The organism is Lentzea sp. NPDC004782 (assembly GCF_040609115.1).
Taxonomy (GTDB): Bacteria; Actinomycetota; Actinomycetes; order Mycobacteriales; family Pseudonocardiaceae; genus Lentzea.
This window is the reverse complement of sequence record NZ_JBEXJN010000030.1, coordinates 55700-113370: the sequence shown is the minus strand read 5'-3', so window position 1 is coordinate 113370 and position 57671 is coordinate 55700. Positions and strand designations below refer to the sequence as shown.

The following is a 57671-nucleotide window of genomic DNA, read 5'->3' as shown; positions in this document are numbered from 1 at the left end:
CCGGCGAACGTGCCGAGCGGCTGGCTTTCGTGACCCGCGAAGGAGATCTGGCCGGGCAGGCTGTGTGGGGACTGGTGCGCTCGGCGCAGACCGAGCACCCCGGACGGTTCGTGCTGCTCGACATCGACGACGAAGCCGTGCTGCCGCAAGCGCTTGCCGCGGACGAGCCGCAGCTGCGCATCAGGAACGGGCAGCTGCAGGCACCGCGGCTGACTCGGGCCGCGGCGGCGCGGGACATCACCTGGGAAAGCCCGGTGCTGATCACCGGTGGCGGCGGGCTCGGTGGCGTGATCGCGCAGCACCTCGTCGCCGAACACGGCGTCACCGAGCTGGTTCTGGCCAGCCGCAGCGGCAAGAAGCCCGACTGGGAAGTCGATGCGGCCGTCAAGGTCGTCAAGTGCGATGTCAGCGACCGCAAGGCGGTGCAGCGACTGCTGAAGAAGCACCCCGTGAAATCCGTCGTGCACACCGCGGGCGTGCTGGACGACGGCGTGATCGAGTCCCTGACACCCGAGCAGCTCGACACCGTCCTGCGTCCCAAGGTCGACGCGGCCTGGCACCTGCACGAGTTGCTGCCGGACGCCAGGATCGTGCTGTTCTCGTCCGCCGCGGGCATCCTCGGCGGTGCCGGCCAGGGCAACTACGCGGCGGCCAACGCGTTCCTCGACGCCCTCGCCGAGCACCGGCCGAACACCGTGTCGCTGGCCTGGGGCACGTGGGAGGCGTCGGTCGGGCTCACCGGATCGCTGACCGACGCCGACCGGGAACGCCTGGTGCGGGCCGGGATGCCGCCGATCACGCCCGCGCAGGGCACCGCGCTGTTCGACGCGGCGGTGGCGAGCGGCGAAGCGGTGCTGTTGCCCGCACGCCTCGACCTCGCGACCCTGCGCGCACAGGGCGAGGTGCCTTCGTTGCTGCGCGGCCTGATCAGGACCCGTGCGCGCCGCGCGGTCGCCGGTTCCGACGCGGCGACCGGCCTGGCCGCGAAGCTGCGGCCGTTGAGCGGCGCCGACCGTCTCGACGCGCTGCTCGACCTGATCCGCACGCAGGTCAGCGCGGTGCTGGCGCTGGAGAGCTTCGACGCCGGGAGGGCGTTCCGCGACCTCGGCTTCGACTCGCTGACCGCCGTCGACCTGCGCAACCGCCTCACCGCCGTCACCGGGCTGCGGCTGCCCGCGACCCTCGTGTTCGACTACCCGACGGCCCACGTCCTGGCAACCTTCCTGCGCGACGAGCTGTTCGGCGCGGACAGCGGCACCGTCGTTGCCACGCGGACGGTTTCCGACGACGACCCGATCGTCGTCGTGGGCATGGCGTGCCGGTTCCCCGGCGGGGTGTCGACGCCGGAAGACCTGTGGCAGCTCGTGCTGGACGGCACGGACGCGATCTCGGAGTTCCCGTCCGACCGCGGCTGGGACCTCGACTCCCTGTTCTCCGGCAACGACGTCGGCACCTCGGCGACGCGGCTCGGCGGCTTCCTGCACGACGCGGGCGACTTCGATCCGGCGTTCTTCGGCATGTCGCCGCGGGAGGCGCTCGCGACCGACTCCCAGCAGCGCCTGCTGCTGGAGACCGCGTGGGAGGCGTTCGAACGCGCCGGGATCGACCCGATCTCGTTGCGCGGCAGCGACACCGGCGTGTTCGCCGGCGTCATGTACAACGACTACGCGCAGCTGCTCGGCGGTGAGTTCGAGGGCCACCACGGCACCGGGTCGTCGCCGTCGGTCGCGTCCGGCCGAGTGTCCTATGTGCTCGGCCTGGAAGGACCGGCCGTCACGATCGACACCGCTTGCTCCTCTTCTTTGGTGGCAATGCACTTGGCTGTGCAGTCGCTGCGCACGGGGGAGTCGTCGCTGGCGCTCGCCGGTGGTGTCGCGGTGATGTCGACGCCCGCGACGTTCATCGAGATCTCGCGGCAGCGCGGCGTCTCGCCGGACGGGCGCTGCAAGGCGTTCTCCGAAGGCGCGGACGGCACCGGGTTCTCCGAGGGCGTCGGCCTGCTCGTGCTGGAACGGCAGTCGGACGCCGTGCGGCTCGGCCACAACATCCTCGCGGTCCTGAAGGGCACCGCCGTCAACCAGGACGGCGCGTCCAACGGCCTGACCGCGCCCAACGGCCCCTCTCAGCAACGGGTGATCCGCGCGGCGCTGGCGTCGGCCGGGCTCGCTCCGGCCGACGTCGACGCCGTGGAGGCGCACGGCACCGGCACCTCGCTCGGCGACCCGATCGAGGCGCAGGCGCTGCTCGCCGTCTACGGGCAGGAGCGTTCCGAGCCTCTCTACCTGGGCTCGATCAAGTCGAACATCGGTCACACGCAGTCGGCCGCCGGTGTCGCCGGCGTCATCAAGATGATCATGGCGCTGCAGCACGGCGTGCTGCCGCGGACGCTGCACGTGTCCGCGCCTTCCTCGCACATCGAGTGGGACGCGGGCGCCGTCGAGCTCCTCACCTCGTCGCGGGACTGGCCCGCTGTCGACCGTCCGCGTCGCGCGGGCGTCTCCTCGTTCGGCATCAGCGGCACGAACGCTCACGTGATCTTGGAGGCGCCGTCGGGGATCCCCCCGATTTCCAGCGTATCGAGCGTTGACTCCGGGCGACCGGGCTCGCCGAAATCTGTGGACAACTCGGCGCCTGTGGACAACTCCGCCAATGTCGATCTTGCCGGCCCGGAATCGTCGGACCCGCGTGCGACGATTGGAGTGGGGACCTCGGTCTCCCCCCAGGGCCCCCAGTCGGGATCGATTCCGTTGGTGGTGTCGGCGAAGTCGACAGGGGCGTTGCGGACACAGGTGGAGCGGATCAAGGCGCTTGTCAACGGCGGGCAGGACCCGATGGACGTCGGGTTCTCGCTGGCCGGGCGCAGCAGGTTCGAGCACCGGGCAGTGATCGTCGGCGACGAGGTCGTCGACGGCGCCGTGGTCGAGACCGGGCCAGGGCCGGTGTTCGTGTTCCCCGGCCAGGGCAGCCAGTGGCACGGCATGGCGGTGCGGCTGCTCGACGAGGACGAGACGTTCGCGCGGTGGATGGCCGAGGCGGACCGCGCGATCGCGGACCACGTCGGCTGGTCGGTCATCGAGGTGCTGCGCGGCGACGCCGGGCTGCTGGAACGCATCGAGGTCCTGCAGCCCGCGCTGTTCGCGATCATGATCTCGCTCGCGCAGACGTGGCGGGCGAACGGTGTGGAGCCCGCCGCGGTCGTCGGCCACTCGCAGGGCGAGATCGCGGCCGCCTACATCGCCGGCGCGCTCAGCCTCGACCAGGCCGCGCGGATCGTCGTCCAGCGGTCGCAGCTGTTCGCCGACGAGCTCGTCGGCAACGGCGCCGTCGCCAGCATCGCCCTGCCCGCCACCGAGGTCGAGAAGCTGCTGCCGCCGGAGCTGGCGATCGCGGGCGTCAACAGCCCGCACGCCTGCACGGTCGCCGGCGCGGTCCCCGAGCTCGAGAAGTTCGTGGAGAGCTGCCTGGCCAAGGACATCCGCGCCCGCGTGATCGGCAGCACGGTCGCCTCGCACTGCGCCCAGGTCGACCGGCTCCGCGACCAGATCCTGGAGCTGTTCGCGGACATCACGCCACAGACCAGCAGCGTGCCGTTCTACTCGACCGTCACCGCCGAACGCATCGACACCGCGACCCTCGACGCCGAGTACTGGTTCCAGAACGCCCGGCAGCCCGTCAGCTTCGCCAAGGTCGTCGAAAAGCTCGTGCGGGACGGCCACCGCGTGCTCATCGAGTCGAGCGCGCACCCAGTGCTGATGCTGCCCGCACAGCAGACCGCGGAGGCGATCAACGCCGAGATCGTCGCCATCGGCTCACTGCGCCGCGACCAGGGCGACAAGCAGCGGTTCACCACCTCGCTCGCGGAGGCGTGGGTCGCGGGCCTCGACGTCCAGTGGCGCTACCCCGGCGGCAGGAACGTCCTGCTGCCCACGTATCCGTTCGACCGCCAGAGGTTCTGGCCCGAGCCGCTGGTCAAGGACACCTCCGACCCGGTCGACGCCGAGTTCTGGGAACTCGTCGACAACGGCGGCCTCGAAGACCTCGGTGTCGGGCAAGACGTCGCAAACACACTCGCCGAGTGGCGCAGCCGCCGCAAGTCCGAATCCACAATGGACCGCTGGCGGTACCGCGACCAGTGGACCCCGGTCACCGTCACCGGAGCACCGACTGGCACGTGGCTCGTCGTCACATCCGGCACCGAGGCCCAGGACGTCATCGACGCGCTGAACGCCGTGCACATCGACGTGGACGAGCAGATCAGCCGCGAAGACCTCGTCGAACGGCTGCCAGCGACGATCGACGGCGTGATCGCGATGACCGGCCTGCGAGCGACGATCACGTTGGTGCAGACGCTGGCCGAAGCCGGTGTCAGCGCACCGGTCTGGGCGGTCACCCGCAAGGCCGTGGCGATCGGCGACGAGGAGGTCGACCCGGCCCAGACCGCGATCTGGGGCCTCGGCCGAGTCGCCGCACTCGACCTGCCCCGCCGCTGGGGCGGCCTGATCGACCTGCCGGAGGCACTGGACCCCAAGGCCGCACAACGGCTCGCGGCCGCGTTGACCGGCACCGAGGATCAGATCGCCATCAGGGACAACGGAGTGTTCGCACGCCGCCTGGTCCGCACGAACGCCCGCCACAGCCCGGAGTTCCAGGCCTCCGGCACCGTGCTGATCACCGGTGGCACCGGCGCGCTCGGCGGCCACGTCGCCCGTTGGATGGCCGAGGCCGGCGCCGACCACCTGGTGCTCACCAGCCGCCGCGGCCTCGGCGCACCGGGCGCGGCAGAACTCAAGGCAGAGCTGGAGAACACGACCCGCGTCACGATCGCGGCCTGCGACGCGGCGGACCGCGAAGCACTCGCGGCCCTGCTCGCGGGCATCGACGACCTCACGACGGTCGTGCACGCGGCGGGCATCGGCACCGGCGACGCCCCGATCGACGAACTGCGCTACGAGGACGTCACCGCGTTGCTCGACACGAAGATCACCGCGGCGAAGCACCTGCACGAGCTCGCTCCGGAAGCCCGGTTCATCCTGTTCTCGTCGGGTGCGGCGAGCTGGGGCAGCGGCGGCCAGCCCGCGTACGGGGCGGCCAACGCCTACCTCGACGGCCTCGCCCACCTGCGCCGCTCGCAAGGCCTCAAGGCGACGTCGATCGCGTGGGGCGCCTGGGCCGACGCCGGAATGGCCGCCGACCACGACATGTACGAGGCGCTGCAACGGATCGGCATCGGCTCGATGCCGCCCGAGCTCGCCATGAGGGTGCTGCGCCAGGCCGTCGCCGACGACGAGACCCAGCTCACCGTCACCAACATCGACTGGGCGAAGTTCGCGCCCAGCTTCACCGCCGAACGCCCGAGCCCGCTGCTCAGCGGCATTCCCGAAGTGCGCCAGGCACTTGCCGAGGAACCCGTCGAGGAGTCGGAGCTCAAGCAACGCCTGGCCAAGCTCACCGAGGCCGAACGCGACCGCGCGCTGCTCGACCTCGTGCGCACCGAGGCCGCGAAGACGCTGGGCTACGCGGAAAGCGATCAAGTCCCGGTCGGCAGGGCGTTCCGCGAGCTGGGCTTCGACTCGGTCACGGCGGTCGAGATGCGCAACAGGTTGAAGACCGCGACGGGTCTCGCGCTGCCCGCGACACTCGTGTTCGACTACCCGACCGCGACGACGCTTTCGCAGCACCTGAAGGACGAGCTGTTCGGTGGCGCGCACCAGATCGAGGTCCGCGCGGCCACCCAGGTCTCGGACGACCCGATCGTGATCGTCGGCATCGGCTGCCGCTACCCCGGCGGTGTCACGACGCCGGAAGCGTTGTGGGAACTCGTGTTCGAGGGCCGCGACGTCATCTCGCGGTTCCCGACCGACCGCGGCTGGGACCTGGAACGCCTCGCCAGCTCGACGTTCGAGGGCGGTTTCCTCGACGCCGTCGCCGACTTCGACGCGGGCTTCTTCGGCATCTCACCGCGCGAAGCCGTCGTGATGGACCCGCAGCAGCGGCTCCTGCTGGAAACCTCCTGGGAGGCCCTGGAACGCGCGGGCATCGATCCGACCTCGCTGAAGGGCAGCCTGACCGGCGTCTTCGTCGGCACCACCGGGCAGGACTACGAGTCGCTGCTCAACCGCTCGCTGGAGGAGACCGGCCCGTACGCGACGACGGCGTTCTCCGCGTCCGTGCTGTCCGGCCGCATCTCCTACCTGCTCGGGCTGGAAGGCCCCGCGGTCACCATCGACACCGCCTGCTCGTCGTCGTTGGTCGCCATGCACTGGGCCTCGCAGGCGCTGCGCAACGGCGAGTGCGACCTGGCGCTGGCCGGTGGTGTCGCGGTCATGACCACGCCGAACGCCTACTCGGCTTTCACCGCGGCCGGCGGGCTCGCCCCCGACGGGCGCTGCAAGGCGTTCGCCGAGGCCGCCGACGGCACCGGCTGGTCCGAGGGCGCCGGTGTCGTGCTGCTGGAACGGCTGTCGGACGCGCGGCGCAACGGCCACGAAGTGCTCGCGGTGCTGCGCGGCTCCGCGATCAACCAGGACGGCGCGTCGAACGGCCTCACCGCGCCGAACGGCCCGTCCCAGCAGCGCGTGATCCGGCAGGCGCTGGCGAACGCCGGTCTGCAGCCGTCCGAAGTGGACGCTGTCGAGGCGCACGGCACCGGCACGACCCTGGGTGACCCGATCGAGGCGCAGGCCGTGCTCTCGACGTACGGTCAGAACCGCTCGCAGCCGCTGCTGCTCGGCTCCATCAAGTCGAACCTCGGCCACCCGCAGTCGGCCGGTGGTGTCGCCGGTGTGATCAAGATGGTCATGGCGCTGCGTCACGGCGTGTTGCCGCGAACGCTGCACGTCGACGCGCCTTCGTCCAATGTGGAGTGGCAGACCGGCAACGTCGAGCTGCTGACGGAACGCCGCGACTGGGATCGGAACGGCCATCCGCGCCGGGCCGGTGTCTCGTCGTTCGGTGTGTCCGGCACGAATGCGCACGTGATCATCGAGGAGGCACCGGAGTTCACCGCGCCGGTTCCCGAGGTGACCACCAGTGCCTCGGTGGTGCCTCTGGTGGTGTCCGGACGGTCCGAGGAAGCGCTGGCCGACCAGCTCGCGCGCCTCGGCACCGTGGACGCCTCGCCGCTCGACCTCGGCTACTCGCTCGCGGTGTCGCGCAGCTCGTTCGAGCACCGGGCCGTGCTCGTCGACGGCGTCGAGATCGCCAGGGGAGAGGCGGCCGAGCGCGACCTGGCCCTGCTGTTCACCGGGCAGGGCTCGCAGCGGCTCGGCATGGGCCGGGAACTGTACGAGCGGTTCCCGGTGTTCGCGGACGCCTTCGACGCCGTGCTCGCGCACCTCGACCCGTCACTGCGGTCGATCATGTGGGGTGAGGACGCGGAGGCGCTGAACCGGACCGGCAACGCCCAGCCCGCGATCTTCGCGCTCGAAGTCGCGCTCTACCGGCTCGCGGAGTCGTTCGGCATCAAGGCAGACCGGCTCGCCGGGCACTCGATCGGCGAGATCGCGGCCGCGCACGTCGCCGGCGTGTTCAGCCTGGAAGATGCGTGCACGCTGATCTCCGCGCGAGCCGCGCTGATGCAGGCGCTGCCCGCCGGTGGCGCGATGATCGCCGTCGAGGCAAGCGAGGACGAGGTGACGCCGCTGCTCACCGCCGGCGTGTCCATCGCGGCGGTCAACGGGCCGAACGCGGTCGTCATCGCCGGTGTTGAACAAGAGGCTCGTAGGATTGTTGAACAACTCAACGGTCGGAAGTTCAAGCAGCTCAAGGTGAGCCACGCGTTCCACTCGCCGCTGATGGAGCCGATGCTGGACGACTTCCGTGCGGCGATCAGCGGCATATCGTTCAACAATCCAACAATCCCGTTGTTGGCTGGTGGGATCGTTCAACAATCCGAGTACTGGGTGCGGCACGTGCGGGAGACCGTGCGGTTCCACGACACGGTGCGCGCGCTCGACGGCAGCACGTTCCTGGAGATCGGCCCCGACGGTGTGCTGTCGGCGATGGTCAGCGGCATCCCGCTGCTGCGCAAGGACCGCGGCGAGGAGCAGGCGTTCGTCGCCGGGCTCGCCCGCCTGCACGTCAGCGGCGCGACCGTGAACTGGAGCGCGCTGTTCGAAGGTACCGGCGCGCGCCGGGTGGGCCTGCCGACGTATGCGTTCCAGCACGAGCGCTACTGGCCGACCGTGCTCGACGTCGCGCCGATCGACCGCGCCAAGTCCTCCGTGGACTCCTGGCGGCACCGCGAGTCGTGGGAACAGATCACCCCGCGTGGCAAGGCGGCCGGAACCTGGCTGGTGCTCGGCGAGGAGAACGATTTCGCGCGCGAGGTCGCGGCGGCTGTCGGTGGCACGGTGGTGCAGCAGGTTCCGGAGTCGCCGTTCGACGGGATCGTGTCGTTGCTCGCGCTGGACTCCGAGGCTGACGAGAACGGCGTGCCGCGCGGCGTGATCACGACGATGGAGCTGATCCAGTCGTTGGCCCGCAAGGGGGTCAGTGCTCCGGTGTGGGCGGTGACGCGCGGTGCGGCGACCAGCGCGACGCAAAGCGCCGTCTGGGGTCTCGGCCGGGTGGCGGCGTTGGAACTGCCCGCGCAGTGGGGCGGTCTGGTCGACGTCACCGGCGACGTCTCGCACCTGTCCGCCGTGCTCGCCGGTGACGAGACCGAGGTCGAGATCCGTCCCGAGGGTGTGTTCGCGCGGCGTTACGACGTTGCCACGCCCACCGATGCGATGTGGGAGCCGCGCGGCACCGTGATCGTCACCGGCGGCACGGGCGCGCTCGGCACGCACGTCGCCCGTGACCTGAAGAACCGCGGCGTCGAGAAGATCGTGCTGGTCAGCCGCCGTGGTCTCGACGCGCCGGGCGCGGTCGAGCTGCGTGACGAGCTGGGTGCGGAGATCGTGGCGTGCGACGTCGCCGATCGGGCGGCGGTCGAGCAGCTGCTGGCCGAGCACCCGCCGAACGCGATCGTGCACACCGCCGGCGTGCTGAGCGACGGCGTGCTCGAAGGCCTTTCCCCGGAACGGTTCGCCGGCGTGTTCCGGTCGAAGGTCGCCTCCGCGCTGGTGCTCGACGAGGTGACGCGCTCGCTGGAGCTCGACGCGTTCGTGCTGTTCTCGTCGGTCGCGGGGGCGCTCGGCAATCCTGGCCAGGCCAACTACGCGGCCGCCAACGCCGTGCTCGACGCGATCGCGCGGGACCGGCGTTCGGCAGGACTGCCCGCGACGTCGATCGCCTGGGGTGCGTGGGCCGGTTCCGGCATGGCCGACGGGGTGGGCGCCGACCTGAGCGCGATCACGATGCGGCCGGACCTGGCCGTGGAGTCGATGTGGCGTGCGGTCGCCGAGTCCGAGCCGACCGTCGCCATCGCGATCCTGCCCGAGAAACCCAAGGCACGTAAGAAGGTCGCCTTTACCGGTGACGTGCTGGAGGTCGTTCGGACGGCCGTCGCGTCGGTGCTCGGCTACGCCGGACCGCACGCGGTGGGCGTGGACAAGGAGTTCCGCGACCTCGGCTTCGACTCGCTGACCGCGGTCGAGCTGCGCAACCAGCTGTCGGCGGCGACCGGCCGGACGCTGCCGGCGTCACTGGTCTACGACTACCCGACCCCACGGCGACTTGCTGACCATCTGCGCGGTGGCGCGGCCGAGTCGTCGGACGCCGTCGTTGCGCGCAACGACGAACCGATTGCCATCGTCGGTATGGCGTGCCGCTTCCCCGGTGACGTGAACACGCCAGAAGAACTGTGGCAGCTGCTGCTCGACGGACGTGACGGCATGGGCGCGTTCCCCGTCGACCGCGACTGGGACGTGGAGTCGGTGCTGGCGACGTCGATCACGCACGAGGCCGGATTCCTCGCCGGGACCGCGGACTTCGACCCCGCGTTCTTCGGGATCTCACCGCGTGAGGCGCTCGCGATGGATCCGCAGCAGCGGTTCCTCCTCGAGACGACGTGGGAGGCCCTGGAGCGCGTCGGCGTCGATCCTCTCTCGTTGCGGGGCTCGCAGACCGGTGTGTTTGTCGGCACCAACGGTCAGGACTACGCCACTTTGCTCACGTCGTCGGCCGAGGACACGGAAGGCCACGCGGCTACAGGTCTCGCGGCTTCCGTCATCTCGGGTCGCCTCTCGTACACGTTTGGCTTCGAGGGCCCTGCGGTCACGGTCGACACCGCGTGCTCCGCTTCTCTCGTCGCCATGCATCTCGCCGTGCAAGCACTGCGCGGTGGTGAGTGCTCACTCGCGGCGTCCGGTGGTGCGACGATCATGACCACGCCGTACGCGTTCGCCGAGCTCACCAGGCAGGGTGCTCTCGCGGCGAACGGCCGGTCGAAGGCGTTCTCCGACGACGCGGACGGCGCTGGCTGGTCCGAGGGCGTCGGCATGGTCGTGATGGAGCGGCTGTCCGATGCCGTCCGCAACGGGCATCGGGTGCTGGCGGTGATCCGCGGATCGGCGGTCAACCAGGATGGCGCTTCCAACGGCCTGACCGCGCCCAACGGTCCCTCGCAGCAGAGGGTGATTCGTGCTGCTCTCGCGAACGCCGGTCTGTCCGTGGGCGACGTTGACGCCGTGGAGGCGCACGGCACCGGTACGGCGCTGGGGGACCCGATCGAGGCTCAGGCCTTGATCAACACCTACGGCGCGGACCGGTCGACGCCTCTGTGGCTGGGATCGGTGAAGTCGAACATCGGCCACACGCAGGCCGCCGCGGGTGTCGCCGGTGTGATCAAGATGGTGCTCGCGCTGCAGCACGGCGTGCTTCCTCGGACGCTGCACGTGGCCGCGCCTTCTTCGCACGTCGACTGGTCGGCGGGCACGGTCGAGCTGCTCACTGAGGCGCGCGAGTGGGAGTCCAACGGCCACCCGCGCCGGGCGGGCGTCTCGGCGTTCGGCATCTCCGGCACGAACGCCCACATGATCTTGGAAGAGGCGCCGTCGGGGATCCCCCCGATTTCCAGCGTACTCGCAGAAAACGCTGGTCAGGCCGCCGCCGCGGAATCTGTGGACAACTCGGCGCCTGTGGACAACTCGGCCGTTGCTGATCTTGCTAGCCCGGAATCGTCGGACCCGCGTGCGACGATTGGAGTGGGGACCTCGGTCTCCCCCCAGGGCCCCCAGTCGGGATCGATTCCGTTGGTGGTGTCGGCGAAGTCGCCGGCGTCGCTGAAGGCTCGTATTGAGCAGGTGCGCGCGCTCGAAGGCAAGGCGGAGGACATCGGGTTCTCGTTGCTGACCACGCGGTCGATGTTTGACCACCGTGCGGTGCTCATCGGGGACGAAGTGGTTCAAGGCGTTGTGCAAGAGAGTGCGCCGGTGTTCATCTTCCCCGGACAGGGCTCGCAGTGGCACGGCATGGCGGTCGAGCTGCTGGACGAGGACGAGACGTTCGCGCAGAGCATGGCCGAGTGCGACGAGGCGATCGGCAAGCTGGTCGACTGGTCCGTGCGGGACGTCCTGCGTGGCGACGCCGAGCTGCTGGAACGCATCGAGATCCTGCAGCCGACGCTGTTCGCGGTGATGGTGTCGCTGGCCCGGACGTGGCGGAAGAACGGCGTCGAGCCGGCCGCGGTCGTCGGCCACTCCCAGGGCGAGATCGCCGCCGCCTGCGTCGCCGGGGCGCTCAGCCTCGACGAAGCGGCCAGGATCGTCGTGCTGCGGTCCCAGCTGTTCGCGGACGAGCTCGTCGGCAACGGCGCGGTGGCGAGCGTGGCACTGCCGGTCGAGGAGGCGCGGCAGCTCATCGAGCGGTGGCCGGCGCTGTCCATCGCGGGCATCAACAGCCCCAACGCGTGCACGGTCGCCGGCGCGCTCCCCGAGCTCCACGAGTTCGTGGAACTGTGCCAGGCCAGGGAGATCCGGGCACGAGTGGTGGCGAGCACGGTCGCCTCGCACGGGCCGCAGGTCGAACCGCTGCGCGAAAAGCTCATGGCGATGCTCGGCACGATCACGCCGCGCACCACCGACATCGCGTTCTACTCGACCGTCAAGGCCGACCGCATCGACACCGCCACCCTCGACGCCGGCTACTGGTACGAGAACGCGCGCAGGCCCATCGAGTTCGTCGCGATCACGCGGAAGCTGATCGAGGACGGCTACCGGGTGTTCGTCGAGTCGAGCCCGCACCCCGTGCTCACGATGTCCGCGCAGGCCACCGCCGACGCGGACGGCGCCGAACTGGTCACGGTCGGCTCGCTGCGCCGCGGCCAAGGAGGAAAAGCACGGTTCACCACGAGCCTCGCCGAGGCGTGGGTCGCGGGTCTCGACGTCCGGTGGAGCTACCCCGGCGGGCGCAAGATCGACCTGCCGACGTATCCGTTCAACCGCAGCAGGTTCTGGCCGAAGGCCGGCGGTCGGGCGAGCAACGCCGAGGACAGCGCGTTCTGGCAGCTCGTCGAGAACGGCGGCCTCACCGACGCGCTCGGCGTGGACGCGGAGAACGTCCTCCCGGCACTCAGGGAATGGCGCGCGAAGCAGCAACAGAAGTCCACGGTGGACGGATGGCGCTACCGGGACTCGTGGCAGCTGCTGCGCGGCGTCCAGGCGACCGGCATCAACGGCACCTGGCTCGCCGCGGTTCCCGAGCACACCGACGAGTGGACCGAGGCCGTGCTCAGGACCTTCGGCAACGACCTCGTGCGGATCACCGTCACGAAGAACGCCGAACGCGCCCTGCTCGCCACCGAGCTGACCGGGATCGAACCGGTGGGCGTGATCTCGTTGCTCGGCACGGAGAACACTCCGCACGAGGAGTTCACCTCGACCCCGCTCGGCCTCGCCCTGAACGTCCTGCTCCTGCAGGCGCTCGGCGACGCCGGCAGCACCGCGCCGTTCTGGGCGGTCACGAAGCAGGCGATCTCGACCGGCGCCACCGACCACGTCGCCAACCCCGGCCAGGTCGCCTTGTGGGGCCTGGGCAGGGTGGCCGCGCTCGACCTGCCGCGCCGCTGGGGCGGTCTGGTCGACCTGCCGGAGACCATCGACGGCCAGATCGAGCAAGGCCTGGTCGCCGCGATCACCAACGGCGGCGGCGAAGACCAGCTCGCGGTCCGCGACACCGGCGTCTACGGCCGCCGGCTCGTCCCGGCCCAGCGCGCGGCGAAGTCCACCGAATGGACCCCGCGCGGCACGGTCCTGATCACCGGCGGCACCGGCGCGCTCGGCGGCCACGTCGCCCGCTGGGTCGCCGGCCGCGGCGCCGAGCACGTGCTGCTCACCAGCCGCCGAGGCGACCAGGCGCCCGGAGCCGGCGAACTGCGCCAGGAGCTCGAAGCGCTCGGAGCCCGCGTCACCATCGCGGCCTGCGACGCCTCCGACCGCGACAGCCTCAAGGCGGTGATCGACTCGGTACCCGACCTCACCGCCGTCGTGCACGCGGCCGGCGTCGTCGAGGGCAACGCGCCGACCGACACGCTCGGCATCGACCAGCTGGACCGGCTGCTCAAGGCCAAGATGACCAGTGCCTGGCTGCTGCACGAGCTGACCGGCGACCTCGACGCGTTCATCCTGTTCTCGTCCGGCGCGGCGAGCTGGGGCAGTGGTGCGCAACCCGCGTACGCCGCCTCCAACGCCTACCTCGACGGCCTCGCGCACTTCCGGCGGGCACAGGGCCTCAAGGCCACGTCGATCGCCTGGGGCGCCTGGGCCGGCTCCGGCATGGCGTCGGAGAACGAGGAAGGCGCCGAACAGCTGCGCCGCCGCGGCGTCCACACGATGAAACCCGACCTCGCGATCATCGCGCTGCAGCAGGCGGTCGAGGACGGCCACACGTCGCTGACGATCACCAACATGGACTGGGAGAAGTTCGCGCCGAGCTTCACCGCGTCCAGGCCGAGCCCTCTGCTGATGGGCATCCCGTCGGTCCAGAAAGCCCTGGAAGAACCGGAAACGACGGACTCGGGGCTCAAGGAGCGGCTGCTCGCGTTGCCCGAAGCGGACCGCACACGGACGCTGCTCGACCTCGTCCGCACCGAAGCCGCCGCGACACTGGGCTTCGACAGCGCGGAGGCGTTCGGGCCGAGCAGGGCGTTCCGCGACGTCGGCTTCGACTCGGTGACGGCCGTCGACCTGCGCAACCGGCTCAAGGCGGTCACCGGCGTGGCACTGCCCGCGACGCTGGTGTTCGACTACCCGACCCCCGCCGCGCTCGCCCAGTTCATCCGAACGGAGCTCCTCGGCGAGGCCACGGCCGCCAACGACCCGGACGCGCACATCCGCGAGACGCTCGCGTCGATCCCCGTCAGCCGCCTGCGCCAGGCCGGTCTGCTGGACCTCGTCCTGCAACTCGCTCAGGACAGTGGGGAAAACAACAGCGCCGGAGATGTTGTGCTTGCAGCCGAGGCGGAATCGATCGACGACATGGACGGCGAAGCCCTCCTGCGTCTGGCGATCGGGGACGCCATGAACTAGCGGGCGATCCGAGAAGGAAGCGCGATGACCACCTCTGCTAACCAGTACGTCGAGGCTCTGCGGTCGTCACTGAAGGAGATCGACCGGCTGCGCAAGCAGAACCAGCAGCTGATCGCGGCAGCGGTGGAACCGATCGCGATCGTGGGCATCGGGTGCCGGTACCCCGGCGGGGTGGCCTCGCCCGAGGACCTCTGGCAGGTCGTCGCCGAAGGCAGGGACGTGATCGGCGGGTTCCCCACCGATCGCGGCTGGGACGTTTCCGAGCTCGACACCGCCACCATCGAAGGTGGCTTCCTCGAAGACCCGGCGTCGTTCGACGCCGGGTTCTTCGGCATCTCGCCCCGCGAAGCCGTCGTCATGGACCCGCAGCAGCGCCTGCTCCTGGAAACCGCCTGGGAGGCGCTGGAACGCGCGGGCGTCAACGCCCAGTCGTTGCGCGGCACCAGGACCGGCGTGTTCATGGGCACCACCTCGCAGGACTACGCCGACCTGCTCTCCCGCTCCGGCGAGGACGTCGGCCTCTACGCCACCACCGCGTTCGCCGCCTCCGTGCTGTCCGGCCGCATCTCCTACCTCCTCGGGCTGGAAGGCCCAGCGGTCACCGTCGACACGGCTTGTTCTTCTTCTCTGGTGGCCCTGCACCTTGCCTCGTCCGCTCTGCGCGCCGGTGAATGCGACCTGGCGCTGGCCGGCGGTGTCGCGGTCATGACCACGCCCGCCGGGTTCGCCGCCTTCACCTCGCAGGGCGGCCTTGCCGGAAACGGGCGCTGCAAGGCGTTCTCCGACGACGCGGACGGCACCGGCTGGTCCGAGGGCGTCGGTGTCCTGGTGCTGAAGCGCCTTTCCGACGCGCAACGCGCTGGTGACAAGATCCTCGCGGTCGTCCGCGGCTCGGCCGTCAACCAGGACGGCGCCTCGAACGGCCTGACCGCGCCGAACGGCCCGTCCCAGCAGCGCGTCATCCGCCAGGCACTGCAGAACGGCGGCCTCACCCCGTCCGATGTGGACGCGGTCGAAGCGCACGGCACCGGCACGACGCTGGGTGACCCCATCGAGGCGCAGGCGATTCTCTCGGTCTACGGACAGGATCGCGCCGAGCCGCTCTACCTCGGGTCGGTCAAGTCCAACATCGGTCACCCCCAGGGCGCCGCGGGCGTCGCCGGTGTGATCAAGGTCGTCATGGCGCTGCAGAACGGGCTGCTGCCCAAGACCCTGCACCTCGGCACGCCGTCCACCCAGGTCGACTGGACCAAGGGCAACGTCTCGCTGCTGCACGACGCGCGGCCGTGGCCTTCCGTCGACCGGCCGTTGCGCGCTGGTGTGTCCGCGTTCGGCGTCTCGGGCACGAACGCGCACGTGATCATTGAACAGGCGCCTCCGGTCGTGGTGGAGGCGGCCGAACCGGTCACCGCTCCTGCCGTGCTGCCGTGGGTTCTGTCCGGCCGCACCCCTGCCGCGTTGGAGGAGCAGCGGGCCCGGTTGCAGTCGGTCGTGGATGCCCTGTCTCCACTGGATGTCGCGTTCACCCTGGCGACCGCTCGGGCTTCGTTCGAGCAGCGGGCCGTGGTGCTGCCGGACGGCACGGAACTGGCGCGCGGCGTCGCGGCCGAGGAGCACGCGCTCGCGTTCCTCTTCTCCGGTCAGGGATCGCAGCGCATCGGCATGGGCCGGGAGCTGCACGCCCGCTTCCCCGTCTTCGCCGCCGCGTTCGACGAGGCCCTCACGCATCTCGACCCGGCGCTGCGGTCGGTCATGTGGGGCGAGGACGAGGCCGCTCTGGAGCAGACGCGCTTCACGCAGCCGGCGTTGTTCGCGTTGCAGGTCGCGCTGTACCGGTTGATGGAGTCGTTCGGGATCGTGCCGGAGCACGTCGCCGGCCACTCGATCGGCGAGATCGCGGCCGCGCACGTCGCCGGCGTGCTGTCGCTGGAAGACGCGTGCGCGCTGGTGACCGCGCGGGCGACGCTCATGCAGGGGCTGCCCGAGGGCGGCGTGATGATCGCGGTGCAGGCGACCGAGGACGAGGTCACGCCGCTGCTGACCGCCGGTGTGTCGATCGCGGCGGTGAACGGGCCCTCCGCGGTTGTCGTTGCCGGCGTTGAGGAAGAAGCGCTCGCGGTCGCCGCACGGTTCGCCGACCGCAAGACCAAACGGCTTTCCGTCTCGCACGCGTTCCACTCGCCGTTGATGGAACCGATGCTGGACGCGTTCCGCTCGGCCATCTCCGGCCTGACCTTCCACGCTCCTTCGATCCCGTTCCAGGCTTCCGGCGACGTGACCTCGCCCGAGTACTGGGTGTCGCACGTGCGGAACGCGGTGCGGTTCCACGACAACGTGGCGGCGCTGGGGGAGCGGACGTTCGTCGAGATCGGACCGGACGGCGTGCTGTCCGCGCTGGTCGACGGCGCGGTTCCGGTGCTGCGCAAGGACCGCGGCGAGGAGCTCGCGTTCGTCTCCGGTCTCGCACGCCTGCACGTTTCCGGTGTCCCCGTGGACTGGGGCCGGTTGTTCGACGGCTCCGGCGCCGTGCGGGTCGACCTGCCGACGTACCCGTTCCAGCGGCAGCGGTTCTGGCCGCGGCCGAAGGCGTCCTCGGGTGACGTGCGCGGCGCGGGCCTTGGAACGGTCGGGCATCCGCTGCTCGGTGCGGCGGTGGAGCTCGCCGGCTCGGCGGGGCACCTGTTCACGTCACGGCTGTCGCTGGCCACGCACCCGTGGCTGGCCGATCACGTCGTGATGGGGCGCGTGCTGTTCGCCGGCACCGCGTTCCTGGAGCTCGCGGTCCGGGCCGCCGACGAGGTGGGCTGCTCGCGCGTGGAGGAGCTGACGCTCGCCGCGCCTCTGGTGCTGACCCCGGAAGCCGCCGTGCAGGTGCAGGTGTCCGCCGGAGCCGCCGACTCCGCCGGGCGCCGGTCGATCGCGATCTTCTCGCGCCCGGAAGGAGCCGTTGACACGCCTTGGCTTCAGCACGCTTCCGGTGTGCTGGGCTCGGGTGAGTCCGCGGTGTCGTTCGACGCTTCGGTGTGGCCGCCCGCCGGTGCCGAGGCCGTCGACATCACAGGGTCCTACGAGCGTTTCACCGACATGGGCTTCGACTACGGGCCGGTTTTCCAGGGCCTGCAGGCGGTGTGGCGGGGCGGCGACGGCGTCGTGTACGCCGAGGTCGCGCTGCCCGAAGGTGTCGACGGCGGCGCGTTCGGGCTGCACCCGGCGTTGCTGGACGCCGGCATGCACGCCGCCGGGTTCGGTGACCTGGGGTCGATCAGCCGGGGTGGGCTGCCGTTCTCGTGGCAGGGCGTGTCCCTGCACGCCTCGGGCGCTTCCGCGGTGCGGGTGCGGCTGGCGCGGGGCGAGGACGGCTCGATGGAGATCGCGGTCGCCGACGCGACCGGTGCTCCCGTCGCCTCGGTCGAGGCCCTGCAGACCCGTCCGGTCCCGGTCGACGAGCTGGGGTCCGGGGCCGTGCGCGACTCGTTGTTCCGCATCGAGTGGGCACCGGTCGAGCTGCCCGCCGGGTTCGCCGAGCAGACCGTCGCGGTGCTCGGCCCGGACGTCCTGTCACTGGCCGCCGGTCCGGTCGTGTCCTCGTTGACTGGCGCTGACCTGACGCTGGTTCCCGTTGTCGGCACTGATGTTCGTGAGACGTGCTCTCGGGTGTTGTCGCTGATCCAGGAGTTCGTGTCGCGGCCTTCGGGACGGATGGCGTTCGTGACGCGCGGTGCGGTGGACGGCGACGATCTCGCCGCCGCGGCCGCGCGTGGCCTGGTGCGGTCGGCCCAGTCCGAGCACCCCGGCCGGTTCGTGCTGGTGGACCTCGACTTCGCCGAGGCCTCCGCCGGTGCGGTGCTGCACGCCCTGACTACCGACGAACCGGTGCTGGCGATCCGCGACGGTGTCGTGCTCGCGGCGCGCCTGGCCCGGGCCGCGCTGCCGGCCGAGCGGCTGTCGTGGTCCGGCCGGGTGCTGATCACCGGCGGCACGGGCGGACTCGGTCAGCTGGTGGCCCGGCATCTCGTTGCCGAGCACGGTGTTCGCGAGCTGCTGCTGGTCTCGCGCACCGGATCCGCTGACGTGTCCGCTCTGCGCGAGCTGGGTGCGGACGTGATCGTGGAGGCGTGCGACGTTTCCGACCGTGCGGCACTGGAGTCGTTGCTGTCACGGCATTCTGTCGGCGGCGTCGTGCACACCGCCGCGGTGCTCGACGACGGTGTCGTCGAGTCGCTGACCGCTGAGCGACTCGACACCGTGCTGCGCCCGAAGGCGGACGCGGCGCTGCACCTGCACTCGCTGCTGCCGGACGTGCCTTTCGTGCTCTTCTCGTCGGCCGCTGGGACTTTCGGTGGTGCCGGTCAGGCGAACTACGCCGCCGCCAACGCTTTCCTCGACGCCCTCGCCCGTGTCCGCCGCGCTGCCGGCCAGCACGCCGTCGCGCTGGCCTGGGGCGCGTGGGAGCAGACCTCGGGCATGACCGCCGCGATGTCCGACGCCGACATGCAGCGCATCGCCCGCTCCGGCATGCCGCCTCTGTCGGTCGCCGAGGGGCTCGCGTTGTTCGACGCCGGCACCGCCGGTTCCGACGCTTTCCTGCTGCCGCTTCGCTTGGATCTTCCCGCGTTGCGGGCCCAGGGCGCGCCGCCGCCGTTGCTGCGCGGCCTGATCAAGACCCCGAAACGCCGTGCCGCCGCCCAGTCCGTTGCCGCGGAGGGCCTGGTCGCGGAGCTGTCGCGGCTGGAGTCCGACGCGCGCCTGGAGGCGTTGCTGGACCTGGTGGCCGCCGAGGTCGCCGCTGTGCTCGGCCACGGCAGTGCGTCCGAAGTGGACCGCACGCGCACGTTCCAGGGCCTCGGTTTCGACTCGCTGACCGCCGTCGAGCTGCGCAACCGCCTGACCGCGTCGACCGGCATCCGCCTGCCCGCGACGCTGATCTTCGACTACCCGACCGCCGGTGCCCTGGCCTCCCACCTGCTCGACGAGCTGTTCGGCGCGGACGTTCACGTGCCGGAAGTGTCTTCCAGTGCGGTGGCCGATGATCCGATCGTGATCGTCGGCATGGCCTGCCACTACCCCGGCGGCGTGTCGTCGCCGGAAGACCTGTGGCGCCTGGTGTTCGAGGAACGCGACGGCGTGACCGGCTTCCCGACGAACCGCGGCTGGGACCTGGACGGCCTCTACGACCCCGACCCGGACGCCGCGGGCAAGACCCACGTGATGCAGGGCGGGTTCCTGCACGACGCCCCGTCGTTCGACCCGGACTTCTTCGGCATGTCCCCGCGCGAGGCACTCGCCACCGACGTTCAGCACCGCCTGTTGCTGCAGACGGCGTGGGAGGCCTTCGAACGCGCCGGCATCGACCCGGCTTCCGTGCGCGGCTCCAAGACCGGTGTGTTCGCCGGTGTGATGTCCAACGACTACTCGACCCTGGTGTCCGACGACATCTTCGAGGGCTATCAGGGCACCGGCACGGCGCAGAGCGTGCTGTCCGGCCGCATCGCCTACACCTTCGGCCTCGAAGGCCCGGCGGTCACCGTCGACACGGCTTGTTCGTCCTCTCTGGTCGCCCTGCACCTCGCGTCTTCCGCGCTGCGCAACGGCGAGTGCTCGCTCGCCCTGGCCGGCGGCGTGACCGTCATGTCGACGCCGGGCTCCTTCGTGGCCTTCTCGAAGCAGCGCGGTCTCGCGATGGACGGCCGCTGCAAGTCCTTCGCCGACGCCGCCGACGGCACCGGCTGGGGCGAGGGCGTCGGCCTGCTCGTGCTGGAACGCCAGTCGGACGCGCTGCGCAACGGCCACACCGTGCTGGCCGTCGTGCGCGGCTCGGCGGTGAACCAGGACGGCGCCTCCAACGGCCTCACCGCGCCGAACGGCCCGTCGCAGCAGCGCGTGATCCGCTCGGCTCTGGCCTCCGCCGGCCTGTCGGTCTCCGACGTCGACGTGGTCGAGGCACACGGCACCGGCACCACCCTGGGCGACCCGATCGAGGCCCAGGCACTGCTCGCCGTCTACGGCCAGGACCGTCCGTCTCCGCTGCTGCTCGGCTCCATCAAGTCGAACATCGGCCACACCCAGGCCGCCGCCGGTGTCGCCGGCATCATCAAGATGGTTCACGCCATGCGGCACGGCGTGGTGCCCGCGACCCTGCACGTCGACCAGCCGTCCACCCACATCGACTGGACCGCGGGCGACGTCTCCCTGGTCACGACCGCGACCCCGTGGCCCGCCGTCTCCCGCCCGCGCCGGGCCGGCGTCTCGTCGTTCGGCGTCTCGGGCACGAACGCCCACGTGATCTTGGAGGCGCCGTCGGGGATCCCCCCGATTTTCAGCGTACTCGCAGAAAACGCTGGTCAGGGCACTGCTGCGGAATCTGTGGACAACTCGGCGCCTGTGGACAACTCGGCCGTTGTCGATCTTGCAAGCCCGGAATTGTCGGCCTCTCGTGCGACGATTGGAGTGGGGACCTCGGTCTCCCCCCAGGGCCCCCAGTCGGGATCGATCCAGGGTGTGGGCGTGCCGTGGCTGGTGTCGGCGCGGTCGGCGCAGGCGCTGGCCGGGCAGATCGAGCGGATCAAGGACTGGCCGGGGGACGCGGCAGACATCGCGTACTCGTTGCTGACCACGCGCGCGTTGTTCGACCACCGGGCCGTGGTGCTTGACGGTGAGGTGTTGGCCAGTGGTGTGGCCAAGGCAGGGGAACTGGCCTTCCTGTTCAGCGGCCAGGGGTCGCAGCGGGTCGGCATGGGGCGTGAGCTGTACGAGGCGTTCCCGGTGTTCGCCGAGGCGCTCGACGCGGTGCTGGTTCACCTCGACCCGGCTGTTCGCGAGGTCATGTGGGGGAGTGACCAGGAGGCGCTGAACCAGACCGGGTACGCGCAGCCCGCGCTGTTCGCGTTCCAGGTGGCGCTGTACCGGCTGTTCGAGTTCTACGGTGTGAAGCCCGACCACGTCGCGGGCCATTCGATCGGAGAGATCGCCGCCGCGCACGTCGCCGGTGTGTTCAGTCTGGAGGACGCCTGCCAGCTCGTGAACGCGCGTGCGTCGCTCATGCAGTCGTTGCCTGTGGGTGGCGCCATGGTGTCGGTGGTGGCGTCTGAGAAGAAGGTGCGTGAGCACCTGACCGATGGCGTGTCGATCGCGGCAGTCAACGGGCCTCGGTCTGTGGTGATCGCCGGTGTTGAAGAAGAAGTGCTCGCTATTGCGGCCAAGTGGAAGAACAAGCGGCTGAAGGTGTCGCATGCGTTCCACTCGCCGTTGATGGAGCCGATGCTCGACGACTTCCGCGAGGCGATCAGCGGGATCACGTTCTCCAAGCCGCTTGTCCGCATGTCAACAACCGGACAAGTGGGCACCGTCGACTACTGGGTCAACCACGTTCGCGACACGGTGCGCTTCCACGACAACGTCTCCGCGCTGGGTGACGTGAAGTTCCTGGAGATCGGGCCTGATGGCGTGCTGTCCGCGATGGTGGACGGCTGCGTGCCCGCGATCAGGCGCAATGTTGACGAAGTCAAGTCAATGTTGACGGCATTGAGTCGAATCAATGTTGACGGCGTCAATGTTGATTGGAACAAGTTCTGTCAACATGGCCGCAAGGTCGACCTGCCGACGTACGCGTTCGAGCAGCAGCGGTTCTGGCCTGAGGTGTCCACGAAGTCGGACGTCCGATCGGCCGGTCTCGGCGCGGTCGAGCACCCGTTGCTCGGGGCCGCGGTTGAGCTCGCCGGCGGGGAGGGCCTGCTGTTCACGAGCAGGCTGTCGCTGCGCAGCCACCCGTGGCTGCGAGACCACTCACTGCACGGCAAGGTGCTCGTGCCCGGTGCGGCGCTCGTCGAGCTCGCGTTGCGGGCGGCGGACGAGGTGGGCCTCGACCGCGTGGACGAGCTGACCATCGCGGCGCCGCTCGTGCTGCCCCAGTCGGGCGCCGTGCAGCTGCAGCTCCGGGTTGGTGCGGAGGGTGAGCGGCGGGCGATCGCGATTCACAGCCGTCCCGAGGACAGCGACCTGCCGTGGACCGAGCACGCCACCGGGTTCCTGGCGAGCGGCACGACCGGCAGCGACTTCGACGCCGCCGTCTGGCCGCCTGCCGGAGCGGAGGCGGTGCAGGTCGAGGGCGTTTACGAGCGGTTCGCGGAGCTCGGGTTCGACTACGGGCACGTGTTCCAGGGGCTGCGCGCCGCCTGGAAGCTCGGTGACCAGGTGTTCGCCGAGGTCGCGTTGCCTGAGGACGTGACCGGGGCCGGGTTCGGCATCCACCCGGCGCTGCTGGACGCGGCGCTGCACGCGGTGGCGTTCGCCGACCAGCGGACCGAGGGCGCGGTGCCGTTCACGTGGGAAAGCGTTGCGCTGTACGCGAGTGGGGCGACGTCGCTGCGGGTTCGGCTGCGGACCACGAGCGACAGCTCGATGGAGATCGCGATCGCCGACACCACCGGAGCATTGGTGGCGACGGTCGGATCGCTCGTGACGCGAGCAGTGTCGGCGCAGCAGCTCAGCGCGGCGCAGGAGGCGTTGTTCGGGCTGGACTGGGTGCCGATCACGCTCACCGAGGCGGTTCCGGCGGCGCACGTCGTGGAACACGTGGTGTCGGAGGGGTCTCCGGTCGAAGCAGCGCACGAGTTGACGGCCGGCGTGCTCGCGAAGATCCAGGAGTGGATCGCGAGCGAACGGGCCGAGAAGCTCGTTTTCGTCACGCGGCAAGGCGACCTGGGTGCGTCGGCGGTGTGGGGCCTGGTGCGGGCTGCGCAGTCGGAGCACCCCGGCCGGTTCACGCTGGTCGAGACGGACGGCGACCTGCCGGACGCGGTGCTCGCGAGCGCGGAACCGCAGCTGCGGGTGCGGGGCGGCGAGGTGTTCGTGCCGCGCATCACCAGGGTTGCCGCCGGTGAGCGCGTTGTGCTGGAAGGACCTGTGCTGATCACCGGCGGCACCGGTGGGCTCGGTCAGGTCGTCGCGCGGCATCTCGTTGCCGCGCATGGTGTTCGTGACCTGGTGCTGGTCAGCAGGCGCGGCGAGACGCCGGGCTGGGTGGAAGAGCTGGATGCGTCGGTCACGGTCGTGGCGTGTGATGTCGCCGACCGGCACGCGGTCGCGAACCTCTTTGCGCACCAGCGAATCCGGTCCATCGTGCACACCGCGGGCGTCCTGGACGACGGCGTCATCGAGTCGCTCACGCCCGAACGCTTGTCGGCTGTGTTGCGCCCCAAGGTCGACGCCGCGTGGAACCTGCACGAGCTCGCCGGCGACGTGTCGGCGTTCGTCGTCTACTCGTCCGGTGCGGGCATCTTCGGGTCGTCCGGGCAGGGCAACTACGCGGCGGGCAACACGTTCCTCGACGCGTTGATCGAGCACCGGCGTGCCGCCGGGCTGCCGGGTGTGTCGCTGGCTTGGGGTGCCTGGGCCGGTGCGGGCATGCTCGCCGACGCGGACGCCGACCGGTTGGCCAAGTCGGGCATGCCGCCGATCACGCCCGAGGAAGGCGTGGAACTCTTCGACGCCGCCCTGTCTTCCGGTGCGCCGCTGGTGCTGCCGCTGCGGCTCGACCTGCCGGTGTTCCGGGCGCGCGGCGAGGTTCCCGCGGTGCTGCAGGGCTTGGTGAAGGTGCGCGCGCGGCGCACGGCCGCGTCCGGAACGGCGTCGTCGCTGGTGCAGAAGCTGGCCGGGCTCGACGATGCCGGTCGCACGGAAGCGTTGCTGGACCTGGTGCGTGCCGAGGTCGGTGCGGTGCTCGGGCACAGCGGCGGCGAGACGATCGACCCGTCTCGAGCGTTCCAGTCGCTGGGTTTCGACTCGCTGACCGCCGTCGAGCTGCGCAACCGGCTCGGCGAGGTCACCGGACTGCGGCTGCCGGCGACGCTCACGTTCGACTACCCGACGGCCGCGGTGCTGGCCGCCTTCCTGAAGGACGAGCTGTTCGGCGGCGCGGACGCGGTGTCCTCACTGCCCGCGCTGGAGTCCACTTCGGACGATCCGATCGTGATCGTCGGCATGGCCTGCCGCTATCCGGGAGGCGTGTCGTCGCCGGAGGACCTGTGGCGGCTGGTGGCCGACGGCGTCGACGCCATCACCGAGTTCCCGGTCAACCGCGGCTGGGACGTCGACGGCATCTACCACCCCGACCCCGACCACGCGGGCACGACCTACTCGATCTCGGGCGGATTCCTGCACGACGCGGGCGCGTTCGACCCGGCGTTCTTCGGGATGTCGCCGCGGGAGGCGCTGGCCACGGACTCCCAGCAGCGCCTGCTGCTCGAAACCACCTGGGAGGCGCTGGAGCGGTCCGGCATCGACCCGGCCTCGTTGCGCGGCAGCGCGACCGGCGTCTTCACCGGTGTCATGTACAACGACTACGCGTCCATTCTGGACGGTGCCGAGTTCGAGGGGCACCAGGGGCAGGGCAGTGCGGGCAGCATCGCCTCGGGCCGTGTTTCCTACACGTTCGGTTTCGAGGGGCCGGCTGTCACGGTCGACACGGCCTGCTCCTCCTCGCTGGTGGCGCTGCACCTCGCTTCGCAGGCCCTGCGGTCGGGTGAGTGCTCCCTGGCGGTCGCCGGTGGTGTCACGGTCATGTCGACGCCCACCACCTACGTCGAGTTCTCCCGCCAGCGCGGTCTTTCCGCCGACGGGCGGTGCAAGGCGTTCTCCGACGACGCCGACGGCACCGGCTGGGGTGAGGGCGTCGGTCTGCTGGTGCTGGAGCGCCAGTCCGATGCTGTGCGCAACGGCCACACCGTTCTTGCTGTCGTGCGCGGTTCGGCGGTCAACCAGGACGGCGCTTCCAACGGTCTGACCGCGCCGAACGGTCCCTCGCAGCAGCGCGTAATCCGCGCCGCGCTGGCTTCGGCCGGTCTGTCGCCCGCGGACGTCGACGCCGTGGAGGCGCACGGCACCGCCACGAAGCTCGGCGACCCGATCGAGGCCCAGGCACTGCTGGCGGTCTACGGGCAGGACCGCGACGAGCCGCTCTACCTGGGCTCGATCAAGTCGAACATCGGCCACACGCAGGCCGCCGCCGGTGTCGCCGGCGTGATCAAGATGGTGCAGGCGCTGCGCCACGGCGTGTTGCCCCAGACCCTGCACGTCGGCACCCCGACCACCCAGGTCGACTGGGAGTCCGGCGCCGTCGAGGTGCTGACCTCCGCCCGCACGTGGCCGTCGGCCGGCCGCCCGCGCCGGGCCGGCATCTCGTCGTTCGGCGTCTCGGGCACCAACGCCCACGTGATCATCGAATCCGCAAGCGCCACTCCGGATTCTGTGGACAACTCGGCGCCTGTGGACAACTCGGCTGTTGGCGATCTTGCCGGCCGGGAATCGTCGGCCTCCCGTGGGACGATTGGAGTGGGGACCTCGGTCTCCCCCCGCGGCCCCCAGTCGGGATCGATTCCGTTGGTGGTGTCGGCGAAGTCGGCGGGGGCGCTGGCCGGGCAGGTCGAGCGGGTCAAGGCGTTGGTGGACAGCGGTGTGTCCGCCGTGGACGTCGGGTTCTCGTTGGTGACCACTCGCTCGTTGTTCGATCACCGTGCGGTTTTGCTTGACGGTGAAGTTGTTGCCGAAGGTGTTGCGGGCGGGAAGCCGTTGGCGTTCCTGTTCTCCGGGCAAGGATCGCAACGGGTCGGGGCCGGGCGTGAGCTGTATGAGGCGTTCCCCGTGTTCGCGGAGGCGTTGGATGCCGCGCTGGTCAACCTGGATCCGGGCCTGCGGGACGTCATGTGGGGTGACGACCAGGAGCTGCTGAACCAGACCGGGTACGCGCAGCCGGCGATCTTCGCGGTCGAGGTGGCGCTGTACCGGCTGATCGAGTCGTTCGGGGTCAGGCCGGAACAGGTGGCCGGGCACTCCGTCGGCGAGATCGCGGCGGCGCACGTCGCGGGTGTGTTGAGCCTGGAAGACGCGTGTTTGCTGGTGACGGCTCGTGCGGCACTCATGCAGGCGTTGCCCGCCGGTGGGGCGATGGTGTCGGTCATCGCGTCCGAGGACGAGGTGTTGCCGCATCTGACCGATGGCGTGTCGATCGCGGCAGTCAACGGGCCTCGGTCTGTGGTGATCGCCGGTGTTGAAGAAGAAGTGCTCGCTATTGCGGCCAAGTGGAAGAACAAGCGGCTGAAGGTGTCGCATGCGTTCCACTCGCCGTTGATGGAGCCGATGCTCGACGACTTCCGCGAGGCGATCAGCGGGATCACGTTCTCCAAGCCGCTTGTCGGAATGTCAACATCCGGCGACGTCACGTCGGTGGACTACTGGGTGCGGCACGTCCGGGACGCGGTGCGGTTCCACGAGAACGTCACTCGACTGGGTGACGCGACGCTGCTGGAGGTCGGGCCCGACGCTCAGTTGAGCGCGATGGTGGACGGCGCCACGGCGGTGTTGCGGCGGGACCGCGGTGAAGTCGCGTCAATGTTGACTGCACTCGGTCAAGTACATGTTGACGGAATCAATGTTGACTGGATGCAGCTGTACACGGGTGGACGAAAGGTTGATCTGCCCACCTACGCATTCGACCACCAGATGTTCTGGCCGAAGGCGGTGCGCAAGGCCGGTGACGTCGGGGCGCTGGGACTCACGAAGGTGGAGCACCCGCTGCTCGGGGCGGCGGTCGATGTCGCCGGCGCGGACGGATACCTGTTCACCAGCAGGTTGTCCCTGAGCTCGCACCCGTGGCTCGCCGACCACGCGGTGTTCGGGCAGGTGCTGCTGCCGGGCACGGCGTTCCTGGAGCTCGCGGTGCGCGCCGGGGACGAGGCCGGGCTGGACCGCGTCGACGAGCTGACGCTGGCCGCACCGCTCGTGCTGCCCGCGCAGGGCGCGGTCCGGGTTCAGGTCGCGGTCGGAGCCGAGGAGAACGGGCGACGCGCGATCGAGGTGTTCTCGCGGCCCGACGGTGAGGACGTGCCGTGGACGCGGCACGCGACCGGCTTCCTGGCGAGCGGTGCGACCAGCAGCGACTTCGACGCGACGGTGTGGCCGCTGGCGGGTGCCGAGGCGGTCGACGTCGAGGGTGCTTACGAGCGGTTCGCCGAGAACGGCTTCGAGTACGGGCCGGTGTTCCAGGGACTGAGGGCCGTGTGGCGCGCGGACGGCGAGGTGTTCGCCGAGGTCGCGCTGCCCGAGGGCGAGGACGGCGGAGCGTTCGGGCTGCACCCGGCACTGCTCGACGCCGCCTTGCACGCGGGCGGGTTCTTCGACGGAGTCGAGGCCGGGCTGCCGTTCTCGTGGGAAGGCGTGTCGCTGCACGCCGGAGGTGCCGAGGCGGTGCGGGTCCGGTTGCGGCGCAACGGTGACGCGTGGGTGATCGCGGTCGCGGACACGGCGGGTGCGCCGGTGGCCACGATCGGGTCGCTGGTGACGCGGGCGGTGTCGGCGCAGCAGGTCAGCGCCGTGGAACGCGACTCGCTGTTCCGGCTCGACTGGGTACCGGTGACGCTGCCTCAGTCCGGTGCGGCCGCTGTGGTGGTGGAGGAGTTCGTCAGCGACGGCGAGGTCGTTGAGCAGACACACACCCTTGCTGCCCGTGCGCTGGAGTTGGTGCAGCGGTGGATCGCCGACGAGCGTGCGGAACGGCTGGTGTTCGTGACGCGCCAGGACGACCTGGCCGCGAGTGCGGTGCACGGTCTGGTGCGGGCCGCGCAGAACGAGCACCCCGGCCGGTTCACGCTCATCGACACCGATGCCGAGGTGTCCGAGCAGGTTCTCGCGGTTGACGAGCCGCAGCTGCGGGTGCGTGGCGGGCAGGTGTTCGCGGCACGGCTCGCACGGGCCGAGGCGGCGGAGCCGGGTGAGTTCACCGGGCCGGTGCTGATCACCGGCGGCACCGGCGGGCTTGGCCGGATTATCGCCAAGCACCTCGTCGAACGGTACGGCGTCAAGGATCTCGTGCTGGTCAGCCGGACCGGCAAAGCCGACGTGTCCGACTTGGACGCCAAGGTCACCGTGGTCGCGTGCGATGTCAGCGACCGCAAGGCGATGCAGAAGGTGCTGAAGAAGCACAAGGTCCGCGGCGTCGTGCACACCGCCGGTGTGCTGGACGACGGCGTCGTCGAGTCGCTCACACCGGAACGCCTGGCGGCTGTCCTGCGGCCCAAGGTCGACGCGGCCTGGCACCTGCACGAGCTCACCAAGGACCTCGACAACTTCGTCATCTTCTCCAGCGCCGCCGGGACGTTCGGTGCCGCGGGGCAGGCCAACTACGCGGCGGGCAACGCGTTCCTCGACGCGCTTGCCGTGCACCGCAGGGCACTCGGCCTGCCGGCCGTCTCGCTCGCGTGGGGCGCGTGGAACCAGACCGGCATGCTGTCGGAGGCCGACGCCGAGCGCATGGCACGCGGTGGCACGCCGCCGCTGTCGGTGGAGCAGGGCCTCGCGCTGTTCGACGCGGCGATCGCCGGCGACGACGCGGTGCTGCTGCCGTTGCGCCTCGACCTCGCAACGTTGCGCGACCACGGCGAAATCCGGCCGTTGCTGCGCGGCCTGATCCGGACGCGGGCGCGCCGCGCCGCGGCCCAGGCGGACTCCGGACTCGTCCAGCGGTTGGGCGCCATGGCACCGGAAGCACGCCTTGCCGCATTGCTCGACCTGGTCCGGACCGAGGTCGCGGCCGTGCTCGGCCACGACGGTGCTGCGGCCGTGGATCCCGCCAAGGCGTTCCAGGACCTCGGCTTCGACTCGCTGACCGCGGTCGACCTGCGCAACCGCCTGACCAACGTCACCGGACTGCGCCTGCCGAGCACTTTGATCTTCGACTACCCGACGGCCGCTGTGCTGGCCGGATTCCTCAGGGACGAGCTGTTCGGCGCCGCCGACGCCGCGGTTCAGCCGCCCTCGCTGGTGTCCACTTCGGACGACCCGATCGTGATCGTCGGCATGGCCTGCCGCTATCCCGGTGGCGTCACCACGCCGGAACAGCTGTGGGACCTCGTGATCGACGGCCGCGACGCCATCAGCGAGTTCCCGGTCAACCGCGGCTGGGACCTCGACTCGCTCTACCACCCGGACCCCGACCACGTCGGCACCTCGTACACGAAGTCCGGCGGCTTCCTCCACGACGCCGACCTGTTCGACCCGGAGTTCTTCGGCATGTCGCCGCGCGAGGCCGTGTCGACCGACGCCCAGCAGCGGCTCCTGCTGGAGGCGTCGTGGGAGGCGCTGGAACGGGCGGGCATCAACCCCGTCGCGCTGAAGGGCAGCCCGACCGGTGTGTTCGCCGGCGTCATGTACAACGACTACTCGCTGCTGCTCGAAGGCGACTCCGAGGGCTACCAGACGACCGGTGGCTCGCCTTCCGTCGTGTCCGGCCGCGTCTCCTACACGTTCGGCTTCGAGGGGCCCGCGGTCACTCTCGACACGGCGTGCTCGTCGTCGTTGGTCGCGATGCACTGGGCGATGCAGGCCCTCCGCGCCGGTGAATGCTCCTTGGCACTCGCCGGCGGTGTCACCGTGCTGGCCTCGCCGGGTGCGTTCATCGGGTTCTCGCGGCAGCGCGGTCTCTCGCCGGACGGGCGTTGCAAGGCGTTCTCCGACTCGGCCGATGGTGTCGGCTGGTCCGAGGGTGTCGGTGTGGTCGTGCTGGAGCGTCTGTCTGACGCTGTCGCTGCTGGCCACGACGTTCTTGCTGTCGTGCGTGGTTCTGCGGTCAACCAGGACGGTGCGTCCAACGGCCTGACCGCGCCCAACGGTCCGTCGCAGCAGCGGGTGATCCGGCAGGCGCTGGCTTCGGCCGGACTGTCCACTGCGGACGTCGATGTCGTCGAGGCGCACGGCACCGGCACCACGCTGGGCGACCCGATCGAGGCGCAGGCTTTGCTGGCCACCTACGGCCAGGACCGCACCACGCCTCTGCTGCTCGGCTCGATCAAGTCGAACATCGGCCACACGCAGGCCGCCGCCGGTGTCGCCGGCGTGATCAAGATGGTCCAGGCACTGCGCCACGGTGTCGCGCCGCAGACCCTGCACGTCGACGAACCGTCGTCCCACGTGGACTGGGAAGCCGGCTCGATCCGGCTGCTGACCGGCAACGCCGAGTGGCCTGCCGTCTCCCGTGCACGCCGCGCCGCCGTCTCCTCCTTCGGCGTCTCGGGCACGAACGCGCACGTGATCTTGGAGGCGCCGAACGGCCCGGAACTGTCAGACCCCTCTGAGAGGATTGGAGTGGGGACCTCGGTCTCCCCCGGAGGGGCCCCAAACGGGATCGATGCAGCGGGGGCGGTCCAGGTCGGCGGTGTGCCGCTGGTGGTGTCGGCGAAGTCGCAGGCGTCGTTGAACGCTCAGGTCGAGCGGATCGCGGAGCTGGTGGAAAGCGGCGTGCCGGCGGTCGATGTCGGGTTCTCGTTGGCGACCACGCGCGCGTTGTTCGAGCACCGGGCCGTGGTGTGGAACGGCGTTGAGCTGGCCCGTGGTGTGGTGCGGAACCGGCCGCTTGCCGTGGTGTTCTCCGGGCAGGGATCGCAGCGGCTCGGCATGGCCCGGGAGCTCTACGAGGCGTTCCCCGTGTTCGCGGAGGCGTTGGACGCTGCGCTCGTCAACCTGGATCCGGGCCTGCGGGACGTCATGTGGGGCGAGGACCAGGACGCGCTGAACCAGACAGGGTTCGCGCAGCCGGCGATCTTCGCGGTCGAGGTGGCGCTGTACCGGCTGCTGGAGTGGTTCGGGGTCAAGCCCGCTCAGCTTGCCGGTCACTCGATCGGTGAAATCGCGGCGGCGCACGTTGCCGGGGTGTTGAGTCTTGAGGACGCGTGCCTTCTCGTCACGGCGCGGTCGGCGCTCATGCAGGCGTTGCCCGCCGGTGGGGCGATGGTGTCGGTCATTGCCTCCGAAGAAGAGGTGTTGCCGCATCTGACGGCGAACGTGTCGATCGCCGCTGTCAACGGGCCGCGCTCGGTGGTCATCGCCGGTGCCGAGGACGAGGTGCTGGCCGTTGCACAGCGGTGGAAGAACAAGCGGCTGAAGGTGTCGCACGCGTTCCACTCGCCGTTGATGGAGCCGATGCTGGACGACTTCCGCGAAGCGATCGCGGAGCTTCGCTTCACCGCGCCCAGCATCCCGATCAGTGCGTCCGGCGATGTCACCACGGCCGAGTACTGGGTGCGGCATGTGCGGGACGCGGTGCGGTTCCACGACAACGTCACCGCGCTGGGTGATGTGACGGTGGTCGAGGTGGGGCCGGATGCGCAGTTGACGGCGATGGTTGACAGGTTGATTCCGACGTTGACGCGCGTCAAGTCTGATGTTGAGTCAATGTTGACTGCACTCAGTCAAGTACATGTCGACGGAATCAATGTTGACTGGATGCGGTTCTACGAGGGCGGCAAGCGGATCGAGCTGCCCACCTACCCGTTCAACCGGCAGCGGTACTGGCCGGCGAGTGCCGGGCGGCCGTCGGACGCGTCCGGGCTGGGCCTGGTCGGCGTGGCGCACCCGCTGCTCGGGGCCGCGGTGGAGCTGGCCGAGGGCGAAGGCGTCGTGTTCACCAGCAGGCTGTCGCTGAGCACGCACCCGTGGCTCGCGGACCACGTGATCATGGAACGCACGCTGGTGCCGGCCGCCGTGCTGATCGAGCTCGCGCTGCGGGCCGCGGACGAGGTCGGGCTCGACCGGGTCGACGATCTCACGCTCGCCGCACCGCTCGTGCTGCCCGAGCGCGGTGCCGTGCAGGTGCAGCTGAAGGTCGGCGCGGACACCGGCGGCCGCCGGCAGTACGCGATCCACTCGCGGCCCGAGGACGCGCCGGACGCGCCGTGGACGCAGCACGCGACCGGTTTCCTCGCCAGCGGCACCACGAGCAGCCACTTCGAGACCGCGGTGTGGCCGCCTGCCGGGGCCGTGGCGATGGACCACGAGGAGTGCTACGAGCGGTTCGCGACCGTGGGCTTCGCTTACGGGCACGCGTTCCGGAACCTCAAGGCCGCGTGGCGGGTGGGCGACGAGATCTACGCCGAGCTCGCACTGCCCGACGACGTCGACGGCACGCGGTACGGGCTGCACCCGGCGTTGCTCGACTCGGCGCTGCACGCGGCGCTGCTGGACGAGACGCTCGACGCGGGCCTGCCGTTCTCGTGGGAAGGCGTGTCCCTGCACGCCACCGGAGCCGGCGAGCTGCGCGTCAAACTCACCCGCGACGAGGGCGGCATGCGCAGGACGATCGCGCTGGCCGACGTCACCGGCGCGCCGGTCGCCACGGTCGAGGCCGTGGTCGTGCGCGCGGTCAACGCCGACCAGCTCGGCCAGGCCGCACAGAGCGAGCTGTTCGGGCTCGAGTGGGTGCCGGTCACCCAGGACGACGTCGCGGCGCCCGAGTCGGTCGCCGTGATCGGGCCGGACGTCCTCGGCCTCGGGTTCCCGGTGGCCGACCGCATCGCGGACACCGACGCCGGACTCGTGCTCGTGCCCATCACCGGCACCGAGGACGTGCTCGGCAGCACGCACGCCAACACCGGCCGCGCGCTGGGACTCGTGCAGGAGTGGATCAGCAGCGGCAGGAACGGCAGGCTCACGTTCGTCACGCGCGGCGCGACCACCGGCGAGGACCTGGGTGCCGCGGCGGTGTGGGGGCTGGTGCGGTCGGCGCAGTCGGAGCACCCCGGGCGGTTCGGACTGATCGACCTGTGCGGCACCACCCTCTCCACCGCGATGGTCTCGGTGGCGTTCGGGGTCGACGAACCGCAGCTGGTCGTCCGTGACGGTCAGGTGCTGGCCGGACGACTCGCCCGCGTCACAGGCGAGCAGGAGGTCCGGTGGGAGGGCAAGGTTCTCGTCACCGGCGGCACCGGCGGGCTGGGCGCGGTCGTCGCGAAGCACCTCGTGGAGGCGCACGGTGTCCGGGAGCTGCTGCTCGTCAGCCGCCGCGGTCAAGCCGACACGACCGAGCTGGAAGCGTTGGGAGCACAGGTCACCGTCGCCGCGTGTGACGTGACCGACCGGGACGCCGTCGCGGAACTCCTTGCCCGGCACGAGATCCGCGGTGTCGTGCACGCGGCCGGTGTGCTGGATGACGGCGTGATCGAGTCCATGACGCCCGAGCGCGTCGCGAACGTCGTGAAGCCCAAGGCGGACGCGGCGTGGCACCTGCACGAGCTCACGAGTGACCTGACGGCGTTCGTCGTCTTCTCCTCGGCGGCCGGGGTGTTCGGCAACGCCGGTCAGGCGAACTACGCGGCGGGCAACGCGTTCCTCGACGCCCTCGCCGCGCACCGCAAGGCGAACGGCCTGCCCGCCACGTCGCTGGCGTGGGGTGTGTGGTCCGAGGTCAGCGGCATGACCGGCGAGCTGACCGAGGCCGAGGCCGCGCGCATGACCGCAGCCGGCATGCCGCCGATCACGCTGCGGCAGGGCCTGGAGCTGTTCGACGCGGCCGTGGCGAGCGGGGCGGCGCTGACCGTTCCGGTGCGGCTCGACCTCGCGACGCTGCGGGCACGTGGTGCGGTGGCACCGTTGCTGCAGGGGCTGATCCGGGTCAGGGCGCGACGCGCGGCGGCTGGATCGGCGACGGCGGCCGGGCTCGTGCAGAAGCTCGGCGCGATGGCCGTCGCAGACCGGCGTGCGGCGCTGGTGGACCTGGTGCGCACGCAGGTCTCGTCGGTGCTCGGACACTCGTCGATCGACGCGGTGGACGCGACGCGGGCGTTCCAGGACCTCGGGTTCGATTCGCTCACCGCCGTCGAGCTGCGCAACCAGCTGACCGAGGTGACCGGGCTGCGGCTGCCGGCCACACTGGTCTTCGACTACCCGACCGCGCTCGCGCTGGCCGACCACCTGCACACCGAGCTGTTCGGGGCCGCGGACGCACTCGACGCGCTGCCCGTGCTGCAGTCCACTTCGGACGACCCGATCGTGATCGTCGGCATGGCCTGCCGGTTCCCCGGCGGCGTCACATCGCCGGAGTCGTTGTGGGACCTGGTGGTCTCGGGCACGGACGCGATCACGCCGTTCCCGACCAACCGCGGCTGGGACCTCGACACCCTGTTCCACCCGGACCCCGACCACCTGGGCACGTCCTACGCCCGCGCCGGTGGCTTCCTGCACGACGCGGACCAGTTCGACCCGGCGTTCTTCGGCATGTCACCGCGGGAGGCGCTCGGCACGGACGGCCAGCAGCGCATCCTGCTGGAGACCACCTGGGAAGCACTGGAGCGGGCGGGCATCGACCCGACCTCGCTGCGCGGCTCGCGGACCGGTGTGTTCGCCGGCGTCATGTACAACGACTACGCGCAGATCGTCGAAGCCGACTCCGAGGGACACCAGGGCGCCGGAACGTCACCCAGCGTTGTCTCGGGCCGCGTTTCCTACACCTTCGGGTTCGAAGGGCCGTCGGTGTCGATCGACACCGCGTGCTCGTCGTCGCTGGTCGCGATGCACCTCGCGGCCCAGTCGCTGCGGGCGGGTGAGTGCTCGCTGGCGCTGGCCGGTGGTGTGACCGTGATGTCGACGCCGGGCGCGTTCGTCGGGTTCTCGCGGCAGCGCGGGTTGTCGGAGGACGGGCGCTGCAAGGCGTTCTCGGACTCCGCGGACGGCGTCGGCTGGTCCGAAGGCGTCGGTCTGCTGGTGCTGGAACGGCTTTCGGACGCTCGCCGCAACGATCACACCGTGCTCGCCGTCCTGCGCGGCTCGGCGATCAACCAGGACGGCGCGTCGAACGGGCTGACCGCGCCCAACGGGCCATCGCAGCAACGGGTGATCCGGCAAGCGCTTGCGTCGGCTGGTCTGTCCACTTCGGACGTCGACGCGGTCGAGGCGCACGGCACCGGCACGACGCTGGGTGACCCGATCGAGGCGCAGGCGCTGCTCGCGACCTACGGGCAGGACCGAGAAGTGCCGCTGCTGCTCGGCGGCATCAAGTCGAACATCGGCCACACGCAGGCCGCCGCCGGTGTCGCCGGTGTGATCAAGATGGTGCACGCGATGCGGCACGGCATCGTGCCGCCGACCCTGCACATCACCGAGCCGTCCACTCACGTCGACTGGAGCGAGGGCGCGGTCGAGCTGGTCACCGAACCCACGCCGTGGCCGGAGGTGTCGCGGCCGCGCCGGGCGGGCGTCTCGTCGTTCGGGTTCTCGGGCACGAACGCGCACGTGATCTTGGAGGCGCCGTCGGGGATCCCCCCGATTTCCAGCGTACTCGCAGAAAACGCTGGTCAGGGCACTGCTGCGGAATCTGTGGACAACCCGGCGCCTGTGGACAACTCGGCCGTTGCCGATCTTGCAAGCCCGGAATTGTCGGCCTCTCGTGCGACGATTGGAGTGGGGACCTCGGTCTCCCCTCGGGGCCCCCAGTCGGGATCGATTCCGTTCGTGGTGTCGGCCAAGACCGAGGAGGCGCTGGCCGGGCAGGTCGAGAGGATCAAGGCGGCGGAAGGGGCGGCGGAGGACGTCGCTCACTCGTTGCTGACCACGCGGGCGCGGTTCGACCACCGGGCCGTGGTGCTCGGGGACGACGTGCTGGCGCAGGGGACCGCGCGGTCGCAGCGGTCGCTCGCGGTGCTGTTCTCCGGGCAGGGGGCGCAGCGGGTCGGCATGGGGCGTGAGCTGTACGAGGCGTTCCCGGTGTTCGCCGAGGCGCTGGACGCGGTGCTGATGTACCTGGACCCGGCGGTCCGGGACGTCATGTGGGGCGATGACCAGGAGGCGTTGAACCAGACCGGGTACGCGCAGCCCGCGCTGTTCGCGGTCGAGACGGCCCTGTACCGGTTGGTCGAGTCGTGGGGGGTCGAGCCGGAACAGGTCGCCGGGCACTCGATCGGTGAGATCGCGGCCGCGCACGTCGCCGGGGTGCTGAGCCTGGAGGACGCGTGCCTGCTCGTCACGGCCCGGTCGGCGCTCATGCAGGCGCTGCCCGAGGGCGGCGCGATGGTGTCGGTGATCGCCGCCGAGGACGAGGTGGTGCCGCACCTCACCGAGCGCGTGTCGATCGCGGCGGTGAACGGGCCTCGGTCGGTCGTCATCGCCGGTGACGAGGACGAGGTGCTGCGGATCGCCGAGCGGTGGAAGAACAAGCGGCTCAAGGTCAGCCACGCGTTCCACTCGCCGTTGATGGAGCCGATGCTCGACGACTTCCGCGAGTCGCTGGCGGAGGTCACGTTCAACCCGCCGAGCATTCCCGTGGTCGCCAGCGGGGACGTCACGACGGTCGACCACTGGGTGAACCACGTCCGGGACGCGGTGCGGTTCAACGAGAACGTGCAGAAGCTGCGGGACGGGGGCGCCACCACGTTCCTGGAGATCGGGCCGGACGGCGTGCTCTCCGCGCTCGTCGAAGACGCGATTCCGGTGCTGCGCAAGGACAAGGGGGAGCGGGTCGCGGCGCTGACCGCGCTGGCTCGCCTGCACGTCGACGGTGTCGAGGTCGACTGGAGCGGGTTCTGCGCCGGCGGCAGGAAGATCGACCTGCCCACCTACGCGTTCCACCACCAGCGGTACTGGCCCGCGGTGCGGATCGGCGGGGACGACGCGTCCGGCATGGGCATGGTCGCGGTCGGGCACCCGTTGCTCGTCGCGTCGGCCGAGCTCGCCGACGGGGAAGGGTTCCTGTTCACCAGCAGGCTGGCGCTGCGCACGCACCCGTGGCTGCGCAACCACACGATCATGGGACGCGTGATGGTGCCGGGCGCGGCCCTCGTCGAGCTCGCGCTGCGGGCCGGGGACGAGGTCGGGCTGGACCGGCTGGAAGAACTCACCTTGTCGGCGCCGGTGGTGCTGCCCGAGCACGGCGGGCTGGCGTTGCAGATGAAGGTGTCCGCCGGGGACGACCGCCGCACGTTCACGATCCACGCGCGGCCCGACGAGGCCGGCGACGCGCAGTGGACGCAGGTCGTCAGCGGCGTGCTGGCCAAGGGCGAGCAGCGGGTCGAGTTCGCCGCGTCGGTGTGGCCGCCGAAGGCCGAACCGGTGGACGTCGAGGGCTGCTACGAGAAGTTCGCCGAGGCCGGGTTCGCCTACGACGGCATGTTCCGCGGGCTGCGGGCCGCCTGGCGCGACGGCGACGCGACCTACGCCGAGGTCGCGCTGCCGGACGACGTGAGCGTCAAGCAGTTCGGGCTGCACCCGGCGCTGCTCGACGCCGCGCTGCACGCCTCGCTGCTCGACGAGAGCGGATCGGCGGGGTTGCCGTTCGCGTGGGAGAACGTGTCCCTGCACGCGACCGGGGCGACGGCGTTGCGGGTCAGGATGACGCGCGACGACAACGGGCTGCGGATCGCGCTCGCCGACCCCGCCGGCAACCCGGTGGCCTCGGTCGAGTCGCTGGTGATGCGGGCCGTCGCGGCCGAGCAGCCGGCCGAGCTGGACGCGTTGTTCGCGGTGCGGTGGACGCCGGTCGCGGTGCCGCCGGCCGAGGCGGGCAAGACGGTCAGCGTGCTCGGGCCGGACGTGCTGGGGCTCTCCGTCGGGCGGGTCGAGGGCCTGCTGTCGCTGACCGACACGGATGTCGTGCTCGTGCCGGTCGCGGGGGAGCAGAACGCCGAGTCGGTCCGGGCGGTCACGCACCGGGCGCTGGAGCTGGTGCAGGAGTGGATCCGCGAGGACCGCGACGGGCGGCTCGTGTTCGTCACGCGCGGCGCGGTCGAAGGCGACGACCTGGCCGGCGCCGCGGTGTGGGGTCTGCTGCGGACCGCGCAGACCGAGCACCCCGACCGGTTCGGTCTGATCGACCTGGACGCCGAGGAGTCGTCGCTCGCGACGCTGCTCGGGGTGCTCGACCTCGACGAACCGCAGCTGGTCATCCGCGACGGCGAGGCACGGGCGGCACGCCTGGGCAGGGTCGCGGCCGGTGACGAGGAAACCGCGTGGGAAAGCCCGGTGCTCATCACCGGCGGCACCGGCGGCCTCGGCAGGATCGTGGCGCGGCACCTGGTCGAGAACCACGGCGTGACCGAGCTGGTGCTGGTCAGCCGCAGCGGCCAGGGCGACGTCAGCGAGCTGGAAGCGCTGGGAGCAAAGGTTTCCGTCGTCGCCTGCGATGCCGCCGACCGGGCCGCGCTGTGGGAGTTGCTGAAGCAGCACAAGGTGCGCGGCGTCGTGCACGCGGCCGGTGTGCTGGACGACGGCGTGATCGAGTCGCTCACGCCGGAGCGGGTCGACGGTGTGTTGCGCGCCAAGGTCGATGCGGCCATGAACCTGCACGACCTCGCGACCGAAGCCACCCGGTTCGTGGTGTTCTCGTCGGCAGCCGGGGTGTTCGGCAACGCCGGACAGGGCAACTACGCCGCCGGCAACGCGTTCCTCGACGCGCTGGCCGCGCACCGGCAGCTCAACGGGCTGCCCGGCGTGTCACTCGCATGGGGTGCCTGGGACACCGGCATGCTGTCGGCCGAGGACGCGGAACGCATGCGGCGCTCGGGCATGCCTGCCATCTCCGCCGAACTGGGACTGCGGTTGTTCGACGCGGCGGTCGCCGGGACCGAGGCAGCCGTGGTTCCGGTGCGCCTCGACCTCACCGCGCTCAAGCAGCAGGGTGACGTCAAACCGCTGCTGCGCGGGCTGATCCGGGTCAAGGCGCGCCGGAAGGTCGCCGGTTCCGAGACGGCGTCCGGACTGGTTCAGCGACTGTCCGTCATGGACGAAGCGGGTCGCCTGGACGCGCTGGTGGACCTGGTGCGCGGCGAGGTCGCGGCCGTGCTCGGCTACGACACGATCGCGGCGGTCGACCCGGCGCGGGCGTTCCAGGAGCTCGGGTTCGACTCGCTGACGGCGGTCGAGCTGCGCAACCGGCTGACCGCGGTCACCGGGCTCAAGCTGCCGGCGACCGCGGTGTTCGACTACCCGTCGTCCGCGCAACTGGCCGCGTACTTGAAGGACGAGCTGCTCGGCACGGTGTCCGAGGTGTCCGACCTGCCCGCGCTGATGTCCACTTCAGACGATCCGATTGTGATCGTGGGCATGGCTTGCCGTTACCCCGGCGGGGTTTCCTCGCCGGAGGACCTGTGGGAGCTCGTGGTGAACGGTGTGGACGCGATCACGCCGTTCCCGGCCAACCGCGGCTGGGACCTCGACACGCTGTTCCACCCGGACCCCGACCACCCCGGCACCTCGTACGTGCGTGCCGGTGGGTTCCTGCACGACGCCGACCTGTTCGACCCGGAGTTCTTCGGGATGTCGCCGCGTGAAGCCGTCGCGACGGACTCGCAGCAGCGGCTCATGCTGGAAACCGCGTGGGAGGCGCTGGAACGGGCGGGCATCGCGCCGGCCTCGTTGCGGGGCAGCTCGACCGGTGTGTTCGCCGGTGTCATGTACAACGACTACACGCAGCTCATCGGCGGTGCGGACACCGAGGGCTTCGGCTCGACCGGTGCGTCGCCCTCGGTGATCTCCGGCCGGGTGTCCTACGCGCTCGGGCTTGAAGGGCCGTCGGTGTCGATCGACACGGCCTGTTCGTCGTCGTTGGTGGCGCTGCACTGGGCCATGCAGGCTCTCCGGGCCGGTGAGTGCTCACTGGCGTTGGCCGGTGGTGTGACGGTGATGTCGACGCCGGGCTCGTTCGTCGGGTTCTCGCGGCAGAGGGGTCTGTCGGAAGACGGACGCTGCAAGGCGTTCTCAGACTCCGCTGATGGTGTCGGTTGGTCTGAGGGCGTCGGTCTGCTCGTGTTGGAGCGTCAGTCCGATGCTGTGCGGAACGGGCACACGATCCTCGCGATCGTGCGGGGGTCGGCGATCAACCAGGACGGTGCTTCCAACGGACTGACGGCGCCGAACGGACCATCGCAGCAGCGGGTGATCCGTCAGGCGTTGGCATCTGCCGGCTTGCGTCCTTCTGATGTGGATGCCGTTGAGGCGCATGGCACCGGCACTTCTTTGGGCGACCCCATCGAGGCGCAGGCGCTGATGGCCACCTACGGGCAGGAGCGGGACGTGCCGCTGCTGTTGGGTGGCATCAAGTCGAACATCGGGCACACGCAGGCTGCTGCCGGTGTCGCGGGCATCATCAAGATGGTGCAGGCGATGCGGCACGGCGTGCTGCCGCGGACGCTGCACGCTTCCACGCCTTCGACGCACGTCGACTGGAGCGAGGGCGCGGTCGAGCTGCTGCAGGAGAACACGCCCTGGCCCGCGGTCGGACGGGCGCGGCGGGCGGCGGTGTCGTCGTTCGGGATCAGCGGCACGAACGCGCACGTGATCCTCGAATCCGCAAGTGCCACCTCGGATTCTGTGGACAACCCGGTGACTGTGGACAACTCGGCGGTTGTCGATCTTGCAAGCCCGGAATTGTCGGCCTCTCGTGCGACGATTGGAGTGGGGACCTCGGTCTCCCCCTGGGGCCCCCAGGCGGGATCGATCCAGGGCGCGAGCGTGCCGTGGGTGGTGTCGGCCAGGTCCGAGGCGGCGCTGGACGGGCAGATCGAGCGGATCAGGCAGGTCAGCGGGTCGGCCAAGGACGTCGCGTACTCGCTGCTGACCAGCAGGACGTTGTTCGACCACCGGGCGGTCGTGCTGGACGGCGAGGTGGTGGCGCGTGGATCGGCCAAGCGCAGGCCCGTGGCCTTGCTGTTCAGCGGGCAGGGGGCGCAGCGGATCGGCATGGGACGCGAGCTGTACGAGGCGTTCGGAGTCTTCGCCGAGGCGCTCGACACCGTCCTGCAGCACCTCGACCCGGCGCTCAGGGAGGTCATGTGGGGTGACGACCAGGAGGCGCTGAACCAGACCGGGTACGCGCAGCCCGCGCTCTTCGCGGTCGAGGTCGCGCTGTACCGGCTGGTCGAGTCGTTCGGGGTGAAGCCGGACCACGTCGCCGGGCACTCGATCGGCGAGGTGGCGGCGGCGCACGTCGCCGGCGTTCTCACGCTCGAGGACGCCTGCCAGCTGATCACGGCACGGGCGGCGCTCATGCAGATGCTGCCCGCCGGGGGCGCCATGGTGTCGGTCATCGCCTCGGAGGAGGAGGTGACGCCATACCTGACGGGCAACGTGTCGATCGCGGCCATCAACGGGCCGCGGACCGTGGTGCTGGCCGGCGAGGAGGACGAGGTCCTCAAGATCGCCAAGCAGTGGAAGTACAAGCAGCTCAAGGTCAGCCACGCGTTCCACTCGCCGTTGATGGAACCGATGCTGCCGGACTTCCGCGAGGCGATCGCCGAGATCACCTTCAGCGAACCGCGGATCGCGTTCCGGGCCAGTGGTGACGTCACCACGGCCGACTACTGGGTCAAACACGTCCGCGACGCGGTGCGGTTCCACGACAACGTCACCGCACTGCAGGACTGCACGTTCATCGAGATCGGGCCCGACGCGGCCCTCACGCCGCTGGTGGACGGGGCGATCCCGACGGCCAGGCGGGACACGGACGAGGTCAGGCAGGTCCTGACCGCGCTCGGACAGGCGCACACCGAGGGCGTCGCGGTCGACTGGAGCCCGCTCCTGCACGGCGCCAAGAAGATCGACCTGCCCACCTACGCGTTCCGCAGGCAGTCGTACTGGCCCAAGGTCGTCGAGGGCGCGAGCGACGTGAAGGCGGCGGGGCTCAGCGGCGTCGGCCACCCGCTGCTCGGGGCGGCCGTCCAGCTCGCCGGGCAGGACGGGCACCTGTTCACCAGCCGGATCGCGCTCAGGACGCACGCCTGGCTCGCCGACCACGTGATCATGGGACGGGCGCTGGTGCCCGGCGCGGCACTCGTCGAGGCCGCGCTCAAGGCCGCCGAGGAGCTCGGGCTCGACACGCTCGAAGAGCTGACCATCGCGGCACCGCTGATGCTGCCCGACCAGGGTGGCGTGCAGCTGCAGGTCGCGGTCGGCGCCGAGCAGGACGGCAAGCGCGCCGTCACCGTCTACAGCAGGCCCGAGGACACCGACCTGCCGTGGACCGAGAACGCGAGCGGAACCCTGAGCAGCAGCGACAACCAGGGCGAACGGCTCGACACCTGGCCTCCTGCGGCAGAACCGATCGCGCTCGACGGCATCTACGACAAGTTCGCCGAGATCGGCTTCGCGTACGGGGACACGTTCCAGGGCCTCAGGAACGCGTGGCGGCACGAAGGCGCCGTCTACGCCGAGGTCGCGCTGCCCGACGGTGTCGAACCCGGAACGTTCGGCCTGCACCCGGCCCTGCTCGACGCCACCCTGCACACCGCGCTGCTCGCCGAGGGCGACGGCGGGCCGGGACTGCCGTTCAGCTGGGAGGGCGTGAAGATCCACGCCACCGGAGCGGCCGCGGTCAGGGTCAGGATGAGCAGGGACGGCAGCGGCGCGATGCACATCGTCGTCGCCGACCCGCAGGGAAACCCGGTCGCCGAGGTCGAGTCGCTGGTCGTCCGCGCGGTCAACGCCGGACAGCTCAACGAGAACACCACGCGCGACGCCCTGTTCACGCTCGACTGGACGCCCATCACCGCCACCGACCCGATCACCGCCACGGTCGCGATCGCGGGCGAGGACCACTTCGGCCTGGCCGACCACTTCGTCGCCGGACGCGTCTACGACACCATCGAGACCGCCGACGCCGAGGTCGTCCTCACCCAGGTGACCGCCTACTCCGACGACGTCGTGGACTCCACGCACGCCGCCGTGTCGGACGCCCTGATCAACGTCCAGGAGTGGATCACCGGTCACCGCGGCGGAAGGCTCTGGTTCGTCACCCGCAACGCCATCGCCACCGACGAGAACGAGGCACCGGACCCCGTGTCCGCCGCCGTCTGGGGCCTGGTGCGGGTCGCCCAGTCCGAGCACCCCGGCAGCTTCGGGTTGCTCGACCTCGACGACCAGCGCTCCAGCCTCGCCGTCCTGCGTCAGGCGGTGAACGCCGGCGAACCCCAGATCGTGCTCAGGGACGGCGAGATCCTCGCCGGCCGCCTCGCCAGGGCCGAACGCGGCGACCACACCGTCGAGTACGGCAAGGTGCTCATCACCGGCGGCACGGGCGGTCTCGGCCGGATCATCGCGAAACACCTCGTCGAGAACCACGGCGTTCAGGACCTGGTGCTCGCCAGCCGCGGCGGCCAGGCCGACGTCAGCGACCTGCGGGCGAACGTCACCGTGGCGGCGTGCGACGTCAGCGACCGCGACGAGCTCGCCGCACTGCTCGACGCCCACAACCCGGCGACGATCATCCACGCGGCCGGCGTGCTGGACGACGCCACGATCGAGTCGCTCACGCTGGACCGGATCGACCCGGTCCTCCAGCCGAAGGCCGACGCAGCCTGGTACCTGCACGAACTGGCACCGCAGGCACACCTGATCCTGTTCGGCAGCGTCGCCGGCACGTTCGGCAACGCGGGCCAGGCCAGTTACGCGGCGGGCAACGCGTTCCTCGACGCGCTCGCCGCACTCCGCGGGGCCCGCGGCCAGAAGGCCACCACCATGGCCTGGGGCGCCTGGGACACCGGCATGCTCACCGCCCAGGACGCGGAACGCATGGCCCGCACCGGCATGCCGGCGATCACCGCGGAGCTCGGCACCACCCTCTTCGACGAGGCGCTGCGGACCGGCACGGCCCAGACGATCCCGGTCAAGCTGGACTTCGCGGTCCTGCGCAACCAAGAGGTCGCACCGCTGCTGCGCGGCCTGGTCCGCACCAGGTCGAAGAAAGCCGTGGCAGGACAGGAAACCGCGGACTCGCTCGTGCAGCGCCTGACCGGACTCACCGACCGGGGACGCACGGACGCGTTGCTGGAACTCGTCCGCGGCCAGGTCGCCGAGGTGCTCGGCCACGCGGAAAGCGAGGCCATCGAGGAGGACCGCCAGTTCTCCGACCTCGGTTTCGACTCGCTCACCGCGGTCGAGCTGCGCAACCGCCTCGGCGGCGCGACCGGGCTGCGGCTGCCGGCCACGCTGGTGTTCGACTACCCGACCCCGGCGGACCTGGTGGCACATCTCAAGTCCGAGCTGCTGGCCGGCGCACCCGAGGCCGGCCTGCCGAGCGTGCTCGCCGACCTCGACGCGTTCGAGAAGGCACTCGCCGCGGCCGAGGTCGACGAGGCGCTGCACCAGCAGATCGCGGGCAGGCTCGACGTGCTGCGCGCCAAGTGGGCCAAGAACACCGGCCAGGCCAGCACCGTGAAGGACTTCGAGTCCGCCTCGGACGACGAGATCTTCGCGATGCTCGACGAAGAACTCGGTCTGTAGGCGAGGAGACGGACATGCCACTGGTGATCGGCGTGGTGGGGCTCGGCAGCCTCGGAGAGGGCCTCACCCGGGTCCTGCTCGCGAACGGGGCCGAGGTCATCGGCGTGGACAGCGACCTCGACGTCCTGTCCCGCGTCCACCGCAGGCTGAACGCTCCCCGGCTGAGCCTCGCGACCGAGCTCGTCGACCTCAAACGGGCCGACCTCGTCGTCGAGGCACTGCCGGAGGACTTCCACACCAAGGAAACCGTGCTGCGCCGGCTGGTCGACCAGTGCGCGCCCGGCACGGTCTTCCTCACCACCACGCCGACCCTCTCGGTGGCGAAGCTCGCGATCGCGTCCGGCGCGCCGGACCGCGTCGTCGGACTGCGCTACTGCATCCCACCGCCGTACGGGCGGCACGCCGGCCTCATCAGCACCGCCATGGCCTCACCCGAGGCACTTCACCTGGCGCGCCAGGCGGCCCGGCTGGCCGGCACCGAGATCACCGATCTCGGCGGCCGGGCGGCCGAGGCCGCCACCGCCCTGCTCCACGCGTGCATGAACCGCACGATCGACCTCGCCGACGCCGGCCACGCGACCGTCGAGGACCTCGACACCGCCGTGAAACTGGGCTGCGGCCTCAAGTTCGGGCCGCTGCACCTGCTCGACCTCATCGGCCTCGACACCGTCAGGAGCACGCTCACCAAGCTCCACGAGACCACCGGCTCCGACTCCTGCCGCCCGAGCCCGCTGCTCGACCGCCTGGTCGAACGAGGACATCTCGGCCGCAAGACCGGCAGAGGCTTCCACCGCTACGACGACCGCGGCGAGATCGTGCCGCCACCCCGCGGCCGCGGCCCCGCCGGCCGCCCCCGCGAGATCCGCGCAGCCGGTGTCGCCGGCGCCGGACTGATGGGCCGCGGCATCGCCGAAACCCTGATCGTGGCGGGCATTCCCACCACGATCGTCGCCCGCACCCCGGACAAAGCCGAAGCCGCGCGGGAACAGATCCGTTCGTCCCTCGACAGACTCGTGCGCAAAGGGAGGATGTCCGGACAGGACCGCCAGGACGTCCTCGCCAGGCTCACCGTCGCCACCGGCTACGAGGCACTGGCCGGCGCGGACATCGTCATCGAAGCCGTCGCCGAGGACATGTCCGTCAAACGCGCTGTCCTGCAAGGAATCGACGCCGTCCTCAAACCCGGCGCGATCATCGCCACCACCACGTCCAGCCTTTCCGTCACCGACTGCGCCAACGCCACCGGCCGCCCCGCCGACGTGATCGGGACGCATTTCTTCAACCCCGCACCGGTCATGAAGCTCGTCGAGATCGTCCGCACCGAACACACCGCCGACGACGTGCACGCCACCGCCCACGCGCTGGTCAAGTGGCTGCGCAAGACCGCCGTCGACTGCCCCGACCGCGTCGGCTTCATCGTCAACCGCGTGCTGTTCCCGTATCTGAACGACGCCGTTCGCCTGCTCGCCCGCACCGACGTCACCGTCGAGGAGATCGACACCGCCGTCGTCACCGCGTTCCACCACCCGATGGGACCTTTCACGCTCCTCGACACCATTGGCCTCGACGTCTCGCTCGCCATTCTGGAGACCCTCGGCGCGGCATCGCCGACCGGCGACCCCGCCCCCGCCGAGGAACTGCGCCAGCTCGTCGCCGCCGGCCACCTCGGGGTCAAAACGGGAAGCGGTTTCCGGGGCGCGCACAAAGGAAAGTGAGGGATTCCCGAGCATTCGATGCCGTAGAACTCCCACCAGACAGCTCGTCGTTCGCAGAGAGGTGGTCATCGCAGATGGCCGAGGAGGTCGGTACGGGACGGCGGCACGTCGCGATCTTCGCGAATCCCTCCCGGGGACAGGCACTACCCGCGCTCGCGGTCATCGAGGAGCTCGTGCGGCGCGGCTACCGGGTCACCTACGCCACCTCGTCCGAGGTCGCCGCCCGGCTCGCGCTCACCGCGGCCACCGAGGGCAGGTGGGACGTGGTGGGCTTCCTCGACGACAGCGCCTCGCCGATCTCCCTGGCCCGCGGGTACTTCGCCGACGACCTGCCCGACCTCGTCGTCTACGACAGCACCGCCGTCGAGGTCGCCAGAGCCGCCGCCGACACCTGGGACGGCCTGCCCGACGACGACTTCGTCGACGCCGAGTTCGGCGAGTTCCTCACCCGGTTCGGGCTCGCGTTCCTGCCCGAGAAACCCAGCCTCTACCGGGTCGTGCCGGGACGCGTGGCCGCGTATTAGCTCACAGGCTGGAACCACCGCGCAATCACCGTGCGCACATTGCGGAATCACCGTGCCAGAATTTGACACTTGCCTCGCGGAGTTTGCGGAGCGGTCACCGGGGGCAATTATCCTCGGCGCAGGTCATCTCTTCGAGCCTGAGGCGGTAGGTGGTGGACGACCAGCCGAGACCCGTCACCGAGCTGTTCGGACGTGAGAGCGCGCTCACCACGGTGGCGCACCACACGACCGCCGCTCGCCGCGGCGCGGGAGGCCGGGCCGTGCTCGTGCGCGGCGCCCGCGGGTCCGGCAAGTCCGCCGTGCTGCGCCTGGCCGCCGGCACCGAGTCCCGCGCCGGCACCACCGTGCTGTCCGCGGTCGGCCGCGGCGAACGCCGGCCCCTCACCGTCGCCCGCCGCCTGCTCGCCGGCGCGGCCGTGCCCGTCCCGGAGCTCACCGACCCGTCCGCCGCCGCCCTGCACCGCGCCTACCTCGGCATGTGGCGCGACGTCGTCGCGCTCGCCGAACGCACACCCGTCTGCCTGGTGCTCGACGACCTGGACGCGTGCGACGACGCGACCGTGCGCTGGGTCGACTTCGTCCTGCGCCGGCTCGGCGGCGAACCGATCAGTCTCGTGCTGTCGCAGACCTCGCCGCTTCCCGCCGACCTGGCCCGCGCGCACGTCGTCGACCTGCAGCCGCTGACCTCGCCGCAGGTCGCCGACATGATCTCCACGACCCTGCACTTCTGCCCGGACGCCGTGTTCACCGGCCTGTGCCTGCGGCTGTCCGGCGGCAACCCGCGCCACCTCACCACCGTGCTCGCGGACATCCGCGCCGCCCGCGCGCTCCGGCAGGAGTCGGTCGCGCTCGTCGCCGCACGACGGCTGCGCGACCAGCCGGAACACCTGCGGGCCATCGCCGCGGCACTGGTGGTCGTCGACCGCGAAGAGCTCGTCGGGCCGCTCGCCGGCGTCTCGGCACGCGTCGCCGAACACGGCATCTCCGCACTGCGCGAGGAGCACCTGCTCGGCGACGGCCTGCCCGACCACGTCCGCGAGTGGTACCGGGCGGGCGTGCTGGACGTGCTCGACCCGGCCGAGGTCGCCGACCTGCGGCGCCGGGCGGCCGTCGTGCTGGACGAGGCCGGGCACGACGTCCGCGCGGTCGCCGACCAGCTCGTGCACCTGCCCGCCGTCGACACGCCCTGGATGTCGCAGGTCCTGCACGAGGCCGCGGCCGGAGGACCACCCCGGGACGCCGCCCGGTACCTGCGGCGCCTGGTCGAGCTGAACCCCGACGACGTCGAGCTGCGGGTCAGCCTCGCGACCGAGCTGTCCCGGCACGACCCGGCGCAGGCCTGCGAGCACCTCGCCGCCGCGTTCCACCGCACCACCGACCCCGACCTGCGGGCCGCCCTGGCCGTCAAGCACGCGCTCACCGGCCGCACCCGCGCGTTCCTGCGACTGGCCAGGGACCCGGCGGTGTCGCCGGACCTGACCACCCTGCTCGACGCGGTGCAGCTGTCGATCGACCTCGACGACGTCCACGCCGTCGCGGCCGCCGTCGCGGGCGCCGTCCCGCCCGAAGCCGGTGACACCACCGCACAACGGTGCCTGCTCGGCGTCGTCGCCGAAGCCACCATGCGCGGCGGCGGGCCGATCGGCACGGCGGTCGGGCACGCCCGCGCCGCGCTCGCCGACCCGGACGCGCTCACCGACTGGTCGATGCTGTCCGCGGCGTCCGTGCTGCGCGTCGCCGGGCACACCGCCGAAGCGCTGACCGTGCTCGACCGGGCCGTCGACGCCTTCTCCCAGAACGGCGACTCGCTCGCCCAGTGCCGATCGCTGGTGCAACGGGCGCTGGTGCACATGTCGCTGGGCGACCTCCCCAAGGCCACGCACGACGCGTCGACCGCCGTCCAGGCCATGCGCGCAGGCGGCTGGCACCTGCCGCGCGCGGTGATCCTGCTCGCCTGGCTGTCGGTGCAGACCGGCCACACCGACCTCGCGGCCCGGCTGCTGGACGAGGTCGACGAGGACGACATCCGGCACCTCACCCCGGTCCACCGCGAATACCTGCGCACCAGCGCGTGGCTCGCGTTCGCGCAGAACGACCTCCCCACCGCCGCGGACCGGATGGCCGCGTGCGCGACGGTGCTCACCGCCACCGGGCTCAGCGACCCCAGCACCCTGCCGTCCTGGACCGACATCGTCCACGTGCTCACCCTCGCCGGGCGCGACGCGAGCGCCGCGATGCGCGAGGTCGACCGGCTGGCCAAGGCCTGGCCGACCAGGGAAGCCGTCGCGTTCTCCTTGCTGGCCAGGGCTTTCACGACCTCGGGACCGGCCGCGCTGGACCTGGCGAAGGCCGCCTCCGACGGGTTCGCCGCCGTGCCGTCGCTGCTGCAGCAGGCACGCGCGGAACTGCTGCTCGGACAGCGGTGGACCGGCGCGGGACAGGCCAGGCAGGCCCGCACCCACCTGCGGGCCGCGGTCGGGCTGGCGTTGCGGGCGGGCAGCAGGACGCTCGCGGACGCGGCCAGGACGATGCTGCACGGCGTCGGCGGCCGGATGCGCGTTCCGTCCACAGCGGACTGCCTGGCGGTGCTGACCGCCAGCGAGCGCAAGGTCGTCGAGCTCGCCGCGGCCGGCGTCACGAACCGCGCGATCGCCGACCACCTGTTCGTCACGCTGCGGACCGTCGAGGTGCACCTCACGCGGGCCTACCGCAAGCTCGGCATCTCCAGCCGCGCGGAGCTCGCGCACGTCCTGGCCTCGTGATGATCCTGCTCGAACGCGCCGGCGCCCTGCGCCGGCTCACCCGCGCCCTGCACCGCGCCCGCGACGGCCACGGCGACCGGATCGTCATCACCGGACCGCTCGGCTGCGGCAAGTCCGCACTGCTCGGCGCACTGCACGAGCGGGCGACCGGCATGCGCGTGCTGACCGCGACCTGCTCGCCGCTGGAACAGGACTTCGCGTTCGGCGTCGCCCGCCAGCTGCTCGACCCCGCACTGGCACGAGCCGGGCAGTCCGCGCAACGCTGGCTCACCGGCACCGCGGGCCTCGCACGCCCCGTGTTCTCCGACGACCTCCCGCCCGAGACCGCGGCCGACACGGTGTTCGCCGTGCAGGAAGCCGCGGTCACCGGGCTCACCGCCCTCACCCGCGCCATGGGCGCCGACCGGCCCACCCTGCTGCTGGTCGACGACCTGCAGTGGGCCGACGACCCGTCGTCGCGCTGGCTCACCGCACTGGCGAAAACCCTGCCCGAGCACCCGATCCTGCTCGTCGCGGCCACCAGGGACGGCGAGCGGGAGGACTTCCGGAGTGCCGAGATCCGGCTCGAACCGCTGTCCCGCCAGGCCGTCGCCGAGCTCGTCGAACACCGCACCGGCCGCCACCCCGACGACGAGTTCGTCACCGCCTGCCACGCCGTCACCGGCGGCAACCCGTTGTTCCTCAACGCGGTGCTGCACCACGTCACCACCCCCACCGCCGACCAGGTCCCGCACGTCCTCGAACTGCGGCCCGCCCGCCTCAAGGAACGGCTCGTGCGCGGGCTCGCGACGCAACCGAAGGACGTGCGGGACCTCGCCAAAGCCCTCGCGGTGCTGGGAGAGGACGACGACCTCGCCGGACAGCTCGCCGGGCTGACCGAGCAGCAGGCCCGCGCGGCACACCGGACCCTCACCCTGGCCGGGTTCGTGATCAGAAGACCCGCCGTCCGCGACGCCGTCGAGGAGTCGATGCCCGTCCGCGAACGCGAGGACTGGCAGGCACGGGCCGTGCGGCTGCTGCACGACAACGGCAGGCCCGCCGAACAGGTCGCGGCCCGGCTCCTCGCGATCACGGCCACCCAGGGCCGCTGGGCGGTCGAGACGCTGCGGGAAGCCGCCGCCACCGCGCTGCGCCGCGGCGCGCCCGAGGTCGCCGCCCGGTATCTGCGCAGGGCGTTGCGGGACGTGCCGGACGACTCCGAGCACCGCGCGCGGCTGCTCGTCGACCTCGCCACCGCCGAACGGTTCTTCGACCCCGCCGCGTCCGTCCGGCACATCTCCTACGCCGTGCCGTTGTTCCGCGACGTCGAGGACCGGGCGGCCGCGCTCGTGCGGATCGCACCCACCGCGCTGGGGCAGGCGCCACGACCCGTGCGCGACCTCATCGACCAGGTCACCGCCGAGCTCGGCGACCACCAGGAGCTCGCCTACCGGCTCGAAGCCCGGCAACGGTACGTGTGGCACTCCGACCCCGCGTTGCTCGCCGACTCCGTCCAGCGCCTCAAGCAGATCGACGGCGGCACACCCGCCCGGCGCGAGCTGCAGATCGTCCTGCTCGACGCCGCCATGCTCACCGCGCGCCTGCCCGCACACGAGGTCGCGGACCTCGCCACCGCCGTGCTCAAGCAGGAACCACCGCACCCGCGGCACGTCCACACCGCGATCCCGTTGCTCATCAAGGTGCTCGCCGCCGCCGACGCCGCGCACGAGGCCGTGCCGTGGCTCGACCGCGCGTTCGGCCAGGCCACCACCACCGTCGAGCAGGCGCTGATCCGCGCCCAGCAGTCGTACGTGCTGATGCACCTGGGCAGACCGGGGGAGGCGCACCGCGCCGCCGAACAGGCCGTCGACCTCGCCGTGCTGGACTGGCGCGGCGACACGACCGCCGCGATCGGGCTCACCGCCGCCGCCATGGAACTGCGCGACCCCGACCTGATCGCCCGGATCCTCGCCTCCCGCCCCGACCGCGAGGAGACGCCCGGCGTCGACGCGGCCTACCGCATGCTGCACGCGGCGGGGGAGGGCCTGGCCGGACGGCACGCCCAGGCGCTGGAACGACTGCTGGACTGCGGCCGCGTGCTCGACAGCGTCGGCTGGCGCAACCCCGTGCTGCTGCCGTGGTGCGTCACCGCCGCCGGACTGCACGCCCGGCTCGGCGACCTCAGCGCCGCACGCGACACCGCCGCCCGGGCCTGGGACCGGGCCGTCGAGTGGGGCGCGCCGGTCGGCATCGGGCGGGCGCTGTCGGTGCTCGGCCGCTACACCCCCGGCCGGCAGGGGCTCGCGATGCTGCACGAGGCCGCCCAGATCCTGCACGCCAACCCGTTCGAACGCGCCAAGGCCCTGCTGCACCTCGGCGCCCGCGAACGCGCCGACGGCGACCCGCAGGCACAACGCCACCTCGACGAGGCACACCGGCTCGCACTCGCCTCCGGCGCGGAAAGGCTCGCCGGAAGAATCGCGCGGGAACTCGACGGTAATTCACCGGGCATTGCCGTGGCACTGACCCGCACGGAGTTCAAGGTCGCCGGGCTGGTCGTCCGAGGACTCACCAACGCCGAAATCGCGGAAGAGCTCGCCGTGACCTCGCGCGCGGTCGAGAAGCACCTCACCAACTCGTTCCGCAAGCTCGGCATCCGCCGCCGCACGGAACTCGCCGCCGCGCTCGCGAGAGCCTTCCCGCCGCCCGCGTAACATCCGCGACACATCTACGAATTTCTTGTGCGCACTTCGCGCACAGTTGAGTCGCACCTCAGTTACCGTGCGGTGCCGTCTCAACCGGCCCGGTAGGTATCTGCCCAGCTCAGCGCGGTGGCACACCATCAGGTGAGACGCACCCGAAACGTCCGACCGAAATACTCGGACGCCTCCCCGAACCCCCCGGCCACCCCTACCACAACATTAGGGGCCACCCCTCACACCTCGTTGACCGCGTTCGGCAGATCTTCCTACGATTCATCGTGTCAAGGCGGGAATCAGGAAATAAACCTAGATCGCCTGGCGACCGCCGCAAGTTTCTCTTCTGCTGCAGTCGCGGAACGCCGAGTCCGAGATCGAGAGGGTTTCTCTCCCATGCACACTGTTGCCGCTGGTTCTCTCGCACCTGACCACACCACCGTCGTTCCCGACGCCGACGTGTTCCGCTCCCTGCTCGAGCGGTCCGGTCTCTGCCTCGCCCGCCTCGACCTCCAGCTGCGCGTCGTCGAGGCCAACGACGACTTCGTCGCCCAGTTCGGGCACTCCCGCGCCACCCTGCTCGGCCGCAGCTTCTACGAGCTGCTGCACCCCGGCGTGCACGGCCCGATGCGCAAGCAGTTCGACCGCCTCGCCGAGGGCCGCCGCGAGCGCTTCGTCGAGCACCTCGCCGGCATCGGCCCCCGCCACGCCGTCTTCACCGGCGACATCACCGGCATCGCCGTCCACGACGCGCACGGTGACCTGGTCCAGTTCGTCGTCGTCGTGAACCCGGAGAAGGGCGAGCAGCCCAACGCCGTCGTCGTCGACCGCAACCGCATCCTCACCGAGCTCGACGCCCGCATCCTGGAGGGCATCGCCACCGGCGAGTCGACCGTGCGGCTCGCCTCGCGGCTGTTCCTGTCGCGGCAGGGCGTCGAATACCACGTCGGCACGATGCTCAAGAAGCTCAAGGCCCCCAACCGGGCCGCGCTCGTGTCCCGCGCCTACAGCCTCGGCGTGCTGAGCGTGGCCAGCTGGCCGCCCCGGGTCTCGGCGGACTACATCAAGTAGGACGGGTCCCAGGTCATGCCGTCTTCGATCGACACGGTGCTGGACCGGGCGGCGGACGCGGCCCGTGAATGGGGCGCGACCAGCCCGGACGACCGCGCGGCCGCGCTCGGCGCCCTCGCCGACGCGCTCGACCGGGAGAGCGGCGAGCTGGTCGCGCTGGCCGAGTGGGAGTGCCGGCTGCCCGGCGAACGGCTGCGCGCCGAGGTGGCCCGCACCACCTTCCAGCTGCGCTCGTTCGCCGAGTACCTGCGTTCCGGCGCGGTCAACGGCGTCGTCATCGACCGCGAGGACCCGCACTGGCCACCCGGACCACGGCCGGATCTGCGCCGCATGCTGATCCCGCTCGGCCCGGTCGCCGTCTTCGGCTCGACGTCGTACCCGTTCGCCTTCTCCGTGGCGGGCAGCGACACCGCCTCCGCGCTCGCCGCCGGCTGCCCGGTCGTCGTCAAGGCGAGCCACAGCTACCCCGACCTCGCCGACCGCACCGCCGAGATCGTCGAGGAAGTGCTCCCCAAAGGCGTGTTCGCGCTCGTGCACGGCCAGCGCCGGGCCCGGCAGCTCGTCCTCGACCCGCGGATCAAGGCCGTCGCGTTCATCGGCAGCTCACGCGTCGGCCGCGAACTGCACCACCTCGCCGCCACCCGGCCCGAGCCGATCCCGTTCTACGGCGGCTTCGGCAGCGTGAACCCCGTGTTCGTCACCCGGCAGGCCGTCCGGGCACGCGGCGCGGAGATCGCGCGCGGGTTCGCCCACGCGCTGGCGCAGCGGAGCGGGCAGCTGTGCACCAAACCCGGACTTGTGGTCGTACCGGAGGACTTCGCCGACGACGTCGCCGCCGAGGTGCGCGCGTTGCGGGCCGAACCGCTGTTCAACAAACTCGTCGCCAAGCGCTTCGAGACCGGCGTGGAGGCGCTGACCGCGTTCCTCGACGTGGTGGTCGAAGGCGGGTCCGGCGCCGGCGGGCACGCACCGACGTTGTTGCGCACCACCGCCGCCGCCATCCTGGAGGGCCACGACGAGGCGCTGTCCGAGTGCTTCGGGCCCGTCGCCGTGGTCGCCACCTACCGCGACAGCCACGAGCTGCTCGAACTCGCCGCCGCGCTGCCCGGGCAGCTCACCGCGACCGTCCAGGGTGAGGACGACGACGTCCTGCCCGAGCTCGTCAGCGAGCTGACCGGGCGGGCCGGGCGCGTCGTGTGGAACCAGTGGCCCAACGACATCGCGACCACACCCGCCATGCACCACGGCGGGCCGTGGCCCGCGACCACGTCCCCGTTCCACACCTCCGTCGGCGTGCGCGCGGTCGAGAGGTTCCAGCGTCCTGTGGTGTTCCAAGGGTTTCCCAGCCGCTTCCTGCCGGAAGTGCTGGCGGACCAACCGTGAGGAAGGTCGGAGAATGCGCGCAGCGGTGGTCGCGGGACTGGGGTCATGGCTCCCGCCGCGAGTGGTCACCAACGACGAGCTGACAGCCAAGCTGGACACCACCGACGAGTGGATCCGGTCGCGGATCGGGGTCGCCACGCGCCACGTGGTCGAACCCGGCATGGCGACCTCGGACCTGTCGGTGCAGGCGGCGCGGCGGGCCCTGCGGTCGGCGGGCGTGCCGGGCGCGGGAGGGGTGATCCTCGCGACCACCACCCCCGACCGGCCCTGCCCCGCGACGGCACCCGAGATCGCCTCGCGGCTCGGCCTCGTCGACGTCCCCGCGTTCGACATCGCCGCCGTGTGCACGGGCTTCGTGTACGGGCTCGGCGTCGGCGCCGGCCTGATCACGGCCGGCATCGCGGACAGCCTCGTCGTGATCGGCGGAGACGCCTACTCCACGATCCTCAACCCGCAGGACCGCACCACGTCCGTCATCTTCGGCGACGGCGCCGGGGCGGTCGTGCTGCGGGCCGGATCCCCGGACGAACCGGGCGCGCTCGGACCGTTCGACCTCGGCTCCGACGGCGAGCTGTCCGACCTGATCACCGTGCCCGCGGGCGGGTCGAGGCAGCGGTCGACGCGCGACATCGTGCCGCACGGCGACAAGTTCTTCCAGATGGAAGGCCGCGAGGTCTTCGCCAACGCGGTCGCGCGCATGTCCGCCGCGTCCCGCAACGCCATCAAGCGGCAGGGCTGGGTCGCGTCCGATGTGGACAGAGTGATCGCGCACCAGGCCAACACCCGGATCCTCGACGCCGTGTCGGCCGAGCTGGACGTGCCGCGCGACAAGTTCGTCTCCAACATCACCGACGTCGGCAACACCTCCGCCGCCTCGATCCCGCTCGCCCTCGCCCACGGCGTGCGGTCCGGTGAGCTGCGGGCAGGCCACAAGGTGCTGCTGACCGCGTTCGGCGGCGGCCTCACCTGGGGTGCCACCACCCTGGTGTGGCCCGACATCAGTCTCTCCGAGTAACCGTGGGAACGACGAACGGCGCATTCGTCCACCTCACGTGGACAAATGCGCCGTTCATCAATCACCCGATCGGGAGCACGCGGTGGAAGACGGGCACGGCGACCGCGGCCACGACGACGTGCATGACCATCAGCGCGACCACGCCGACCGCCGACGCGCCCGGCAGGAAGAACACCGGCACGTCGGCGAGGAACGAGACGGCCACGACGATCGGCACGAGCTTGCCGAGCGTGCGCGCGGGATCCTCGGCGCGCTTGCGGATCGACGCCCACGCGAACGCGGCGATGACCACGCCGATCGTGGTGAGCACGACGTAACCCTTGGGCTGCAGGCCTTCGACCGCGTTCGGATCGGCACCGAGCGCCTGCGCCAGGAACGACACGACGGCGTTGCCGGCGCAGGCGAGGACGACTGCGGCGGCGACACCCAGCACGACCTTGCCCGTGCTGGTCCGGGTTTGTGTTGGCATGGAGCGACTCCTCTTCGGACAGGCGGATTCTTCAGCGCAGGACGTTCAGCGCTGGGCGGGCACGGCGGGCATGCCGACGCGCACCCTGCGCGAGAGCTGCGCCGGGTCGGTGAGGAAGATGCTCTTGCGCTCGATCGAGATCCAGCCCCGCTGGGCGAAGTCCGAGAGCGTCTTGTTGACCGTGTCGCGCCGCGAGCCGATGTACTGGCCGAGCTCCTCCTGGGTGAGGTCCTCGATCATCAGCAGGGCACCGCGCTGCGCGGCACCGAACCGCCCCGCCAGCCGCAGCAACGCCTTCGCGAGCCGGGCGGGGGCGTCCAGCTGCACCACGTCCATGCGCATCCGGTGCGACTCGCGCTGACGGCGGGCGATGCAGCCCAGCAGCCGCTCGGTGATCTCCGGGCACAACGCCAGCCACTTCGTCAGGTCGGCGCGGGAGATCCGGCCCGCCCGCACGTCGGTGATCGCGACCGTCGTCGACACCGCGGGCGCGGCGTCGAACAGCGTCGGCTCCACCAGCACGTCGCCCGCGCAGTGGAAGTCCAGCACCATCTCGCGGCCGTCCGCGGACGTGCAGCAGGTCTTGGCCTTGCCCGACCGCAGCACGAACAGCTCCTCGGTGCGCGCGCCCAGGCGCAGCAGCACGTCGCCGCGCGCGAACTCCACGGGCTCCAGGGCGTGCGCGAACTGGCGCCACGCCTCGCTGGAGGGTGCGAGGACCGCCGGCCGGGGCGGGGCGAGCAGCTGAGGTGCCACTTCGGTCTCCACTTCGTGCGAGCTGACTGGCCGCGACCGGGCGCGCACTCGACGTTAGGGTGGCCGACACTGGCGTGGCGCTCGAAAACGCTGGGGTTTTCCCCACGGCGGAGCCTGAAATCCTTCAGGGGCACGACACAGGGGAGGAGCAACCCGTGCTATTCGACGTCGGTCGTCTGCTGCACGAGGAGTTCCTCGCCGTCTACCGCGCGGCCGCCGCCGACGCCGACGGCTGGGAGGACGAGGCCGTGACGGTCGCGCACCGCGTCGGCTCCCGGCTCGCCGCGGCGAAAGTCCCCCTCGCCCAGGTGGTCGTGGCCCTGCGGTCCACCGACAGGCTGCTGACCGAGTCCATGCTGGACGACGACGGCGACGCGCGGGCACTCGCCGCCGCGGGCACCGCGCTGGCGGCGGAGCTCCTGTCCGCGTTCTGTGACAACGATGACGGACTGGCCGACGCGTTGCTCGCCGGGCACGCCCCCGATGACGCCGCGCCGTTCTACTCGGTCGTCTCCGTGCGGGGAGTACTGGCGGACAGGGCGGTAAGCGCTTTCCGGAAGCGCGGCCCGGTGCTGCGGGCGACGTCCGGGCACGTGCTGCTGCCGTTCGCCGAGGCGGCCGCGCTGCCGGTGTGCCGGGACGTGTGCGCGGAGCTCGGCGGCGAGGTGTGGTTCTGCGTCGCGGAACGGCCCGCCGCCCGCGTCGCGTTGGCGCGCAAGGAGGTCGACGAGATCGACGCGCTGGCCGCGTCACTCGGCCGGCCGCCGGGCGTGTACCGGATCGACGACATGTTGTTCGAGAGCGCGGTCCTGCAGACGCCCGAGGTCCGCGACGAGCTCGGCAAGGTCGTCGCGCCGCTGCTCGCGAACCCC

Annotated in this window: 12 protein-coding genes (2 of these 12 running past the window's edge); 10 read left to right on the top strand and 2 right to left on the bottom strand. The window is 71.1% G+C overall.

Annotation, left to right across the window (positions count from 1 at the left end; translation table 11 throughout):
* From ABZV40_RS26895 to ABZV40_RS26855, 9 genes are all read left to right on the top strand, one after another.
* On the top strand, positions 1–14408 hold the 3' portion of the coding sequence (locus ABZV40_RS26895; protein ID WP_355447077.1) for a type I polyketide synthase. It extends 11170 nt beyond the left edge of the window; only the last 14408 of its 25578 coding nucleotides appear in the window; the start codon falls outside the window, past its left edge; the stop codon is at positions 14406–14408.
* Positions 14409–14432: 24 nt separating this feature from the next.
* Positions 14433–44429, top strand: a complete 29997-nt coding sequence (locus ABZV40_RS26890) for an SDR family NAD(P)-dependent oxidoreductase (protein WP_355447074.1) — start codon at positions 14433–14435, stop codon at positions 44427–44429.
* A 14-nt stretch (positions 44430–44443) separates the two neighbouring features.
* The gene (locus tag ABZV40_RS26885) at positions 44444–46144 is read left to right on the top strand and encodes a 3-hydroxyacyl-CoA dehydrogenase NAD-binding domain-containing protein (protein WP_355447071.1); all 1701 of its coding nucleotides are present in this window, start codon (positions 44444–44446) and stop codon (positions 46142–46144) included.
* Between the two features lie 74 nt (positions 46145–46218).
* Positions 46219–46668, top strand: coding sequence for a hypothetical protein (locus ABZV40_RS26880; RefSeq protein ID WP_355447068.1), 450 nt, complete (start codon positions 46219–46221; stop codon positions 46666–46668).
* Positions 46669–46820: 152 nt separating this feature from the next.
* Positions 46821–49430, top strand: coding sequence for a LuxR C-terminal-related transcriptional regulator (locus ABZV40_RS26875; RefSeq protein ID WP_355447065.1), 2610 nt, complete (start codon positions 46821–46823; stop codon positions 49428–49430).
* A complete protein-coding gene (locus ABZV40_RS26870) occupies positions 49430–52123 on the top strand; it encodes an AAA family ATPase (RefSeq protein WP_355447086.1) in 2694 nt (897 codons plus the stop codon). Before ABZV40_RS26875 ends, ABZV40_RS26870 begins: the two co-directional genes overlap by 1 nt.
* A 378-nt stretch (positions 52124–52501) precedes the next feature.
* Positions 52502–53176, top strand: coding sequence for a PAS domain-containing protein (locus tag ABZV40_RS26865; RefSeq protein ID WP_355447062.1), 675 nt, complete (start codon positions 52502–52504; stop codon positions 53174–53176).
* 15 nt (positions 53177–53191) lie between these two features.
* Entirely contained in the window at positions 53192–54559 is a 1368-nt protein-coding gene (locus ABZV40_RS26860) for an aldehyde dehydrogenase family protein (protein ID WP_355447059.1), read from the top strand.
* A 13-nt stretch (positions 54560–54572) separates the two neighbouring features.
* Complete coding sequence (locus ABZV40_RS26855) at positions 54573–55574, top strand: beta-ketoacyl-ACP synthase III (RefSeq protein WP_355447056.1); 1002 nt, start codon at positions 54573–54575, stop codon at positions 55572–55574.
* A 61-nt stretch (positions 55575–55635) separates the two neighbouring features.
* On the opposite strand, the gene ABZV40_RS26850 is transcribed toward ABZV40_RS26855, so the two are convergent.
* On the bottom strand, positions 55636–56043 hold the full coding sequence (locus ABZV40_RS26850; protein WP_355447054.1) for a DUF6069 family protein: 408 nt from the start codon (positions 56041–56043) through the stop codon (positions 55636–55638).
* A gap of 45 nt (positions 56044–56088) precedes the next feature.
* The gene (locus tag ABZV40_RS26845) at positions 56089–56799 is read right to left on the bottom strand and encodes a Crp/Fnr family transcriptional regulator (RefSeq protein ID WP_355447051.1); all 711 of its coding nucleotides are present in this window, start codon (positions 56797–56799) and stop codon (positions 56089–56091) included.
* Between the two features lie 155 nt (positions 56800–56954).
* Between ABZV40_RS26845 and ABZV40_RS26840 the strand changes: the two genes are divergently transcribed.
* Positions 56955–57671 carry the 5' portion of a helix-turn-helix domain-containing protein gene (locus ABZV40_RS26840; RefSeq protein ID WP_355447048.1) on the top strand. The gene runs 204 nt beyond the window's last position, so the window shows 717 of its 921 coding nt (coding positions 1–717); its start codon is at positions 56955–56957; its stop codon lies beyond the right edge, outside the window.

Excerpts from the sequence above, each read along its gene's own strand:
- ABZV40_RS26870 (WP_355447086.1), top strand. The coding sequence starts at position 49,430 with ATGATCCTGCTCGAACGCGCCGGCGCCCTGCGCCGGCTCACCCGCGCC.
- ABZV40_RS26865 (WP_355447062.1), top strand. The coding sequence starts at position 52,502 with ATGCACACTGTTGCCGCTGGTTCTCTCGCACCTGACCACACCACCGTC.
- ABZV40_RS26855 (WP_355447056.1), top strand. The coding sequence starts at position 54,573 with ATGCGCGCAGCGGTGGTCGCGGGACTGGGGTCATGGCTCCCGCCGCGA.
- ABZV40_RS26850 (WP_355447054.1), bottom strand. The coding sequence starts at position 56,043 with ATGCCAACACAAACCCGGACCAGCACGGGCAAGGTCGTGCTGGGTGTC.
- ABZV40_RS26885 (WP_355447071.1), top strand. The coding sequence starts at position 44,444 with ATGCCACTGGTGATCGGCGTGGTGGGGCTCGGCAGCCTCGGAGAGGGC.
- ABZV40_RS26880 (WP_355447068.1), top strand. The coding sequence starts at position 46,219 with ATGGCCGAGGAGGTCGGTACGGGACGGCGGCACGTCGCGATCTTCGCG.
- ABZV40_RS26890 (WP_355447074.1), top strand. The coding sequence starts at position 14,433 with ATGACCACCTCTGCTAACCAGTACGTCGAGGCTCTGCGGTCGTCACTG.
- ABZV40_RS26860 (WP_355447059.1), top strand. The coding sequence starts at position 53,192 with ATGCCGTCTTCGATCGACACGGTGCTGGACCGGGCGGCGGACGCGGCC.